This is a genomic window from Pseudomonas sp. FW305-70 (assembly GCF_058783925.1).
Map to the genome: position 1 here is coordinate 57,532 of NZ_JBYSYZ010000012.1, position 56,687 is coordinate 114,218.

The following is a 56,687-nucleotide window of genomic DNA, read 5'->3' on the forward strand; positions in this document are numbered from 1 at the left end:
AGACGCGCCTGGTCAGCGGTCAGGTGCATTACCCACTGCCGCCAGCGGAGGTGCCGGATGACGGACAGGTGCTGATTTGCTGTGCGATTCCGGCGCAGGGGGCGCAGCCGTTGGTGCTCGATATCTGAAGGATGATTACCCGTGAGCATTGCCCGCTGGTTGATGGCTGGGTAGGGTAGTGGCAGAACGAAAAGGGCCGCAGAGGCTAAGGCCGATCAGATAAGCCGAGACTCTGAACCTGTGGCGAGGGAGCTTGCTCCCGCTGGACTGCGCAGCAGGCCCATTTGTTAGGGCCGCTTCGCTGCCCAGCGGGAGCAAGCTCCCTCGCCACAGGTCAATCAGCGCTGGTCAATCCCTTAACCGATCGGCATTAGCCGCAGAGGCCCTTTCTGCATTTCAGGAGCAGGCGTTTCAATGGTTTTATTCACTCGCTCGATCGCCTTGCTGCTGGCGCTGGTACTGACCGCCGGATGCGAAAGGCACGACGCACCGCCGCTGGATCAGCAACTCTACGTCTGGCAGCGACAGTGGACGCCAGCCCACGACGCCGCGCTCAGAGACAGCCGTGCCGACTTTTCAACGTTGCGGGTGCTGGCCTTGCAGGCCTTCCCCGAGGCCGGCTGGAGCCGCGCCCGCATTGATCCGGTATTGCTCAGGCGCGATGGTCGGCCGGTGATTGCGGTGGTGCGCCTGGATGGGCAGCTCAAGGCACTCGATCAGCAAGAGATCACCGCGCAGATCCGACAGGTGATCAGCGATTGGCAGGGGCAAGGGTTGAACCTCGCCGGCGTGGAAATCGACCACGATGCCGGCAATGCCCGGCTACCTTCGTACCGCGAATTTCTCGCGCATCTGCGTGAAGCATTGCCGACTTCGCTGCCGCTGAGCATCACGGCGCTGCCGTCCTGGCTCGACAGTCGCGAACTGCCAGCGTTGTTATCCACAGTCGACAGCAGCGTGTTGCAGGTGCACGCAGTGAGCGATCCGCGTCGTGGCTTGTTTGATGCCGATCAGGCCCGGCAATGGGCGAAGGCCTGGAGCCGTGTCACGACAAAACCTTTCTATCTGGCGCTGCCGGCCTACGGCGTGGCGTTGCTGCCGTCGACGGACGGCGCACCGGTTGTGGAAAGTGAAGTGACGCTGGAGCGCGAAGGTCTGCGCCGGGAGTTACTCGCCGATCCGCAGTCGCTGCGCACCCTCGGCACCCAACTGAGTGCCGATCCACCCGAGCATCTGGCGGGCTTGATCTGGTTTCGCCTGCCATTAGCCAACGACCGCCGGGCCTGGAGCCTGACCACCTTGCGCGCCGTGGCGCGTGCTGATGTCCTCGACAGTCAGTTGACGCTGCAACTCTCGGCCGACAATGGCCTCTATGACATCGGCATCAGCAACCAGGGCAACCTCGACAGCGCCTGGCCCGAACGCCTGACACTCGCGGTCAGCGGCTGTGAAGGGGCCGATGCCTTGGCCGGTTACGCGTTGCAACAGCGACCGGATCTGCTTACCTTCACCCGCCTGCGCGATGGCCGGATTCCGGCCGGCGGACAGCGTGCCATCGGTTGGGCTCGCTGCGCACACATTGATCAAGGAGGTTCGAATGTTCACCCGTAACTGGCCGCGTCATTTGCTTTGCCTGAGCCTCAGCCTGCCGCTGGGCTCGGCGCTGGCCTGCGGCCCGGACTTCCCCATGCGCCTGCTGGACAACCGTGGCCAGTCGCTGGCGGAACTGCCCGAAGGCAACTTCAGCTTTGAAATCAGCCGCCTCGGCCACGCCATCAACGGCTTGAAGAACGTCACCTCTGGCGCCGACTACAGCGATCAACCTGACGCAGTAGCGCTACGGGATCAAGCCGAGCAGGCGGGACTTTCCGCTGAGCAACAAGTGCTGGTGAAACACCTGCGCGGCCTGACGGATGCTCATCAGGTTGAAACCGAAGGCGCGCAACTGCCGCCCGAGATCAGGTGGTACCTGGCCGGCGCTGTGGCATTTGGCGCGGGTGATAATGCCTTGGCCGCCGGGTATTTCAAGAAAGTGCTGGCCTTGCCTGCAGAGCAACGGGCTTCGCGCAGCACCTGGGCGGCTTACTCGCTGGGGCGCGCGTTGTTCGCCATGAGTGCTGAAGCCGATGCGGCGCCGGATCTGCTCGTACAATCGGCCAAGGCCTTCGAGCACACCCGGCAGCTGAGTATCGACGGCTTCAGCGATCCGCTGGAACTGGGCGTCGCGAGCCTCGGCGAAGAAGCCCGGGTCGTGCGCGCTGCCGGCGACTGGAACCGTGCCATCGAACTGTACGCCACGCAGAATCTGCACGGTTCCGCGGTGGGCTATTCCTCGTTGAAGCTGTTGATGGCGGACCTGATGACGCTGCCGGATGATCAAGTGGCCGAGTTGCTCAAGGGCCGGCCCGTGCAGCAGTTGGTGACCGCGTCCTTGATCAGCCGCTTGGGCTGGTCGTTTGGCGAGCAACCACCGAACGAACAGAAAATGATCAAGCTGTTGCAAAACAGCACGCGCGGAAGTCTCGAAAACGCCGACCGCCTGGCGGCGATGAATTATCAACAGGGCGATTACGCCAGCGCCAAGGCGTTCCTCGAGCATGCCGGCGATGGCGGATTGGCCTGGTGGCTACGGGCAAAACTGGCGGTGCGCGACGGCGACAAAACCGCGGCCGCCGCAGCCTATGCCAAAGCGGCCCAGGCCTTCCCGAAGAATGAATCCTGGGGCGAGCGACGCACTCCGGACTACGACTACGAAACGCTTCAGCCCAAATGCCGGGTCGAGGGTGAAAGTGCGATCCTCGCCCTGCAACGCGGGGATTACCTGCAAGCCTTCGATCAGCTGTATCGCAGCCAAAGCATTTACTGGTTCGACGCCGCCACTGTTGCCGAGCGCGTGTTGACCCTCGAAGAACTCAAGCACTACGTCGACACCCAAGTGCCGGCCCCGCCACCGCTCACCCAGCAGGAACGTGACAACTACGTGCCCTTGCCAGTGGCAGCGAGCCTACGCAATTTGCTGGGGCGGCGTTTATTGCGCGAAGGCCATTACGAGCAAGCGCTGGCGTACTTCGATAATGACGGCTTGCGGCACAAGGCCAGGTTGTACGGCGAGCAACGCCAGGCGGCAGATTCAGCCTGGTGGCCGACCCGTCGCGCCGCTGCACTGTTCAATGCTGCATGGACGGCGCGTGAGTGGGGCATGGATATCCTGGGCTACGAAATGGCGCCGGATTACGCCACGTTCGGCGGCAATTACATCCTTGAAAACGCCGAACTCAAGGTCGGTCCATTGATGGCCGAGGACGAAGTGAAGCGTCAGCAGGCCAGCGCCGCCCAGCCCGATCAGCGTTATCACTATCGCTTCGTGGCCACGGCGCTGGCGAGCAGGGCGGCGGATAACTTGCCTCACACCAGTCAGGCGTTCGCGGCGGTGCTGTGCGAGGCCTCGGGGTGGAACAGCAGCCTTGAAGAGCAAAGTGCGATTTATCAGCGTTATGTCAATGAAGGGCCTTACGTGGAATGGGCCGCCGACTTCGGCCACCAATGCCCGTACCCCGATTTCGAGAACGCCGACAAGCGCTACGTGACTCAAGTCACCGACGCAGCGCGTTCGGCCTTGCGCCCGTACAAGACGCCGTTGCAGGTCGGTAGCGTACTGGCGTTCGCGGCAGCCGCGCTGTGGCTGTTCAAGCGTCGTCGCCGCAAGGCGCCCTGAGGTTCAAGCCTGTTGCACAAAGGTCAGCCGCACGGCGAAACCGATCAACAGGCTGCCGAACAACCATTGTTGCAGGCGCTGGGCTGAAGGGCTGCGTTGCAGCCAGCGGCCGAGTGCCGCGCCGATCAGGGCGTAAGCGCTGTCGAACAACAGACCGACACTGACCAGCACCACGCCCAGGGTCGCAAACTGTCCGAGCACCGGCCCGGCCTGTGGGTTGATGAATTGCGGCAGCAGCACCGAGCAGAACAACAGTGCTTTGGGGTTGAGCAGGTTGGTCAGCAATCCGCGCCGGATGGCGATGCTCCAGCGCGGTTTTTCGCCGGTTGTGTCGGCGCTTCCGAGGTTCGGCAGCATCGTGGTTCGCAGGCACTGAATGCCGATCCACAGCAGGTACGCGGCGCCTGCCAGTCGCACCACATCGAAGGTCCAGGGCGCCGCCTTGAACAGCGCCGCCAGCCCCAGCGCCGCCAGTCCCACGTGACAGCCCCGGGCGATGCCCAAACCCACGGCGGTGGCCAGCGCGGCGCCTTTGCCCTGGCGAGCACCCGTCTGCAACAGCAGGATCATGTCAGGCCCCGGCAACAGATAGACCACCGCCAGCGCCATGAAAAACATCCAGAGTCCGTCCACGTTGCACCCCCATTCGTTGTCGATTCGGTCGTGCCAGTCTAGGGCCGGCGGGCAGGGCAGGTGCTTGCGTTGTCAGCTTCTATCGGGAGCTGTATTGGCATAATCTGCCACTTTCTTTCGCATGCACCATCGGAATCTGCCAAATCATGAAACTCGACGCCTACGACCGCAAGATTCTTGCCGCACTGCAACGGGACGGCCGCCTGAGTAATGTGCAACTGGCAGACGAGATCGGCCTGTCGGCATCGCCTTGCTTGCGCCGGGTACGGATGCTTGAAGAAGCGGGGGTGATTCGCGGCTATCAGGCCAATCTGGATCGCGACGAAGTGGGGTTGGGGCTGACGGTGTTTGTCGGGGTCAAGGTCGAGCGCCATAACGACGAACAGGCCGAAGCCTTTCGCCTGGCGGTGACGGCATTGCCCGAGGTGATTTCGGCGTTCCTGGTATCAGGGGAGTCGGATTTTCTGCTGCAGGTGGTGGTGCCGGACTTGCGTGCCTATGACCGGTTTCTCACCGGGCGTTTGTTGAAACTGCCGGGTGTGAGCGACATCCGCAGCAACTTTGCGATTCACACGGTGAAGGCGCCGGGGGCGTTGCCGTTGGAGCATTTGCCGCTCTAAACCGAGTCGCCTGATTCGCGAGCAAGCCCGCTCCCACATTTAATTTGTGGCGCACACAAAACCAATGTGGGAGCGGGCTTGCTCGCGAAGGCGATAGATCAGTCACTGCAAGCTTCAAGCCTTACATCTGCGTCGCCATCCCCTCCACATTCATCGCCGCCTGGCGCAACGCCTCGGAGCGGGTCGGGTGTGGGTGGCAGGTCAAGGCGATGTCTTCGGCCGAGGCGCTGAATTCCATGGCCACGCAATACTCGCCAATCATTTCACTGACACTCGGGCCAACCAGATGCACGCCGAGGATTTCGTCCGTGCGCTCATCGGCCAGCACTTTGGCGAAGCCTTCGGTTTCATGGTTGATCTTCGCCCGGCTGTTGGCGGTGAAGGGAAACTTGCCCACCTTGTACGCACGGCCTTCGGCCTTGAGCTGCTCCTCGGTCTTGCCGACGCAGGCCATGGCTTCGTCCTCGGCCTTGTGCGCGAGCATAGGGCCGGAGGTCACGTCACCAATCACCCAGACTCCGGCGGCCTCGGTGCGATGCCCCTTGTTGGCGAGCATGCCGCGCTTGTCCGTGGCGAGGCCGACGTTCTCCAGGCCCAGGCCCTGTGTATAAGGTCGGCGCCCGATGGCCACCAACACATAGTCCGCTTCCAGTAACTCGGCAGTGCCGCCTGCGGCAGGCTCGATGCTGAGCTGTACACCGGTGGCGGAGGTGGTGGCGCTGGTCACTTTCGAACTCAGCTTGAAGCTCAAGCCTTGCTTGCTCAGGGAGCGCTGCAGGGTTTTGCCGGCTTCGATGTCCACGCCGGGGCAGATCCGGTCGAGGAACTCGACCACCGTCACCTGTGCACCCAGGCGTCGCCAGACCGAACCCAGCTCCAGGCCGATCACGCCAGCGCCGATCACCACCAGATGCCTGGGTACCTCGGTCAGTGACAGAGCGCCGGTGGAGTCCAGGATGCGTTTGTTATCGATGTCCACGCCGGGCAGGGGAGTGGGTTCGGAACCGGTGGCGATGATGATGTCCCTGGCGCTGAGTTCGGTCTTGCCGCCGGCGCTGTCGGTCACCGTGACTTTGCCCGGCCCGTCGATGTGGCCCCAGCCCTTGATCCAGTCGACTTTGTTCTTGCGGAAAAGAAACTCGATGCCCTTGGTCAGCCCGGTAACGCTTTCATCCTTTTGCTTCATCATCTGGGCGAGGTTGAGGCTGGGCTTGACGTCGATCCCCAGATTGGCGAATTCCGCGCCCATGGCCGCGTCGTACAGTTCGGAGGCATGCAGCAATGCCTTGGATGGCATGCAGCCGACATTCAGGCAGGTGCCGCCGAGTGTGGCGCGCCCTTCCACGCAGGCCGCCTTCAGACCCAGTTGTCCGGCGCGGATCGCCGCGTTGTAACCACCGGGGCCACCGCCGAGTATCACGACGTCATAAGTGCTCATGGATGTACTCCTGGATCGAAAGGGGATGGGTAAAAGTAGTTCCTGAATAATATTACGAACGTAATATATGAGCGCCGCAACCTTTCGGTCAAGGCTTCAGGTTAGCGACAGGTTGGGCATCTTTAGATAGCGCGCTTGAATACGGAAATTTCACTATTTCCGTTATATCGTAACGAATTGTCCTGTAAGCGAAGACGCTCTGGGGTGGTATGCAAGTCGATCTCGATGTTGATGAAACGCCGCTAGCCGGGTTGCCGCGCTTTCAGCAGGCGTTCATTCAAGGGCGGCGTTTGCGCCAGTTCGCCATCGGTGCGGGCGTACTCGCCACCGTGGGTGCGTTGCTGGCGTTTTTTGCCGGGCTGTTCGCCTCGAAAACGTTGTGGCCAGCGTTGTTGCTGAATTTGAGCGCTGCGTTTGTGGTGCTGATAGCGGGCTTGCAATCGGCCGGGTGGGTCGCCCAATGGCGTGCCCGCGCGATGAATCCCGTGGCGCCAGTGATCGTTGTCGAGGAGTCTGCCGAGCCTTTGGGCTGGTATGAACGTTTGCTGGACCGGATCAGTCGGCAATCGCACAACCTGCTCGGGCAAATTGGCGCGCCGACGCTGTGGCTTGGCGGTTGGGCGTTGTTGGCGGTGTTGGGTGTCGAACAGGCCTGGGACCTTTCGTTACCCCCGGCAGGGCTGGGGCTGGCGGCCACTGTCGGGGCGGCGTTCTCGTTGCTGTTGGCCTTCGGCCTGTTGGTGATGGAGCGTCATCTGGCGCAGGAAAACACCACGCAATGGCCTGAGGCCGCCGCGTTGGCGCAATTGACACGTGTGCCGATCATCAGCCTGCTACTCGCTGCGTTTTGTCTGTTGTTTGCCGATGAATCGTCGGTATGGCCCGTACGTCTGGCGGTGTTGTCCGGACTGCTGCCTGGGTTGGTGGCGGCAGAGCTGTTGCTGCGTGCGGTGTTGTCATTGTTCAGTCCGCGCCGCGAACGCCTTGAGCCGGAGTTACTGGCGCGCAGCTTTGTCGCCGACATGCTGCGCTGGCCACCACAGCCGTTGCTGGCATTGCAGCACGAATTACACAACCGCTTCGGTATAGATCTGCGGCAGATCTGGGCCTTCACTTACATGCGCCGGGCGTTCCTGCCGGTTTTGGGGGTGGTTACGCTGGTTGGCTGGTCGCTGACGGGCATTCACGAAATTGCGCTGCAAGGGCGTGGCATTTATGAACGATTCGGCAAGCCGGTGGAGGTGTTTGGCCCGGGTTTGCATATAGGCCTGCCTTGGCCGTTGGGCCGGGTGTTACGCGTCGAGAATGGCGTGGTGCACGAGTTGGCCACCAGTGTTGGCGAAACCACGCCCCCTGCTCAAACCGACCCTGCCGAAGGCCCGGCCCCGGCAATTGCCAATCGCCTGTGGGACGCCAGCCATGTGAACGACAAATCCCAAGTGATCGCCAGCAGCCGAGCCGACAGGCAGAGCTTTCAGATCGTCAACATGGATGTGCGCTTCGTCTATCGCATTGGTCTGAGCGATGAGGCGGCATTGGCCGCGACCTATAACAGTGCCGATGTGCCGATGTTGATTCGCAGCACGGCCAGCCGAATTCTGGTTCACGATTTTGCCTCGCGCACCCTCGACGGTTTACTGGGTGAGGACAGGGTAGGGCTGGCGGAAGAAATCGGCCGCGCCGTACAGGCGGACATGAAAAAACTCGACAGCGGCGTGGAAATTCTCGCCACGGTGGTCGAGGCGATTCACCCGCCGGCTGGTGCCGCCAACGCCTATCACGGCGTGCAAGCGGCACAGATTGGGGTGCAAGCCTTGATTGCCCGTGAGCGCGGTGCCGCCGCCGAAGCCACTCACCAGGCGCAGTTGCAGGCCAGCATCGCCCGCGATCAGGCGACGGCCAGCGCCCGTGAAATCAATGCTGGCGCCCAGGCTGCGGACCTGAAATTCAACGCCGAGCAGAAAGCCTATGCCAGCGCTGGCCAGGCCTTCGTGCTGGAGCAGTATTTCAGTCAGTTGTCCCAGGGTTTGGCCAACGCCAGATTGCTGGTGCTCGATCATCGTCTGGGCGGCAGCAGCAATGCGCCGACCATCGACCTCCGTACTTTCACGCTGTCGGTTGACCCCGCGCCGTCGCGTAAAACCGTTCAGCCAGGAGCTGCCAATTGAGCCAGTCCCATACGCACGATCACGATGACCTCAGCGGCCACGATCACGGCCATGGTGGGCATCACCATCACCATCATCACCACGGCGATCCGCAGGAGGCCGGTCCATTCCCGTGGCGCCGTATGGGCTGGGCGGCATTGCTGGTGGCGTTTGCAGTCGCCGCCGCGAGCCTGGTGCAGGTGCGTTCGGGAGAGGCCACGGTGATCACGCGCTTCGGCAACCCTTCCCGGGTCTTGCTGGAGCCGGGGCTGGGCTGGCGCTGGCCAGCACCGTTCGAGGCGGCGATCCCGGTGGATTTGCGGCTGCGCACCACATCCAGCGGTTTGCAGGATGTCGGCACCCGGGACGGTTTGCGCATCATCGTTCAGGCCTATGTGGCGTGGCAGGTGCAGGGCGATCCGGACAATGTGCAACGCTTCATGCGTGCAGTACAGAACCAGCCTGATGAGGCTGCGCGGCAGATTCGTACCTTTGTCGGCTCCGCGCTGGAGACCACCGCCAGCAGTTTTGATCTGTCGAACCTGGTCAATACCGATGCCAGCCAGGTACGCATCGCCGATTTCGAAGCGCAACTGCGCAAGCAAATCGATCAGCAGTTGCTCAGCACTTATGGCGTGCGCGTGTTGCAGGTCGGCATCGAACGACTGACGCTGCCTTCGGTAACGCTTACCGCGACCGTCGACCGGATGCGCGCCGAGCGTGAAACCATCGCCACCGAACGTACGGCCATCGGCAAGCGTGAAGCCGCACAAATTCGTTCTGCCGCCGAACGTGATGCGCGAATTGTGCAGGCTGATGCCACAGTGAAAGCGGCAGATATCGAAGCGCAATCACGCGTCGAAGCGGCGCAGATTTATGGTCGCGCCTATGCGGCGTCGCCGCAGCTTTACAATCTGCTGCGTTCGCTCGACACCTTGGGCACTGTGGTGACCCCGGGCACCAAGCTGATTCTGCGTACCGATGCCGCACCGTTCCGAGTGTTGGTCGACGGTCCGCCGAGCCTCGACAACACGTCCGGATCGCAGCCATGAGTTTGGTTCCACGTGGAACAAATGAGTTGAGCAGCCCCTGGATTCAGGCCGGGCGCCTGGCGTTTATTGCGTTGTATGCGGTGACGGTGTTGGCGGCATTGGCCTGGGCGTTTTCCAATGTACGGCAGATCGATCCACAACATCGCGCCGTGGTTTTGCATTTCGGCGCGCTGGATCGCATTCAGAATGCCGGGCTGCTTCTGGCTTGGCCGCAACCCTTCGAGCAGGTGATTTTGTTGCCGGCGGCGGACCGGGTGATCGAGCGTCGAGTGGAAAGCCTGTTGCGCAGTGATGCCGCGACGCAGGCTGATCGCGTGGCCAGTTTTGCCACGCCCATCAGCGATGCCCTCGCAGGCTCCGGCTATCTGCTAACGGGTGACGCCGGCGTGGTGCAACTCGATGTTCGGGTTTTCTACAAGGTCACCGAGCCCTATGCGTTTGCGCTTCAGGGCAAACATGTGTTGCCGGCTCTGGATCGGCTGGTGACCCGCAGCGCGCTGGCGCTCACGGCCGCACGGGATCTGGACACCATTCTGGTCGCTCGTCCGGAACTGATCGGTGCCGATAGCCAGGCGGCGGAACGACGCGAGCGCTTGCGCGGTGATCTGGTGCAGGGCATCAATCAACGGCTGGCCGAACTCACAGCAACAGGGCAAGGCTTGGGCATCGAAGTGGCACGGGTCGATGTGCAATCGAGTTTGCCAAGTCCTGCGGTTAACGCTTTCAACGCGGTACTGACCGCCAGCCAGCAAGCCGACAAGGCCGTTGCCAATGCCCGCACCGAAGCCGAGAAACTGACACAGACCGCCAACGAGCAAGCCGACCGTACGCTGCAAGTGGCCCATGCCCAGGCGAGTGAACGGCTGGCCAAAGCGTCTGCCGATACGGCTACCGTAATGAGCCTGGCCAAAGCCCGGCAGCAAGGTGTCGACCCGCAGATGTTGCTGCGCATTTATCGCGAGCGCATGCCGAAAATTCTCGACCAGGCAGGTTCCGTCACCACGGTCGATCCCAAAGACGATTCCCGCCTGATCATTCAGGGAGCTGCACAATGACCGCTCAAACCGCCGCCGCACCGAGCCTGTTGTCTTCGGCCGAACAGCGCCGCGCCGCACGCCAGTTGACCCTGGCCATGCTCGCATTGGGCCTGCTGGCGCTGGGCCTGATCTGGCGTTGGCTGGCGCCAGAGCAGACCGGTGTCAGTCAATTGCTGCTGGGGTTTGCTTCGTTGCTGGTTGCTGTACCGGTCATGCGCTCGGCCTGGTACAGCCTGCGTTATCCAAGCCTGCACGGCATCACCGATCAATTGATTGCCCTGGCCATGCTGGGTGCCTGGGCCACCGGGGATCTGCTGACGGCGGCCCTGTTGCCGATCATCATGATCTTCGGCCATGTGCTGGAGGAGCGCAGCGTGATCGGCTCCCAGGAGGCGATTCACGCCCTCGGCAAACTGACCCGCAGCCACGCACGCAAGATTCAGGCGGACGGCTCCATCATCGAAGTCGACAACGGCACGCTCAAGGCCGGCGATCGGGTCGAGGTGCGCGCCGGGGACCGGGTACCGGCGGATGGCCGGGTGTTGTCCGGCCAAGCCAGTCTGGACACCGCCTCCATTACCGGCGAATCGGTACCGATGGAGGCCGGTGTCGGCATGTCGGTGTTCGGTGGTGCGATCAACCTCGATGGTCTGCTGCGAATCGAAGTGACCCGCACCGGCCATGAGTCGACCCTCGGCAAAGTGATTGCCCTGATGCAAAACGCCGAGCGTTCGAAGCCGCCCATTACCCGTTTGCTGGAGCGCTACGCCGGCAGCTACATGGTGCTGGTATTGCTGCTGGCGGCCGTGACCTGGTTCATCACCAACAACGCCCAGGCGATGCTCGCGGTGTTGGTGGCGGCCTGTCCTTGTGCGCTGGTGTTGTCGGCGCCGGCCACGGCGATTGCGGGTGTGGCGGTGGCGGCACGCCACGGGATTCTGATCCGCAGTTCCGCATTCCTCGAAGAGTTGGCGGACCTGACCTCGCTGGTGGTCGACAAGACCGGGACGCTGACCTTCGGCACCTTGCGTCTGCAATCCATCGACAGCCCGCTGGAGGATCGCAGCCATGTGCTGAAGCTGGCGGCGAGCCTCGGCTCGGCCAGCAGCCATCCGGTCAGCCGCGCCCTGGCGGGGTTGGTGGCCCAGGAAGATTTTCTGCTGCTGACCGACATTCATGAACGCCAGGGCCTGGGTGTGGTGGCGATGACCGGGCAGGGCGAAGCGGCGCTCGGCCGGCCGGAGTTGTTTGCGCAGCTGGGCATCAGTACAACGGCAGTTCCCGATCACGATGGTCCGATTGCCGGGCTGGCGCTCAATGGGGAGTTTCTTGCCTGGCTGTTGCTGGCCGACAGCGTCAAACCCGAGGCGCAGTTTGCCTTGGGTGAGTTGCGTGAGTTGGGTCTGGGTCGCCAGTTGTTGCTCACCGGCGATCGACACAGCGTCGCACAGACGCTCGCCCGGGATGTCGGAATCAGCGACGTCGAAGCGCAAGCCCTGCCCGAAGACAAACTCAACCGTGTGCTCAAGGAAATCGACAGCGGCTTCCGGCCGATGGTGGTCGGAGATGGCATCAATGATTCACTGGCCCTCAAGGCGGGTGTGGTCGGTGTGGCCATGGGCGCGGGCGGTGCAGACATCGCCCTGGCATCGGCTGACATCGTGCTGATCGGCAGTGACCTGCGTCGCCTCGGCACCTGCGTGCGCCTGAGCCGCCAGTGCCGCCAGACATTGCAGGTCAATGTGATCATCGGGCTGGGCTGGACCCTGGCGATTGTGGCCTTCGCCGCGTTCGGCTGGCTCGGCGCTGCCGGGGCGATGATTGCGGCGTTGCTGCATAACTTCAGCACGTTGTTGGTGCTGGGCAATGCCGGTCGATTGCTGCGGTTCCAGGAGCCGTTGCTCAAGCTCAAGGACGAAACCTGAAGGCGAATGCTCTAAACCGGGTCATCACAGGTCTTAAACTTTTTAGAACTGTGCGCCCGGTTCGTAGTCATTGGAGATGAGGGCACATCATTTTTGTGCGTTCGCGGCGGTCGGTTCTGGCGTCGCGAATCATTGAAAACGGCTACTAATTCGATAGCCAGCTATTTTTCATAGATGGTCTACCCTCTGATCAGACGTCTGAAACAAGGGGGATTCTCCATGCTCGCGCAACTTCCACCGGCCTTACAGAATCTGCAGTTACCGCTTCGCCTGAGACTCTGGGACGGCCATGAATTCAATCTGGGGCCGACGCCCAGCGTCACGATTGTGGTCAAGGACCCGCAACTGGTCTCCCAGTTTACCCATCCAAGCCTGGATGCCCTCGGTGCTGCTTTTGTCGAAGGCAAACTGGAGCTCGAAGGCTCCATCAGCGATGTGATCCGCGTCTGTGATGAATGGAGCCAGGCGTTGCTGGACGAAGACGATGACAATCAGCCTGTTCGTAGCGTTCACGACAAAGATACAGACGCCAAGGCGATTTCCTACCACTACGACCTTTCCAACGCGTTCTATCAGCTGTGGCTCGACAGCGACATGGCGTATTCCTGCGCTTACTTCGAGACCGGCAGCGAAAGCCTCGAGCAGGCCCAGCAAGCCAAGTTCCGTCATTTGTGTCGCAAGCTGCGCCTGCAACCCGGCGAATATCTGCTGGATGTTGGGTGTGGTTGGGGCGGATTGGCGCGTTTTGCTGCGCGAGAGTTTGGCGCGAGAGTGTTCGGTATCACCCTCAGCAAGGAGCAGTTGGCTCTGGCCCGGGAGCGCGTAAAAGCGGAGGGCCTGGAGGACCTGGTCGAGCTGCAACTGCTCGACTATCGCGATTTGCCGCAGGATGGCCGCTTCGACAAGGTAGTCAGCGTCGGCATGTTTGAACACGTGGGCCACGCCAATCTCGCGGAGTACTGCAAGACTCTGTTCGGCGCGGTGAAAGAGGGCGGCCTGGTGATGAATCACGGGATCACCGCCAAGTACACCGATGGCCGTCCGGTGGGGCGCGGTGCCGGTGAATTCATCGGGAAATATGTGTTCCCCAACGGCGAGCTGCCGCACCTGTCGATGATCTCTGCGCAGATCAGTGAGGCCGGGCTGGAAATCGTCGACGTCGAAAGCTTGCGCCTGCACTACGCCCGCACGCTCGATCACTGGAGCGAACGCCTCGAAGACAATCTCGAAGCGGCTTCCAAACTGGTACCGGAACAAGCCCTGCGCATCTGGCGGCTGTACCTGGCCGGTTGCGCCTACGCGTTCGCCCGCGGCTGGATCAACCTGCACCAGATTCTCGCTGTGAAGGCCCACGCCGATGGCAGTCATGAACTGCCATGGACCCGGGACGATATCTACCTTTAAAGAATCGGCGAAATCAGCCGGGCGACCCGCATGCCGAGCTGCTGCAGGCGGTGGGTCTCCCGGCCTTCTCCTTTGGCGATTTCGTGGGCGTTGGCGAAGTCATCGTTGAGCATCTGTTCCACTTCGGCGGCAAAGACGCTGTCGACGGTCAGTAACATCACTTCGAAATTCAGCCGGAACGAACGGTTGTCCAGGTTGGCGCTGCCGATGGCGCTGATTTCGCGGTCGATCAACACCACTTTCTGGTGCAGGAATCCGGGCTCGTAACGGAACACCCGCACACCGGCGCGCACGGCTTCGAAGGCGTATAGGCTGGAGGCGGCGTAGACGATTCGATGGTCGGGTCTCGACGGCAACAGCAGCCGCACATCCACACCCCGCAGGACCGCCAGGCGCAACGCTGCGAACACGGCTTCATCGGGGACGAAATACGGGCTGGTGATCCAGACCCGTTCCGTCGCCGCATGGATCGCTTCGACAAAGAACAGAGAACAGGTTTCGTAGGCGTCTGCCGGCCCACTGGCAAGCAACTGGCACAGTACGCCGTCTTCCGGATAAACCTCGGGCAGGATCAGTGGCGGCAGGGCATGAGCCACCCAGAACCAGTCTTCAGCGAAAGACTCCTGCATGCACGCCACCACGGGTCCGCGCACTTGCACGTGGGTATCGCGCCAAGGGGCCAGGGGCGGTTTCTCGCCCATGTATTCATCACCGACGTTGTGCCCGCCAACGAAGCCGAGAATGCCGTCCACCACCACGATCTTGCGATGGTTGCGGAAGTTCACCTGAAAGCGATTGAACCAGCCACTACGGGGGCCAAAAGCCTTGACCTCGACCCCGCCATCTCGCAGGGCCTGCACGTAGCCGTTGGGTAGGGAATGGCTGCCGATTCGGTCATACAACAGATAGATCGCCACACCTTCGGCGGCTTTTTTCAGCAGCAAAGTTTGCAGGCGTTGGCCGAGGCGGTCGTCGTGGACGATGAAAAACTGGATCAGCACGGCCTCTTTCGCTTGGCTGATGGCATCGAAAATGGCCTCGAACGTCGACTGGCCGTTGATCAACAGCCGCGTCTGGTTATTGGCCAGGCAGGGCATGTTTCCGAGCTTGGGCATCGCTCTGAGTGAGGCGTAGGCAGAAGAGGCGCGGGCGGTGAGGGCTTCTTCTACCCAGGGTCGCCAGTTGAGTTCGGAAACCGCCTTGCGCATCTCCTCGTTGGCCTGCCGTCGGGCCTTGATGTAGCCATCAAAGGTGCTGCGGCCGAACATCAGGTACGGGATCAGCGTGAGGTATGGGATGAAAAACAGCGACAAGGCCCAGGCGATCGAGCCCTGGGCGGTACGGACGGTCAACACGGCGTGGATGGCCGCGATCATGCCCAGCGTGTGCAGCAGGGCGATGGTATAACCGAAAATATGCGGTCCGAAATAATCCATGGGGGCTGCCTTGCTCCTGAAGATTCAGTGCTTAACAGACCATGTTCCGTGCAGAATGTCGCTAATTAATTGGCCCCTGAACCGAAGCCTGCGGCTGACGTCTAACGGCCACTACTGATCAGGAGTTACTCGATGAACGTTCGTCTGCTGGGTTTGGCCATGGCACTGGGTTTGGCACTTCCTGTGGCGGCTCACGCGCAAATGCTGCAACCGGGATTGTGGGAGCTGACCACGAGCAACATGAAGGTCGATGAGCAGAATATGCCGGACCTGCAATTGATCCTCGGTCAGATCCAGAGCCAGATGACCCCTGAGCAGCGTGCGCAGCTGGAAAAGCAGGGGATCACCATGGGGGGCAAAGGGATCCGGGCGTGCCTGACACCGGAGCAGGTCAAGACCGATGACATTCCGCTGACCGATCCGCAGTCGGGCTGCAAGCAGGAAATCACCGATCGCTCAGGCAATCAGTGGAAATTCCGCTTCAGCTGTCCGAGAGCCCAGGGCGCAGGCGTGGCGACATTCCTCAGCGACCGCGAGTTCACCACCAAGGTCAACGGGACGTTCAACGCCACCGGCATTCAACAGAAGGGCAGCCTTGAATCCCGCGCTGTCTGGTTGGGGCAGGATTGCGGCACGGTGAAGCCGAGAGCTTAAAAGCTTCGTCGGAACGCCGCCCGGAGCAGGCTCGCTCCCACATTTGATCTGTGTGTTCACGAAATCAATGTGGGAGCGGGCTTGCTCGCGAAGGCGTCCATCCAGTCTCCCTATACCCCCGGCTGACTCAACCACTCACACGCAGCCTCGACAGCCATCCGGCCAAAATCCTCCCCCGTGCGGCTGCGCACACTGACAAACCCCCCGGCCTGTTCTTTTTCGCCGACCACCACCAGGTACGGCACGGTCCGGCTGTGCTGGCGAATCTTGAAACGGATTTTTTCGTTGCGCAGGTCGGCCCTTGCGCGCACCCCCCTTTGGCGCAAGGATTCGGTCACTGCCTGTGCATAACTCGTCTGGCGGTCATCCATGCTGACGACGATCACATGGGGTGGAAGGCTCCAGTGCTGCAGTTCCTGATGGCTGGACCAGCATGTGCCGTAGATCCGTTGTTGCAATGTGCCGCTGATGTGATCGAGGGCGAACGCCTGCAAGACTTTGGTGGTGGGGACGTGCGGTCCATGGCTCTGGTATTCGGTGTCCCCCAGCCGGTACAGCGATACCTCTTCGCGTGGTGGCCGACGCCGGATCGAGTGATTGGTCGCTGCCAGTGACTGCATGCGCGCTTCGATGAGGGGCAGGTCTGCCGGAGTCAGCGGTCGCTCGACGACAAATTCGTAAAAGAAGCCATCACCCAACTCCCTGGCCGCGCGCATTTGTGCATGCGGGTGGAGTTGCTTGACCGCCATGGCCAGCATCAAGGCACAGGAGCGGCGCAGGATCTCCAGTCCGTCCGGCTCGCGGGGGGTGACAATGCTGACCCGGGCATCCGCCTCGATCATGTATTCGCAGTCCACCAGTACACCATCGACTCGCCCCGCTACGGCCGCGCTGGCCAGTCCGGGGCCGATGCTGGCGGCCAACTCGTGCACGGACAGCGGTTGGTCGAATTCACGCAATGAACCATCGGGCAGAGTGATCTGGATCATGGTCGGCGTACTCAGGTGCTGCTAGCGAGCGTTATCGGATAAACCTAGTGCTAATTCCTTGCCGCTGTCATTAAGACCTTCGTCTTGCCAGGCAATTTGTATCGGCGCATTCACTAGCCGGGCATTGCCAATCAGCACGCTGCTGATGGTCAGAACTCGTTTTGCAGGGCTTTGTAGCCGCGCACCAGATCGACGTTGGTGCGCGCCACGTCTTCGGAAAACTCCGAAGCACTGACGCTTACCGGCGGGAATTGCGAGAGATCGGTGTTGGGGCCGATCCGCATGGTGGAGGGCACGTAGAAGGCTTCAGGCAGGTCACGCCCGTCGACCACCGAGTTGTGTCGTACCACGCAACCGTCACCGACCACGCAGTTGAACAGCACGCTGTTGAAGCCGATGAACACCCGATTACCCACGGTGCAGGGGCCATGCACGATCGAGCGGTGGGCGATGGAACTGAATTCGCCAATGGTCACTGCCGCGCCGGATTTGGAGTGGATCACCACGCCGTCCTGGATGTTCGAGTTGGCGCCGATGGTGATCGGCTGCATGTCGCCCGATTCGTCGACTTCGTCAGCGCGGATCACGGCGTAGGGACCGACGAACACGTTCTCGCCGATCACCACTTTGCCGCAAATGATTGCCGTCTTGTCGACGTAAGCAGACTCGGCAATCAGCGGTAAATCTCCGGATGGATTCTTGCGGATCATGGTTTGCTCAATGCGTTGTACAGGTTATTGAGGTTGTTCCCAGTTGAAACGGGTCTCGGCAACGGCGTCATGGGCGTGCAGGCTTTCGGCGTGGGCCACACGAATGTGGAAGGCATTGATGCCTGTGGAGCGTTTCAGGGCCAGATTCAAACGGCGTGCGGCGTCCTCGCAGAACATCAGATTCTGACCATTGGCCAAAGCGAAGGCCTGTTCGTCGGCGCGTTTTACGGCCGTTTGAACGGCTGTGCCGAGTGCAGCTTCGGCGTCGTTGATGATGGCGATCAGAGGCAGCTCATCCAGGAAATCAGCCAGCCGTACGCACAACGTTGCTTGGCTGCGTTGGCTGTGAGGTGTGGCGACGATGCCGTTCGTGGTGCCGAGCCACGCTAAAACATCAGCGTGTTGCAGTGACTTGTTGGCGAAATCATCGACGAATTGCTGCTGTATCAACTGTCGAGAAAGGGCCGCTGAGCACGGACAGGTAGAGGAATAAGGCACGTCGATTTTTAGTTCCACGTGGAACATCGTGTTTTTCAAACGCGCTTCGATGCTCACCGGATAGCTTTTCCAGCCTGCCAATGGACTGATCAGCGCCTGTCTTTTCAGCAGTACATCGGCGTGAATAGTTAAGTGCGCACTACTGGACAGGTCTTCATGACTCTCAAGAAAACGCTGCAAAACCCGTCGCAATAAAGCCGGTGAAAGGCTTTCCTGCTCCAGCAATTCAAGCGCCAGATAGAGCCGTGACATGTGAATGCCGCGCGCATTGCCATCGTCGAGGCTCACGCCGGCATCAGCCTTTGCATTCAAGCGTTGGCCATCAAACATAACGGGAAGAGCAATGCCGCACATGCCCACCCACTCCAGTGGCAGGGCTTGGCGTGAGGCCTGCGCGGCGATATCCGGCAGAGTCAGCGCATTCATGAGCAGGTCCGTCGTGGGAGTTGATTTGTCATGTTATAGTATAACAATGAAGTCGACGATGCTTTTTTCATGGATGGGTCTTCATCTTCAGGGGCGCTACTTGCTTAACCTGATTCTGGCCGGCGCGGTCTTTGCCAATGGGTGCGTCGGCTGGCTATGCAAATTCGAAGAAAAACGGGCAGGCCTAACAGCCAGTGATCCGGTTGCAGGTGAACTTCGCGCTGCTGCCACCGGAGTTGGAAAACCGGTTGATTGTGGTCCAGACGACGCGCTGGTTGTAGCCAACCCAGGTTACCCGGCCGGGCAAGAGAGAATGGCTTGTTTGCGATGTTATGATATAACATTATATAAGCCCGGCGCAGCGACCGGGCATCCCTGTGAGGAATATGCAGATGTCCAACCGACTCCCCGTGACCGTTCTCTCCGGCTTTCTTGGCGCCGGAAAAAGTACACTTCTTAATTACATACTACGTAATCGCGATGGTCTGCGGGTTGCAGTCATCGTCAACGATATGAGCGAAATCAACGTCGATGGCACCGAAGTCCAGCGTGATGTCAGCCTTAATCGGGCTGAAGAGCGGTTAGTGGAAATGAGTAACGGGTGTATTTGCTGTACGTTACGTGAAGACTTGCTCGAGGAAGTGAGCCAACTCGCCAGGGAGGGCCGCTTCGACTATCTGCTGATCGAATCCACCGGCATTTCCGAACCGCTGCCGGTGGCGGAAACCTTCACCTTTCGCGATGAAAACGGCCAGAGCCTCAACGACATCGCGCGTCTCGACACCATGGTCACGGTGGTCGACGGTATGAACTTCCTGCTCGATTATCAGGCTGCCGAAAGCCTGGCCTCCCGGGGAGAAACACTTGGCGAAGAAGACGAACGTTCGATTACCGATCTGTTGATTGAGCAGGTCGAGTTCGCCGATGTGATTCTGCTCAGCAAGATCGACTTGATCAGCAGCCACCAACGCGAGGAATTGATCGTCATCCTCGAGCGGCTCAATGCCCGGGCGGAAATCATTGCGATGACGATGGGCGAAATCCCCTTGGATAAAATCCTCAACACCGGTCGTTTTGACTTCGAAAAGGCTGCCCAGGCGCCGGGATGGTTGCAGGAGCTGCGCGGGGAGCACGTGCCGGAAACTGAAGAATATGGCATTGCTTCCAGCGCTTACCGGGCACGTCGGCCGTTCCATCCGCAGCGTTTCTTCGACTTCATCGACGGCCCCTGGGACAACGGCAAGCTGTTGCGTTCAAAGGGTTTTTTCTGGCTGGCGAGCAAGCATATGGACGCCGGCAGCTGGTCCCAGGCCGGCGGTTTGATGCGCTATGGTTTTGCCGGGCGCTGGTGGCGTTTCGTACCGAAAAACCAATGGCCGCAGAACGAAGAAAGTACCACCGGGATCATGAAAAACTGGACCGCCGACAGCGGGGATTGTCGTCAGGAACTGGTGTTCATCGGTCAGCACATCGACTTCAAGCAGCTCACCGCCGAACTGGACGCCTGCCTGCTGACCGATGAGGAAATGGCGTTGGGCGTAGAGGGCTGGCGTTTGCTGCCTGATCCATTCGGCCCTTGGTACGAAGACGCTGCCTGATCCTCTGATGGCGCTTCAAGGCTTGAGCCAGGTGCCCTGGCTCTGGGCCTCGCAGTACGGCTGCAAATATGCCGCGTCGGTGGCAACGCCGTAATAGTGAATATCCTGGCGGTAGGGCATATTGGCGACTTGAGCGTTGCTGCAGACGCCAAATGCGCCGCCGGGGCATTGATCGACATACTGCACATCGACTTTCTGCCCCGCCAGGTTCGGCTGGCAGAAACCATCGGCGAAGAGTTTTGGCGGGATGTTGCGGTTCTGCTGGCAAACCTGGACATCAAGCCGCTCGGCCTGGCTGTGAACCACGCAGGCCTGGGCCAGCGCCTCGCCTGAAACGAGTGCCAAGAGCAACGACAAGCCAATCAACCGCATCCATCACCTCCTCAGAAATCATCGACCATGCTGCAGAATATCCCCACTCATGTCATTGCCGGTCCGTTGGGCGCCGGCAAGACCAGCCTGATCAAGCACCTGTTGGCCCAGCGCCCGGCAGGCGAGCGGTGGGCGGTGTTGATCAACGAGTTTGGCCAGATCGGTCTCGACGCTGCGCTGCTGACCCGGGACGCCGATGGTATCGCACTGGGTGAAGTGGCCGGGGGCTGCCTGTGCTGCGTCAACGGTGCACCCTTTCAGATTGGTCTTGGGCGCTTGTTGCGCAAGGCGCAACCGGATCGACTGTTCATCGAACCCTCGGGGCTGGGGCATCCGGCGCAGTTGCTCAGGCAATTGAGCGAAGCACCTTGGCAAGGCGTGTTGGCTGTTCAGCCTTGTGTGTTGGTGCTGGACGCCCAGGCGCTCGCCGCTGGCAAACCGTTGCCGGATGCACAACAGCAAGCCCTGAGCCATGCGGGACTGTTACTGCTGAACAAGTCCGAAGGTCTCGAGGAAGACAGTCGCCAGCAAGTCGCTGCTCTATTGCCGCCGACGCCTCTGTGCTGGACGCAACAGGCGGTTTTATCCTTGAGCGAGTTGCCGGGGCTGAATGCCAAAGCGCTGGCAGGTGTGGATAACTTCGTCGTGCCCAAGGGATTGGCGCAGCTGCCGGCGGTCTGGAGCGATCCCGCGTTGCCCATTTGCCTGAGTCAGGAGCAGGACGGAGGCTGGAGCATCGGATGGCGTTGGCACCCAAGCCAGGTATTTGATGCCGCGCTGGTTGGCCAGTGGCTTGAAAGCCTTGGCTGGAGGCGGGCGAAGCTGGTTATCCACAGCGCCAACGGATGGATCTCGGCGAACGCGGTGGATAACTCGGCGCTGGACTGGCAGCCCAGTGAGTGGCGGCAGGATTCACGCATCGAGCTGATTTTCAGTGAACCCCAGGATGCAGAACGGTTGCAGAGTGAACTGGCAGCGTGCCGAGCCGAATCGGCTTAACGGCTTACGGCCGCCACTTGGTATGTTCCTGACGCCACTGGCTCAGCTCGATCACTTCTGCGCGAGGCTTTACCACATCGACCACCGGTTCGGTTTCGTCGAACGGGACCGGGTAGGGCGCCAGTTCAATCTGTGCGCTGTGCGCGCCGAACTGGGTGATGGTGCCGTTGTGGCGGGTTTCGCCGGTCACGGTGAACTCGAAGTTATACACGCGGGCCAGACGTCGCCGACCACTGGCATCCCTGATGAACGCGATTCTTTTCAACGCCACGTTGCCGTCCAGCAATTCGATCCCGAGCTTGGTGCAATGCTGCTTGACCCGCTCCAGCGCGCGCTCGCGCAAGCCGTGGTTGTGCCATAGCCATGCGCCGGCAGTGGCGAACAGCATCAGCACGAATATATTTCCAAGGGTCAGCATCAACAGGGTGCTCCAACAAGATAGTGTCAGCTTAACTGCGTCGCTGGTCTGTCGTACAGGCTGCGTTTAGTCGCATACTGCGCGGCTAGAATTTCAATCGTTTTACGGAAATCCACCGCATGAAACGTACACCGCATTTGCTCGCTATCCAGTCCCACGTGGTATTCGGTCACGCCGGCAACAGTGCCGCGGTTTTCCCGATGCAACGGGTCGGGGTGAATGTCTGGCCGCTCAACACCGTGCAGTTCTCCAATCACACCCAGTACGGTCAATGGGCCGGCGAAGTGCTGGCGCCGCATCAGATACCTGAGTTGGTCGAGGCTATTGCGGCGATTGGCGAGCTGGGCAACTGCGATGCGGTGCTCTCCGGTTACCTTGGCAGTGCGGCCCAGGGCCGGGCGATCCTGACGGGTGTGACGCGGATCAAGTCGATCAATCCCAAGGCACTGTACCTGTGTGACCCGGTGATGGGGCATCCGGAGAAAGGCTGCAGTGTTCCGGCGGAAGTCAGTGATTTTCTGCTGGAGGAGGCCGCCGCCGTAGCGGACTTCATGTGCCCGAACCAGCTGGAGCTGGACAGTTTCTCCGGGCGCAAGCCGCAATCGCTGTTCGATTGCCTGGCCATGGCGCGTGCATTGCTGGCGCGCGGCCCGAAAGCGGTGCTGGTCAAGCATCTGGACTACCCAGGCAAGTCGGCAGAGGTCTTTGAGATGCTGCTGGTGACAGCCGAAGGCAGCTGGCATTTGCAGCGCCCGTTGCTGGCGTTCCCGCGTCAGCCGGTGGGTGTGGGCGATCTGACTTCCGGGCTGTTCCTGGCACGCGTGCTGTTGGGTGACAGCCTGGTGGCCGCGTTCGAGTTCGCGGCGTCGGCGGTGCATGAAGTGCTGCTGGAAACCCAGGCCTGTGCCAGCTACGAGTTGGAACTGGTTCGGGCTCAGGACCGGATTGCCCATCCGCGGGTGCGGTTCGAGGCGACCCCGATCAGCCTCTGATTGAGTGTTGAGCCCATTCGCGAGCAAGCCCGCTCCCACATTTGATCTTTGGTGTTGCATAGATCCATTGTGGGAGCGGGCTTGCTCGCGAAGGCTATCCAGAAAACACCGTCAACCTGACTGAACAAACTCAGGCGTCGCCCTTGATCTCCTGATAACGTTTTTCCAGTTCCTGGCGAATCTGCCGGCGCTGCTGGGCCTGGATGAAGCGGCGCTTGCTCTCGCTGTTGTCCGGTTGCAGCGGCGGTACCTGGGCAGGTTTTCGCTGGTCATCCACCGCGACCATGGTGAAGAAGCAGCTGTTGGTGTGACGCACCGATCGCTCGCGAATGTTCTCGGTCACCACTTTGATGCCCACCTCCATGGAGGTGTTGCCGGTGTAGTTGACCGAGGCGAGAAAGGTCACCAGTTCGCCGACATGGATCGGCTCACGGAAAATGACCTGGTCCACCGACAGGGTCACCACATAACGGCCGGCATAACGGCTGGCGCAGGCGTAGGCCACTTCGTCGAGGTACTTGAGCAGGGTGCCACCGTGAACATTGCCAGAGAAGTTGGCCATGTCTGGGGTCATCAATACCGTCATCGACAGCTGGGCGTTTCCGGGTTCCATAGCATTCTCACGGGTCAAGGCCAGGTTTGAGGGATGCACCTCTGCGGGTGCCTCGGCGGTTTTTTCAAACCAACAGTTATCGGGACGCCGGGTGCGGAGTCGCCGTCACGCCGGATCGATCTGTTTCCATATATTGCACCGCCTTTCTGCCAGAAGTCGCGGTGTTACCCTGCAAAAAGCCCGGACACAAGGTCATTTCCTACGCGCAAAGCAGACTTTTGCTCGGCTTGATCAGACCATTCCTGCGTCTGTGAGTCGGGCAACTTCAATCAGGGAGCCGCTCGCCATGCATGCCATCAGTTTCATTCAGGATCTGGCAGTGATCATGTTGATCGCAGGTGTGGTGACCGTGGTTTTTCATCGCCTGAAACAACCGGTGGTGCTGGGCTACATCGTCGCCGGTTTTATCATTGGCCCGCACACCCCGCCATTCGGCCTGATCCATGACGAAGAAACCATCAAGACCCTGGCCGAACTCGGGGTGATATTCCTGATGTTCTGCCTGGGCCTGGAGTTCAGCCTGCGCAAGTTGTTCAAGGTCGGTGCCACGGCCTTCATCGCGGCATTCCTGGAAATCGTGCTGATGATCTGGATCGGCTACGAGATCGGTCGCTGGTTTGACTGGAACACCATGGATTCACTGTTCCTCGGCGCGATCCTGGCGATTTCCTCAACCACCATCATCGTCAAGGCACTCAATGATCTGAAGTTGAAGAACGAGCGGTTTGCGCAGTTGATATTCGGTGTGCTGATCGTCGAAGACATTCTGGGCATCGGCATCATCGCGCTTCTGTCCAGCATCGCCGTCAGTGGTACGGTCAGCTCGGGCGAAGTGTTTTCCACAGTGGGCAAACTGTCGCTGTTCATGATCGTCGCATTGGTCATCGGCATTCTGTTGGTGCCGCGGTTGCTGGCCTACGTGGCGAGGTTCGAGAGCAACGAAATGCTGCTGATTACCGTGCTGGGCTTGTGTTTCGGCTTCTGCCTGCTGGTGGTCAGGCTTGAATACAGTATGGTCCTCGGCGCGTTCCTGATCGGCGCGATCATGGCTGAATCCCGGCAACTGCTGAAAATCGAGCGCTTGATTGAACCGGTTCGAGATCTTTTCAGCGCGATTTTCTTTGTGGCCATCGGTTTGATGCTCGATCCGGCGATCCTGCTTCAGTACGCTTGGCCAATCGCCGTAATCACCGTAGCCGTGGTGCTCGGCAAGATGTTGTCCTGCGGCCTTGGTGCATTTATCGCTGGTAATGACGGACGCACGTCGCTGCGGGTCGGGATGGGTCTTTCACAGATTGGCGAGTTCTCTTTCATCATTGCTGCACTGGGCATGACGTTGCAGGTCACCAGTAACTTTTTATACCCGGTGGCTGTGGCGGTGTCGGTGATCACCACCTTGCTGACGCCTTATCTGATTCGCGCGGCTGATCCATTGTCGATCAAGCTTGCGGGCGTCATGCCGGAACGCCTGGGACGGGTGTTGGGGATGTACGGCGAATGGCTGCGCAGCATCCAGCCACAGGGCGAGGGGGCGCTGCTGGCGTCGATGATCAGAAGGATTTTGCTGCAGGTCGGGGTCAACCTGGCATTGGTGATCGCGATTTTCTTCTCGGGCGCGTACTTCGCCGAACGCATGTCGGCTTACGTGCAAGGCTGGATCAGCGACCCGAGCTGGCAGAAGGCATTGATCTGGGGTGGGGCGCTATTGTTGTCGCTGCCTTTTTTGATTGCGGCATACCGCAAGCTCAAAGCCCTGTCGATGTTGTTGGCGGAAATGGGCGTCAAGCCAGAGATGGCCGGGCGCCATACGCAGCGAGTGCGCAGGGTGATCGCCGAAGTGATCCCGATCCTGTCGCTGCTGGTGATCTTTTTGCTGTTGGCAGCCTTGTCGGCCAGTATTCTGCCGACCAACAAGTTGCTGGTACTGATCGCCGTGGTCGCGGCCGCCGTGGCGGCGCTGCTGTGGCGCTGGTTCATTCGTGTGCATACGCGGATGCAGGTGGCGTTGCTGGAAACCCTCGATAATCACAAGGAGTCGTCCGGGCATTGACCACCCAGCGGCGTTGACGGAATCAGCTTTCCAGCCAGACGTCCCGCGCCCAGTGCCACACCGACTCCCAGGTCTCTTCGGCGATCAGCTCTTCTTCGGCCTGCCAAAGCACCACGGTGCCGTCCTCTTCGACGCAGTAGTAGTCGTCACCGTCCTGGCAGATCGGGATCAGGCTGCGATCGACACCGGCGTCCCAGGCGTTGGCGGCAACGTCGGGCAGGTAGGTGTGGGATTGCGGGTCAGTCACGGTGACCGGTTCCAGGCTACCGTAGACCACGTCGCTGACGGTCAACAGAAACTCTCTGAAGACGAACGGAATGTCGATGAATAGTTGTTCTTCGATTTCGACCAGCAGGTCTTCGTCAGGCAATTCCAAGGGGACCGGTACCGGTTCGTTGGCTTCACGCAGTTGTTCGATGATTTCTTCCACGTCCGGGATCCTCTTGCTTGTATGGCGCGGTTTATATGGGGCGGTTTATACAGTAGCTTGCTATAGATGCAACCGCGAAATAGAAAACCCCAGCCAGGGCTGGGGTTTTCTTTTCAGCAAGTGAAGCGCGGTGCGGGATCAGCCGTTCTGGCGGATACCTGCCACCAGCCAAGGCTGGTTTTCGCCCTGTGCACGTTCCATGTTCCAGCTTTCGCTGAAGACTTCGCCCTGGTCGAAACGCGAGGTTTTCGACACGCCGGTGAAGGTCAGGGTGGCAATGGTCTTGTCGGCGCGATCATCCACACCGTCCAGCTGTACATTGAGGTTATCAATGTAGGTGGACTGGAAACCGTCACCCAGGTCGGCACGCTCACGCTTGAGGAACTCCAGCATTTGCGGGGTCACGAACTCGGCGATCTTGTCCATTTCATTGGCGTCCCAGTGCTGTTGCAGGGACTGGAAGTGATTGCGCGCCGCTTCGACGAAGTTTCTTTCGTTGAACCAGGCTGGAGCGTTGATCACTGGACGAGCGGCAACAGGCGCTGGCGAACCACCGAAAATCGAACCGCCGGCAGGCTTTTGTTCGAACGCTTCACGTTGCATCGGTGCGTGGCCGGCCGGAGCGTAATGCTCCTGCTGCTTGCGACGACGGGCGGCGATAAAGCGGAAGACCAGGAATGCAATGACAGCCATGATCAGGATGTCGAAGATCTGCATGCCCTGGAAGCCGTCGCCCATGAACATGGAGGCCAGCAGGCCGCCGGCAGCGATACCGGCCAGAGGGCCGAGCCAGCGCGAAGCGCCACCGGCCTTGGCAGCGGCGCCAGCGGCACCGGCAGCACCAGCGGTCGCCGCAGCGCCGCCCATGCCTGGAGAAGAAGGAGCCATCTGGCTGGTCTGGTGCGTCGGCGCAGCGCCTGCGCTTTTGCCACCACCGAAGCGCTTGGCGGCATTGACGTCGAGACTCATCGTCAGGCCGATGCACAACGCCATGGCGATGCTAAGAAAACGTTTCATAAAGGGAATTCCCATTTGTGGAAGGCACGCGCGCCATGTTGCACAGCTGAAGTGTTACTGGCTAGCGGCAGAGTGTTTCGGGCTTTTGCCTGACAGGTTTTATTCAGCTTAAGTCAGTGCAATAGGGCCTTTTGACTTTGATCTGTCAGATGAGTGGATAAGTTCTGTAGGACACTCGCTTAGCGACGTAATGCCAGCATGACGACTCCGGCCGTGATCAGACCCATTGCGCCCCATTGGCGCAAGTCGAGTTTTTCACCCAGCAGGACTACGCCAAGTACGGCCACCAACACCACGCTGAGTTTGTCCACCGGGGCAACCAGTGACGCCGGACCGACCTTGAGTGCACGGAAATAGCAGATCCACGACGCACCGGTGGCCAGGCCCGACAACAGCAGGAACAGGTAGCTCTTTGCCGAGATCGATCCTAATGACTGATATTGGCCCGTGGCGTACAAAATCAAGGCCAGGCTGACCAATACCACGATCGTACGCAGCAGGGTGGCGAAGTCGGAATTGACGTTTTCGATGCCGACTTTCGCGAAAATGGCGGTCATCGCCGCGAACGCCGCCGATAACAGGGCCCAGAATGTCCAGGAGGAAAAGAAGCCTGAGCCCATGCTTTTTTGCACCTTATTCAGATCAATATCTGCAAGACCACACGGAACCCTGTGGGAGCGGGCTTGCTCGCGAATGGGTACACCGCGGTAGTGCAGTAATACCACGTGATCGTTCTTCGCGAGCAAGCCCGCTCCCACATTAGACCTTTGGCGGTCTTTTAGATCGCTTCCAGCTTGGCGTAACCCAGCATCAGCCACTTGCTGCCTTCGCTGAAGTTCACCTGCACCCGGGCCTGAGCACCGGCGCCCTCGAAGTTGAGGATTACGCCGTCACCGAAGATCGAATGGCGTACGGTCTGACCCAGACTGAACCCGGTTTGCGGAATTTCGCTGCCGCTGAACAGGTTGCTGCCACTCATCGACTGGTTGCCACCGAACGGCCGGCTGACGCTGTTGGACAAGCGTACTTCCTGAATAAGGCCTTTGGGCACTTCGCGTACGAAGCGCGACACCTTGTTGTAGGTCTCGCTGCCATAAAGGCGTCGGGTTTCAGCGTAGGTCATTACCAGGTTCTGCATCGCCCGGGTAATGCCGACGTAGGCCAGACGACGTTCTTCCTCAAGGCGGCCGGGCTCTTCCAGGCTCATCTTGTGCGGAAACAGGCCTTCTTCCATGCCCACCAGGAACACGTAAGGGAATTCCAGGCCCTTGGCGCTGTGCAGGGTCATCAGTTGAATGCTGTCTTCGTGCTCGTCGGCCTGCGTATCGCCGGCCTCCAGCGAGGCATGACCGAGGAACGCGGCCAATGGCGTCAGGTCTTCGTCTTCTTCGCTGTTTTCGAAGTTACGCGCGGCACTGACCAGTTCCTCAAGGTTTTCCACCCGGGCCTGGCCTTTCTCGCCTTTTTCCGCTTCGTGATAGGCGATCAGGCCCGATTGCTCGATGACGGTCTGGGTCATCAGGTGCAGCGGCATTTCCATGCACTTGGCGGCGAGGTTCTCGATCAACTCGATAAACGCGCCAAGGGCACCGGCCGCACGACCGGTCAGGCCTTTGTTGGCCACCAGTTGGCGCATCGCTTCCCACATCGACACATCGCTGTGGCGCGCATGGTCGCGGATCGCTTCGACGGTTTTCTCGCCAATGCCGCGGGCCGGCACGTTGATCACCCGTTCCAGCGCGGCGTCGTTGCCCCGACCTTCGAGCAATCGCAGGTAAGCCATGGCGTTCTTGATTTCGGCTCGCTCAAAGAAGCGCTGGCCGCCATAGATGCGGTACGGAATGCGTTCACGCAGCAGCGCTTCTTCCAAAACCCGCGATTGGGCGTTGGAACGGTACAAAATCGCAATATCGCTACGAGAAAGGCCGGTTTTCAGCGCGCTTTCTATGGTTTCGACAACGTAGCGTGCTTCGTCGTGTTCGTTGAAGGCGGCATACAGATTGATTGCCTCGCCGTCGCCACCGTCGGTCCACAGCTCTTTGCCCAGGCGTCCGGTGTTGTTGGCGATCAAGGCGTTGGCTGCCTTCAGGATGCCGGCGGTGGAGCGATAGTTCTGCTCCAGGCGAATGGTTTCGGCGTCCGGGAAGTCTTCGGAATACTGGTAGATGTTCTCGATTTTCGCGCCACGCCAGCCGTAGATCGACTGGTCGTCATCGCCCACCACCATCAGGCTGTCGCCACCCTTGGCCAGCAGGCGCAACCAGGCGTACTGCACGGCGTTGGTGTCCTGGAACTCGTCCACGAGGATGTGCCGAAAGCGCTTTTGATAGTGAGCGAGCAGGCCTGGGTGATCGCGCCACAGATCGAGGGCGCGCAGCAACAGTTCGGAGAAGTCGATGACGCCGGCGCGCAGGCACGCGGCCTCGTAGGCCTCATAGATGCCGCGCATGGTCGCCAGGAACAGATCGCCGCTGGCTTGAATGTGTTGCGGCCGCAGACCTTCGTCTTTCTGCCCATTGATGAACCATTGGGCCTGACGGGCCGGCCAGCGTTGCTCGTCCAGGCCGAGTTCGCGGATCACCCGCTTGACCAGCCGTTGCTGGTCATCGCTGTCGAGAATCTGGAAAGTCTGGCTCAAGCCTGCTTCCTGCCAGTGCGCCCGCAGCAAGCGGTGCGCCAGGCCGTGGAAGGTGCCGACCCACATGCCGGCCGGGTTGATGCCCATCAGTTGCTCGATGCGCTGGCGCATCTCGGCAGCAGCCTTGTTGGTGAAGGTCACCGACAGGATGGAGTGGGGCGAGGCGTTTTCGACCTGGATCAGCCAGGCGATACGGTGCACCAGCACTCGGGTTTTACCGGAGCCAGCACCGGCCAGGACCAACTGACGACCCACGGGGGCCGCTACGGCCTGGCGTTGGGCATCGTTGAGGGAGTTCAGCAAAAGGGAGAGATCATCGCGCATCGGGGCATTCTAGGGGGCCGCGACACACCGGGCAAACTCCGCTTCGCATTAACCGATGAAAGTTACGCGAGGGACGACCGGTCGGTCATCGGCTGCGGGCGTTGGCGGGGCGTGCCTTCAGGGTTTTCAGGGAGGGGCGGCGGCTGAAAAATTTGGCGATTTATTGATCAGCAGCAGTTTGGTCCGGGCAATTGCTTGTGTATGCTCCGAGCAGTTTCGGGCCCATGCTCATCATTATAAGAACAAGAACATCGCCTATGACCCTCAGCTTCGACCTGTCGGGCCCCACTGTGGAGCCTCGGGTTATCAGAAAGCAATACGCCATGGAAATGGCGGTCGAACGCACGCGCCTGTTGTATCAGGGCTCGCTGCTGCCCACGTTGTTCATGCTGATCAATGGCCTGGTCTGTGCCGGTTTGCTCTGGAGTCCGCAGCGCTATTTCCTGGTCAGTGTCTGGCTGGTGTGGTTGTTGTCCTTGGTGGCATTGCGGGTGATTCAGGTCGCAGCCTTCGATTCGGCCATCCCCAATCGTCAAGCCCAGCCCATTTGGCGGCGGATGTTTTTGCTGGGCTCCGGCCTCACCGGTCTGACCCTGGCCGGTGCCGGTATTGCCCTGGTTCCCGCCGATAACTTCATTCAGCAAGCCTGGGTCTTCGGCCTCATCGGTGCCGCAGCGCTTTCGGCCAGCGTGGCTTATGCCGTCAGTTTGCCGGCCTTTCTGTCTTTCACCTTGCCCTGCCTGCTACCGGCCATTGCCTATATGTTTTGGGGCGGTGACGAACAGCAGCAGGGCTGGGGCTGGTTCGGGCTGATTCTGCTCGGTGCATTGAGTGTGGTTGCCTGGCAGGTCAATCGATTGATCGATCGGGGCTTGATGCGACGCTTTCAGAATCAGGCATTGATCGAACATCTACAGCAGGCGCAAAGCTGCAGTGATCAGCTCAATCAAAAGCTGGCCAAGGAGATCGAACAGCGTCGACGCGCCGAGAACGAATTGCGAGAGATCCAGGTCGACCTGGAAAACCGCGTCGCTCAGCGCAGCCTGGAGCTGGACGCCGCCAACCAGGCGCTGAGCAAGAGCGAAGCGCGCCTGGCGCTGGCATTGAAGGCCAGCGAGTTGGGGTTGTGGGACTGGAATCTGCAAACCGACGAAGTCCATCACACGCAGATTCAGGAATTGTTCGGCCTGGAGCCGGACCAGGTCACGGCAATCCTGCGTCATCTCAAGCCGCGTCTTCACCCCGAGGACCTTCCAGCGCTGAAAAGGGCACTGGTCGAGCATCTGAAGGGCCGCACCGAGGACTATCAAATCGAGTATCGCGTGCGCCATGGCGATGGCCACTGGGTCTGGATCGAGGACCGTGGGCGGGCGGTCGAGCGTGCCGAGAACGGACGGGTTTTGCGCATGGTCGGCACTCGGCGCGACATCAGCGTCAGCAAAAACCTGGAAGAGCAGCGGCAACTGGCGGCGACCGTATTCGAGGCGGCCAGCGAAGGGATTGTGATTTTCGACCCGAACTATGCCCTGATCGCAATCAATCAAGCCTTCAGTCGGGTGACCGGCTATGCCATCGAAGACATGATCGGACGCAAAGTCGTTGAGTTGCCATGCAGTCGAGATGCGCGTCGGCATTATGCCGCGATCCATCAGGCGCTGGAGCAGCAAGGCAGCTGGCAGGGTGAATTGGTGGAAACCCGCAAGAACGGCGAGATGTATCCGCAATGGCTGCAATTGAATGCCGTGCGCGATAGCCGGGGAAATGTCAGCCATATCGTGGGCTTCTTCGCGGATCTTTCTGCCCGCCGGGAATCCGAAGAGCGTATGCGCTATCTGACCCATTACGACGAACTCACCGGTCTGGCCAATCGCGCGATGTTCCGCGAGCGTCTCAGCGAGGCTCATCAACGAGTACGACAGGGCGGTTATCGCAGCCTGGCTTTGCTGCACATCAATCTCGACCGGTTCAAGCAACTCAACGACAGCCTGGGGCATGAAGTCGCCGACCAGTTGTTGCAGAAAATGGCCCGGCGACTGGTGAATGCATTGCCTGAAGCAGACACCATCGCGCGCCTCTCGGGCGATGAGTTTGCCGTGCTGTTCAACGCCTACGGCAACCTTTCGAGCCTGGCCCGGGTGGCGACTCGTCTGGCGAGCAAGTTGCGTTTGCCGGTGACCATTGACGGGCATGAGCTGGTGGTCAGTGCGTCAATGGGCATCAGTCTGTTGCCGGACAGCGCCCGGGAAATATCGGCACTGGTCAGTCAGTCGAACATGGCGATGCAGCATGCCAAACACCTGGGTGGCGATAATTTCCAGTTTTACACCGACAGCTTGCAAGCCAGCACGCTGGAGCGTTTACAACTGGAAAACCACCTGCGCAAAGCCATCGAAGACAAACAGCTGAAGGTGTTTTACCAACCGAAACTGTGCCTGGCCACTGGCCGGTTGAATGCCGCCGAAGCCTTGGTGCGTTGGGATCATCCGACCATGGGCCGCGTGCCGCCGGGGGATTTCATCGGCCTGGCTGAAGAAACCGGATTGATCGGCCCGATCGGTGAGTTCGTGCTGCGTCAGGCCTGCTGGCAAGCCTGTGAGTGGCAGCGACAGGGGCTTGAGCCGATTCGGGTGTCGGTCAACTTGTCGGTGCATCAATTGCGCCAGGGCAAGCTGGTCAGTCTGGTGCGACAGGTGCTGGAAGAGACCGGGTTGGCACCGCACTACCTGGAGCTGGAGCTTACCGAAAGCCAGTTGCTGGACAGCGTCGAGCACATCATCGCAACCTTCCAGCAGTTACGTGATCTGGGCGTGAAGCTGGCGATCGATGATTTTGGCACCGGGTATTCGTCTTTGAGTTATCTCAAACGCATTCCGGTGGACTACGTGAAGATCGACCAGGCGTTTATCCGCGGACTGGGCGAGGGCACCGAAGATGCCGCGATTACACGGGCGATCATTGCCATGGCCCATGGCTTGTCGTTGAAGGTTGTCGCGGAAGGGGTGGAGCACCAGGAGCAGCTTGAGTTTCTCAAGGCTGAGCGCTGCGATGAGGTGCAAGGTTATCTGATCAGTCGGCCGGTCGAGGCGCAGGTTCTGGCCGTTCTGCTGCGAGAGAATGGTGTGGATTGACCGAAATGGCTTCCCGTCAGGCCATGGCGGTCTGACGGGAAGTTTGCAGCGGGTAATTCTTTAATCGGTGATCAGTACTTTATCAATATGGTGAAGTAACTTTCCTGCGAAAAAAATACTGACGCCGGTGACACTGGAAGGCCCCATTTTTTTATATTCGACAAACTTGTCTGTCAGGACTTGCAATGCAATTTCGTGGGTTGTTTCAAGTTCCAGGTCGAGTCGCAAATCAAAAGACTTGTCCTGGATTTCGCTCAATACCAGCCTCGGCGTAATGCCAGAGTTTGGAACGGTTACCGTGCCAAAGGCATGGAAGGAAGCCGCGCCGGGCATGCGGTCAATTTGGGCGACCCAATTTTTAGTTGTAATGGTCATTGTGTGTAACTCCTGTAATTAAGATAATTGCGTCCTGCCTGTTTAATATATCCCTCTCTGTTTGGTTGGTGGATAGCGATACTTAACTTGTTTGTAAGTTGATGTGGGCTGTACGTTTTTGGTGAGTAACCAGTACTGACGTTTGTAAGAAAGGCAAATTTTAGCCGCAGCGCCAAGTGGCGGGCATTGATAAGCAACGGGAAAGCTCGCAAATGAGCGCTACATGGAGCACGCGTGCCTGAATGCCGAGGGATGTGGTTACGCATTGAGCAGGCAAAAAGCCGATTCATGTAGTATAACTACAAGCGTGCTACATCCCCGGCACCTGCCAATAACAAAGAGTCCAGCCCTTTGAATCTGCTGCAACACATCGCCCAGTCTCGTCACCTGTTACGCAAGTCGGAGCTCAAGGTCGCCGACCACGTGCTGCTTGATCCTGCGGCCGTGATGCACAGCTCCATGGCCGACCTTGCCCACAGCGTGGGCATCAGTGAACCGACCATCGTGCGTTTTTGCCGTGCCATCGGCTGTTCCGGCTTTCAGGACCTGAAGCTGAAGCTGGCCCAGAGCCTGGCGGCCGGTGCGAGTTTTGGCCAGTTTGCGATCCACGAAGACGACTCGGTCGCCGACTACAGCCTGAAAATCTTCGACACCACCCTGCATACCCTGATGGAAGTTCGCGAGAAACTCGATCCGCTGGAGTTGCAGAGGGCCGTGACGCTGATGTCCCAGGCCCAGCGCGTCGAGTTCTATGGTTTTGGCGCCTCGGGTGCGGTCGCGGCGGATGCGCAGCACAAATTCTTCCGGTTGCTGCTTACTGCAGCGGCGTACTCCGACCCGCACATGCAGGCGATGTCGGCCGTGACGCTCAAGCCGACCGACGTGGCGATCTGCATTTCCCAGTCCGGGCGTTCCAAGGACCTGCTGATCACCGCCAACCTGGTGCGCGAAAGCGGCGCTTCGTTGATCACTTTGTGTCCGAGCCAGACGCCATTGGCCGAGTTGTCGACAGTCAACCTGGCAATCGATGTGCACGAGGACACTGAAATCTACACGCCGCTGACCTCGCGTATCGCCCACCTGGTGGTGATCGATGTGTTGGCGATGGGCGTGGCCATGGCCCGCGGACCGAGCCTGGTCAATCACCTCAAGAGCGTTAAACGCAGTTTGCGCAGTTTGCGGTTGTCACCCAAGTCGGTAAAAGCGCTGGACGACTGACTTCAAGGCCGGCGCGGACCCCTGTGGCGAGGGAGCTTGCTCCCGCTGGGTCGCGAAGCGGCCCCAGAATTGTGCGACTGCTGCGCAGCCGAACGGGAGCAAGCTCCCTCGCCACAGGACCAAACAACATTCATCGGTCTGTAACACCCGAGCCGCCAAACCGTCATCCCTCGCGCCTATCTTGAAACTCCCGTACTCGCCTTGGGAGACTCGAAATGGCCATGCCCTACGAAGAACGCAACAGCGCTGTCAAAACCCGTCGTCAGCAGGAAGACCAGCGCCGCATGGAATTCCGTCGCGCTATCGAAGATCGCTGCGAACGCCGTCAGCTTCTGGCCGAAATTGGCGATTTTCCAGAGTTGGAACTCAACTTCTGGCAGGCATCTCCCTCGACTTCCCGTCGAAACGCTCAACCAGCGCGCTGATCTGGATCCGTTCACTGCGGATAAACGCCAGGAAGGCGTGAGCTACCGGTGACAGGCGTTTCGCCTTGGCCTGCACCAGGCACCAACTGCGGAACAGTGGCAGCTCTTCGATGGGTAGCTCGATCAACCCACCGGTTGCCAATTCAAGGTTCAGGGCGTGGCGCGTCAACAGCGCAACGCCCAGGCCTGCCAGTACACATTCTCGCTGAGCTTCGGCAGACGAGACTTCCTGAGTCTGGTTGAAGTGCACACGCTTCTCCTTGAAGTATTCTTCGCACGCCAGCCGCGTCCCGGAGCCTGGCTCACGCAGCAACAGTGTGTAGGGCTCGAGATCCTGCAAGCGCAGCGGCCCCATGTGACACAGCGGGTGATCCGGTGGCGCCACGGCGACGATCGGGTTGTTCAGGAACGGCAGGAACTCCAGGCCCATGTCCTGAGGCACCATGGACATGATCACCAGGTCGTCGCGGTTGTCCGACAGACGCCGAATCACCTGGCCGCGATTGACCACCGTCAGTTGCAGGTTCACCTCCGGATGCTGGCGTTTGAATGCGGCAAACAGATGCGGCACGAAATATTTGGCGCTGGATTCAACCGCCAGTTTCAGTTGCCCCTGCAACGAGCCCTGCATGTCCGACAGCTGCATGTCGAGGTTTTCCAGGCGTCCGAAAATATCCCGGCTGGCTCGCTGTAACGCTTCAGCGGCTTCGGTCATGTAGAGCTTTTTGCCGACGTAATCGAACAACGGCTGGCCAATCAGCTCTTCGAGCTGACGAATCTGCAGGCTGACAGCAGGTTGTGTGAGCGACATTTCGTCGGCCGCGCGGCTGTAAGAGCGCAAATCACAGACCTCATTGAAGATCTGCAATTGCCGCAAAGTCATACGCATCAATGACTTACGCATTATCCGGTCACTCTGGTCGCTGGCTGGTGAATCAACTATAAGTCTTTACTTATGCGCGACCCAATTATTATTCATTTTTGTTAATCCCTTGTGGGCGCTAGTGTGGACCTGCGACCAAATTGAAACATTTGGTCACGCGTCGACCTGGGTCTAGCAGGTCGTGGGTACCACCGGCTCAAGGGAAACTCCAAGTGATAACAAAGATCCTGATCGCCAACCGTGGTGAGATTGCCGTACGAATCGTACGTGCCTGTGCCGAAATGGGCATTCGCTCGGTCGCGATCTATTCCGACGCTGACCGCCATGCCTTGCATGTGAAGCGTGCGGACGAGGCCCATAGCATCGGTGCCGAACCGCTGGCCGGATACCTGAACCCGCGCAAGCTGGTGAACCTGGCTGTGGAAACCGGCTGCGATGCGTTGCACCCCGGTTATGGCTTCCTTTCGGAAAACGCCGAACTGGCGGAAATCTGCGCTGAGCGCGGGATCAAATTCATCGGTCCATCGGCTGAAGTCATTCGCCGCATGGGCGACAAGACCGAAGCGCGCCGCAGCATGATCAAGGCCGGCGTGCCGGTCACTCCAGGCACCGAAGGCAACGTGTCGGGCATCGAAGAAGCCCTGACCGAAGGCGATCGCATTGGTTATCCGGTGATGCTCAAGGCCACATCCGGTGGTGGTGGTCGCGGTATTCGTCGCTGCAACAGCCGTGAAGAACTCGAACAGGCTTTCCCTCGGGTCATTTCCGAAGCCACCAAGGCATTCGGTTCGGCGGAAGTGTTCCTGGAAAAATGCATCGTCAATCCCAAGCATATCGAAGCGCAGATCCTTGGCGACAGCTTCGGCAATGTGGTGCACCTGTTCGAGCGTGACTGCTCGATCCAGCGCCGCAACCAGAAGCTGATCGAGATCGCCCCGAGCCCGCAACTGACCCCGGAACAGCGCGCCTACATCGGCGACCTGTCGGTGCGTGCAGCCAAGGCCGTGGGCTACGAGAACGCCGGCACCGTGGAGTTCCTGCTCGCCGAGGGCGAGGTGTACTTCATGGAGATGAACACCCGGGTGCAGGTGGAACACACCATCACCGAAGAAATCACTGGCATCGACATTGTCCGCGAGCAGATTCGCATTGCCTCCGGCTTGCCGCTGTCGGTGAAACAGGAAGACATCCAGCACCGTGGTTTCGCCCTGCAATTCCGGATCAACGCCGAAGACCCGAAGAACAACTTCCTGCCGAGCTTCGGCAAGATCACCCGTTACTACGCACCCGGCGGTCCCGGCGTGCGTACCGACACGGCGATCTACACCGGCTACACCATTCCGCCGTTCTACGACTCCATGTGCCTGAAACTGGTGGTGTGGGCGCTGACCTGGGAAGAGGCGATGGACCGTGGTCTGCGCGCCCTCGATGACATGCGTCTGCAAGGGGTCAAGACCACTGCCGCGTACTACCAGGAAATTCTGCGTAACCCGGAATTCCGTAGCGGCCAGTTCAATACCAGCTTCGTTGAAAGCCACCCTGAACTGACCAACTACTCGATCAAGCGCAAACCCGAAGAGCTGGCCCTGGCCATCGCCGCCGCCATCGCCGCCCACGCAGGCCTGTGAGGAATAGAACAATGAGCAAACAAATCCACGTTACCGACACGATCCTGCGCGACGCCCACCAATCGCTGCTCGCCACCCGCATGCGCACCGAAGACATGCTGCCGATCTGCGACAAGCTCGACAAAGTCGGCTACTGGTCGCTGGAGTGCTGGGGCGGCGCAACGTTCGACGCCTGCGTACGTTTCCTGAAGGAAGACCCGTGGGAGCGTCTGCGCCAACTGCGCGCCGCGCTGCCTAACACCCGCCTGCAAATGCTCCTGCGCGGCCAGAACCTGCTGGGCTACCGCCACTACAGCGACGACGTGGTCAAAGCCTTCGTCGCCAAGGCCGCGGTCAACGGCATCGACGTGTTCCGTATCTTCGACGCCATGAACGACGTGCGTAACCTGCGCGTGGCCATCGAAGCGGTGAAAGCCGCCGGCAAACACGCCCAGGGCACCATTGCCTACACCACCAGCCCGGTGCACACCATCGAGGCCTTCGTGAACCAGGCCAAGCAAATGGAAGCCATGGGTTGCGACTCGGTGGCGATCAAGGACATGGCCGGTTTGCTGACCCCATACGCCACTGGCGAACTGGTCAAGGCTCTGAAAGCCGAGCAATCGCTGCCCGTGTTCATCCACTCCCACGACACCGCTGGCCTGGCTGCAATGTGCCAGATGAAGGCTATCGAAAACGGCGCTGACCACATCGACACCGCGATCTCCAGCTTCGCCTGGGGCACCAGCCACCCGGGCACCGAGTCGATGGTCGCGGCCCTCAAGGGCAGCGAGTTCGACACCGGCCTGAACCTGGAACTGCTGCAAGAGATCGGCCTGTACTTCTACGCCGTGCGCAAGAAGTACCACCAGTTCGAAAGCGAATTCACCGCCGTCGACACCCGTGTGCAAGTCAACCAGGTGCCGGGCGGGATGATTTCCAACCTGGCCAACCAGTTGAAAGAGCAGGGCGCGCTGAATCGCATGAGCGAAGTGCTGGCCGAAATCCCGCGCGTTCGCGAAGACCTCGGCTTCCCGCCACTGGTGACCCCGACCTCGCAGATCGTCGGCACCCAGGCGTTCTTCAACGTGCTGGCCGGCGAGCGCTACAAGACCATCACCAACGAAGTGAAGCTGTACCTGCAAGGCGGCTACGGCAAGGCGCCGGGCACCGTCAACGAACAACTGCGTCGCCAGGCCATCGGCAGCGAAGAAGTGATCGACGTGCGTCCAGCCGATCTGCTCAAGCCGGAAATGGCCAAGCTGCGCGCCGATATCGGTGCTCTGGCCAAGTCTGAAGAAGACGTGCTGACCTTCGCCATGTTCCCGGACATCGGTCGCAAGTTCCTCGAAGAGCGCGCGGCCGGAACCCTGACACCTGAAGTGCTGTTGCCGATTCCGGAAGCCGGCAAGGTGGCTTCGGCGGGCGGTGAAGGCGTACCGACCGAGTTCGTCATCGACGTTCACGGCGAAACCTACCGCGTCGACATCACCGGTGTTGGCGTCAAGGCTGAAGGCAAGCGTCACTTCTACCTGTCCATCGACGGCATGCCGGAAGAAGTGGTGTTCGAGCCGCTCAACGAATTCGTCGGCGGCGGTAGCAGCAAGCGCAAGCAAGCCACCGCACCAGGCCATGTCAGCACCACCATGCCGGGCAACATCGTCGACGTACTGGTCAAGGAGGGTGACACCGTCAAGGCGGGCCAGGCTGTGCTGATCACCGAAGCGATGAAGATGGAAACCGAAGTCCAGGCGGCCATCGCCGGTAAAGTCACCGCCATTCACGTGGCCAAGGGCGACCGGGTGAACCCGGGCGAGATCCTGATCGAGATCGAAGGCTGAGTTAACAGCCTCGATACAACGCTTTAAACCTCGGGGGGGCATGTGCTCCCCTTTTTTTATGCTCTGGATTTGGCGATCAGACGCTCATCCCCTGTTGTCGCGACCGACTTTTCCGGCATCGTCCGTAAGGCAATTTCTGGTTTTGTGGCTTTCGAACTATTGGTTCGGCGTGATCTGCATTATTTTGCGTTTTTTTACCACGCAAGTGGTTTGATCTGCATTTTAATACACATAGCCACTGTGCCTGCGCTCTTCGTGTGCACTATATTGCATTAATCGCGATAATCAGCCATGAGAATATGCATTTAAATGCAGGTGGTGACGACATGTACGATCTGACTCTACAGATCTATTGGGCAGGAAACTGGCACGACGCCATGATTTTGAGCTTCGACAGCCCTGAAAAAGGCTTCGAAAGTCGCTGCAATTTTGGCTACCAGCAAACGTATCTTTTTGAAAATTACGAAGATATTGGAACTCCGTTCGCCAAGGCAGTGAGCGCGAGATTCCCTTTGGATTGGGATGGCAGACGATCCAATGCGCCAGCATTTTTACATGATGTTGCACCCGCAGGTGCAGCCAAAAGGTTCCTTTTGGCGCATATAGGCAAAGACAAGCCCGCGGACGTAAGTGCAGACCTTTATCTGCTGGCCAGAAGCACACCGGCGCCGATTGGAAATATGCGGGTCAAGGCGTCTGCCGAAGCAGTGGATCAGCGTGAGCCGATTGGTTTTGAGCGCCAGGACGTCATAAGTCGCAATAATCGATTTCTTGAGTATGCCTATGAGCAGGGGGCTGCCATTGGTGGCGCAACAGGTGCAGGTGGCGAGGCTCCGAAGCTTTTGTTGGCTCAGAACAAGGCGGGGCTACTGTACCCGGATGCAGTACTTGGGGATGCCGACGTCACTCAACATTGGTTTGTGAAGTTCGCCCGCAACAAGGGGCTGGAAACTGATCAGGTAATCCTCAGAAGCGAGTATCACTACTACAGGGCGCTCCAGAGTCTGGGGATTGAGACTGTGGCCGTCGAGGGGCTTGCACTGGAAGAAGCAACCAAACCCAGCTTGTGGATGCAGCGTTTTGACCGCCAAGTGACCGACCAAGGCGTCGAGCGCTTTGCCGTGGAGTCAATTTACTCGCTGGCAAACATTACGACGCCGGGTAGTGCTTTGGACCACATGGACGTTATCCGCTTGTTGGCAGGACTATGGCGTGAGGCGGGGCAGGCGGATCAAATCCCGGATCTCGTTGCCGATTATCTTCGTCGGGATCTGATCAACAAAATCCTCGGCAACTCGGATAACCACGGACGCAATACCGCAATCATCCGAGATGACGCCTCGTTTCGCCTTGCACCCATTTATGATTTAGCGCCCATGGTGATGGACGACGAAGGTGTGACACGGACCACCAAGTGGCCAAAAGATCTGGAGAGAGCGGGTGACGTTGATTGGCGCGGGGTGTGCCGTACATTGGCCGACATCGCTGACCCGGATGATCCATTGGCCGCTTTGAGTGACGTGCAGGATCTATTTGAGCGCCTGCGTGAAGATGCAAATCGTCTGATGGCGCTCCCCGATATTCTCTCGGCCAGCGGTCTGCCTGGACAGACAATGAATCACCCACAAATTGCATTAAAAAATCTGGAGCAACGTTTGAAAGAGTGGGGCTTGAAATGAGCATGACCGTTGCTGAGCGCACAGTGCTCATAGAAAGCATTCAAGAGGCTTTAGCTCAGGGCACTCTTGAAATTGGCGAAGCGGTTCGACGGTTGCGAGTCGAAGTCACCGGCCTGCACCAGACCCAATTCGCCAAAATGTGCAGAATCTCGGTGCGCACGCTGGTGCACATTGAACATGGAGAAGGGAATCAGACACTGAAGTCTTTGAACGCAGTGTTCCGTCCGTTTGGACTGAAAATGGGTGTGGTGCGGATTCGACGGGATATCAGCTGAAACTGCTCCTATCGTACGTCCTGATTCGGCTTTATAACGCGGCATATTGAAGATCAAAGGATCGCAGCCTTCGGCAGCTCCTACAGGATATACACCGACCCTGTAGGAGCTGCCGAAGGCTCGCTCCGCGCTCGGGCGATCTTTTGCTTTTGATGCTTTTAGCCGCGGCACTCAACGAGGCTTTTCAACTGCCTCGACCCCGTCTGGTTCTCATCACTCAACCACTTCTCGAACCCGGCCCCAATCGCCGGCCATTCCGAATCCAGGATCGAGTACCACGCCGTATCGCGGTTCTGCCCCTTGACCACCATGTGCTGGCGAAACACACCCTCAAAACTGAAACCCAAACGCTCGGCCGCATATTTGGAGCGGGCGTTGGCGTTGTTGCATTTCCATTCCAGGCGACGGTAGCCGAGGGCGAAGGATTCCTTGGCCAGCAGGTAAACCGCCTCGGTGCTTTTCGGCGAGCGCTGCATCGGCGCGCCGAAGGTGACGTGGCCGATTTCGATGCGGCCCTGGGCCGGAACGATGGACATCAGGCTGAGGATGCCCTGGACCTCGCCGCTGGCGCGATCGATCACGCTGAAGAAGTACGGGTCGCTATTGGCCGCGTGGTTGTTCAGCCAGTCGTTGAAGACACTGCGCTCCGGGAAGGGGCCGTATGGCAGATAGTCCCAAAGTTTCGGGTCGGCGCCCGGGCCTTGCAGGGCTTTGAACAGGTCGTCGCCGTGGCGCGCCGGGTCGAGTTTTTCCAGGCGGATGAAGCGTCCTTCGATCAGTTGTGTCGTGGGGGCCGGGACGCCTTTCCAGTTGGCGAGTGAAGTCGACATGTTGTTCTCCTTGAACCTTAAATGGCTTTGCGAAACTGGATGAAACCGGGGCGTTCTGCAAGGTGCTCGTAGAGCTGGATCGCGGTGGCGTTGGTTTCGTGGGTCAGCCAGTGCACCTTGTTGCAGCCGTCGGCCTTGGCCGTGGTGTAGACGAACTCGATCAGTTGCCGGCCGACGCCGGTGCCTCGGGTTTCCGGGACCACCAGCAAGTCTTGCAGGTAGCAGGCGTTTTCGATGGCCCAGTTCGAACGATGGTAGATGAAGTGCACCATGCCCACGGCTTTATTGTCAGCCCAGGCGAGGGCGGCGTGGGTCGGTTCGTTCGGGTCGAGCATGCGCTGCCAGGTGCTGTGAGTGACGGCCTCCGGCAATTCGGTTTTATAGAAGCGCAGGTAGGCTTGCCACAGCGGCAACCAGGCCGCGTGATCACCGGCGGTGACTTGGCGAATGTCGATTTGACTCATGGTGATTTCCTTAGCGCATCAATTGGGCGAGGGTCTGGTCGTTGACGTCGGGGCTGGCGGCCAGGCCTTCGCGTACGCCGGCGATGTCGGCGGGGCTGCGGTTCTGGCTGAGCTTGCGCTTGCCTTCCAGACGGTCGATGGGAATGGCGAAACCGACGATGGCCTTGAGCATGCCGTCGATGTAATCGGCGGGGGCATCGGCCACTGACCACGGTTGGGCGCGGCCAGCTTCATGACGGTCGGTGAGGGTGCTGACGATGTCGAGCAGCCGCCCGCCATCGCTAAAGGTTTCGGCTCGGCCATAGGCGTGTACGGCGACGTAGTTCCAGGTTGGCACGACTTTGCCGTGTTCGGCCTTGCTCGGGTAGAAGCCGGGGCTGACGTAGGCATCGGCACCGGCAAAAATCAGCAGGGCTTCGGCACCGTCGCGCAGGTCTTTCCACTGTGGATTGGCTTTGGCCAGATGCCCGTACAACGTGCCGTTCAAGCCTTGTTCGCAATGCAGCAGCACCGGCACATGACTGGCTTGCAGGCCGCTTTCGCCGTGGGTCACCAATATGGCGAGACGGGTGGCGAGAATCAGTTCATGCAGTTGGGACAACTCGTCGATGGCAAAAGCGCGCGGCGTATACATGGAGATATTTTCCTTGGCGAATGCCTTCATCCTAGGCAGGCTATTGGTCTGTTGTAAGAGCCATTAATGACCAATTTCATAGGTCCATTGTCATGACGGATGCGCCGCTTTCCCTGTCGTTCAACCCGGCCGGTATCGAACTCGACCGTCGCCAGGGGTTGAGTCGACAGCTCTATCAGGCCTTGCGCCTGCGCGTCCTCGACGGACGATTGGCCAGTGGAACGCGTCTGCCGGCCAGTCGTGACCTGGCCGCAGCGCTGGCTATTTCCCGCAACAGCGTGGTGCGTGCCTACGATCAGTTGTACGCCGAAGGCTTCATTGAGGGGCGAGTCGGGGACGGCACTTATGTCGCGCAACTGCCTCAGGCGGCGTTGCCGGAAAAAAAACTATCCACAAAAATATCCACAGGCTTTTCAACAGGGTTATCAACAGCCTTATCCACAAATTGGCTCGATTTGCCTGTGGATCCATCCAGCAAAGTTATCCACACCGATCCGTTGGCACGGCTAAAAAACAACCATTTACCCAGTCCGCCGAGCGGTCCGCCGCGGGCATTTCGGGTCGGTGTTCCGGCGTTCGATCTGTTTCCATTCGAGGTCTGGGCCAAGCTGAACGCGGCTTTCTGGCGCAAACCGGATTTGCAGCAGCTGTGTTATGGCGACCCGGCTGGCGATGCGCGCTTGCGCGGGATGATTGCTGCGTATTTGCGCAGTTCCCGTGGCATGCAGTGCACGGCTGAACAAATTGTGATCACCAGTGGTGCGCAGCAGGGGATCAGCCTTTGTGCACAGCTGTTGGTGGAGTCCGGTGATGGGGTGGCGATTGAAAACCCCGGGTATCGGGCGGCCGGTCATGCGTTCGCCGTGGCAGGTGCGAGATTGCATGGGGTGGCGGTGGATGGCGAGGGCATCGACTGCGCTGAACTGGCACAGCTGCGTGATTGCCGTTTGACCTACGTCACCCCGTCCCATCAGTACCCCACCGGGGTGGTGATGAGCCTGGCTCGCCGCCTGGAGTTGTTGGCCTGGGCCGAACGCACCCAGGGCTGGATCGTCGAGGATGACTACGACGGCGAGTACCGTTACAGCGGTGCGCCACTGGCGCCTCTGGCGGCACTGGATCGGCAAGGCCGGGTGCTCTACGTCGGCACGTTCGGCAAAGTGGCGTTTCCGGCGTTGCGCCTGGGTTACCTGGTGTTACCGACAGGGCTGGTGCAGGCTTTTGCCCAACGCCGTGCCGTGGACGTACGCCATTCCGAGGTCAGTACCCAGGCGGTGATGGCCGAGTTCATGGCGGCCGGGCATTTCCAGCGACATATCCGCCGCATGCGCCGTGCGGCGTTGAGTCGCCGTAACACATTGCTCAATGGCTGGCCGGCGGAGATTCCCGGCGTCGGAACATTACCCAGCGTCGCCGCCGGGCTGCACATGACCGTCCCTGTCGATAGCGTTGCGCGCGAACGTGAATTGATCGAGTTGGCGCAAAGTGTCGATGTCGAGATCAACGGCTTGAGCAGTTATTGGCTGCCCGACTCCACGACGCCGATGGATCAGCGAGCGGGGCTGGTGCTGGGCTTCGCCGCCGTGCCCGAAAAGGCGATCGAGTCAGCGCTGGAGCGATTGCGGGCGGTGTGGCGTGCTGGCTGAAGCACGGGTAAAAAAAGACCTGCGTAAACGCAGGTCTTGATGATGACGGGAACGACGCGGTTGTCAGGTACCGGACTTGATCTTGGTCCAGGCCCGGGTCCGCGCACGTTCGGCATCGCGCGGCAACGGTTGCAGGGTGTAGAGCGTGCTCATTGCCGTGTCGGTCGGGTACAGGTTCGGGTTGTTGCGGATCGCCGGGTCGACCAGTTCCGTGGCGTCCTTGTTCGGGTTCGGGTAGCCGACAAAGTCACTGACCGGCGCAATCACCTGAGGTTGCAGCAGGTAGTTGATGAAGGTGTAGGCGTCTTCCGGATTCTTCGCACCCTTGGGTATTGCGAGCATATCGAACCAGATCGGTGCGCCTTCCTTCGGCAAGCGCATGTCGACGATCACACCGTTCTTGGCTTCCTTGGCGCGGTTGGCGGCTTGCGAGAAGCTGCCGGAATAACCGACCGCGACGCAGATGTCACCGTTGGCGATATCGGCCATGTACTTCGATGAGTGGAAGTAGGTGATGTACGGGCGGATCTTCATCAGCAGCGCTTCAGCCTTGTCGTAGTCCGCAGGCTTCTTGCTGTTGGGATCGAGGCCGAGGTGTTGCAGGGCCAGCGGCAAGATCTCCGAGGGCGAGTCGAGCAGGGCGACGCCGCACTGCTTGAGCTTGCTGATGTTCTCTTCCTTGAAAATCAGGTCCCAGCTGTCCACTGGCGCGTTTTCGCCGAGCACGGCCTTGACCTTGTCCGGGTTGAAGCCGATCAGGATGGTCCCGTACATGTACGGCACGGCGAATTTGTTGCCCGGGTCGTTGGCTTCGATCAGCTTCATCAGCTTGGGATCGAGGTGGTTCCAGTTCGGCAACTTGCTGCGGTCCAGTGGCTGGAACACGCCGGCTTCGATCTGCTTGGCGAGGAACACGTTGGACGGCACCACCACATCGTAGCCGGAGTTGCCGGTCAGCAACTTGGCCTCCAGTGCTTCGTTGGTGTCGAAAATGTCGTAGACCAGCTTGGTCTGACTGTTCTGGGCCTTGAAGTCTTCCAGAGCCTTGGGGGTGATGTAGTCGAACCAGTTGTAGACGCGCAACGTTCGTTCTTCAGCATGGGCAACGCCACTGAGCACCAGGGCGCCCAGGGCTGGAACGATCAAACGCTTGAGTCTTGTCATTGTTCTAATCCTCATTGGGCGCTTTCGAAACCTTCGAGAACGTTCACGGCGTTGATGCCGATTTCTTCTACCGCGTAGCCGCCTTCCATCACGAACAGCGTCGGTTTGCCGAGAGCCGCAATGCGCTTGCCCATGGCCAGGTAATCCGGGCTGTCGAGTTTGAATTGCGAGATCGGATCGTCCTTGAACGTGTCGACGCCCAGGGAGACCACGACGATGTCGGCGCCGTAGCTTTCGATCTCTTTGCAGGCCTGTTCCAGCGCCGCGCTCCAGGTGTCCCAGCCCGAACCTGCGGCCAGAGGATAGTTGAAGTTGAAGCCCTCGCCGGGGCCCTCGCCCAATTCGTCTTCATAGCCGAGGAAGAACGGAAACTCGGCTTCCGGGTGGCCATGGATCGAGGTGAACAGCACGTCGCTGCGTTCGTAGAAGATCGACTGCGTGCCGTTGCCATGGTGGTAATCGACGTCGAGGATCGCGACCTTTTTGTGGCCCTGATCGAGGAACGCCTGAGCGGCGATGGCCGCGTTGTTGAGGTAGCAATAACCCCCCATCAAATCGCTGGCGGCGTGGTGTCCCGGTGGACGGCACAGGGCGAAGGCCGAACGGGCGCCGCGCTGGATTTCCGCCTGGGCGGTGAGGGCGACTTGCGCTGCGCTGTACGCCGCCTGCCAGGTACCGGCGGTGATCGGGGCGCCGCCATCGAAGCTGTAGTAACCGAGTTCGCCATGCAGGCTGGTGGGTTTGATCCGGCGCAGGGTACGGGCCGGCCAGGTGTAGGGCAGCAAGTCACCGTCGGTGTTGAACTCGGTCCAGCGTGCCCAGGCGCCTTTGAAGAAGTCGAGGTAGTCGCGGCTGTGGATGCGTTCGATCGGTCCGAGGCCGAAATCCTTCGGCGCTTCGACAGGGCCGAGATTTTGATTTTGCACCCGTGCCAGCACGTGGTCGGCACGCGAAGGCATTTCGAAGCAGGGCTTGAGTTGCCCGTCTATCAATTCACAACGGCCGTGGTGCAAGTGGTGATCGTTCGAGTAGATCGTCAGCATTTTGTTGTTCTCCGCAGGCTGATTCGGTTGAACACAGTCTTGCGGCACGGACGATTTCGGAGAACGGCAGGAAAGGCCAAAAGGGGATCGATATGGCCAAAACATTTGACCGAAATTCGCCCCTTGCTCACGGCTGAGTTCCGGGTGAGTGCATGAAATGCTAAACCTGTGGGAGCGGGCTTGCCCGCGAAAGCGGTGTTTCAGCCAATGGAGATGTATCGGTTGTACCGGCCTCTTCGCGGGCAAGCCCGCTCCCACGGGGTTATCCGTGTGGCCGAAACTGGCTGGGCGCCACACCACTCCAGCGTACGAACGCATGGCGAAAACTCGCGGTCTCGCTGAAGCCCAGCGCCTCGGCAATCTGGTAGATCGGCAATTGATCCTCACACAGCATTTGTTTGGCCTGCTCGAAGCGCAGTTCGTCGAGCAACTCCTGATAACTGCAGCCCATGTCCTTGAGATGTCGACGCAAGGTTCGCGCCGAGCAATTCATCTGCTCGGCCAGGCCCTCCAGCCCTGGCGCCGCATTCAATTGCGCGCTGAGCAATTGGCGGATCCGTCCGAGCCAGGCCTGTCGCCCGGTGAACTCGATGTTCTGTTTGCGGCAGCGCTCGGCCATGGCTTGATGGGTGATGACATCGGCCAGCGGCAACGGCTGGTCGAGCCAGCGCTTGTCGAAGGCGAAGGCATTGTTGCGCGCGCCGAAATCCAGCGGGCAGTTGAAGTGTTCGGCGTAGCTCGTTTCGTAGTCGGGTGCGGCATGTTCGAAGCGCGCGCCGAGCAAGGGCAGGGGATGGCCAAGCAGGTCATCGCAGGTGACTTTCAGCGATACGAGGCAGAACTCGGCGTTGAACACTGCCATGGCCGGGCTCTCGCGGTAATCGGCGGCGGCGAACCAGATGCGCTCGCCGTCGTCCTCCAGGCTCAGCTCGAAAAGTGTTCCCAGCAGCGCCGGGTAGCGTATCGCCAGGCGCAATGCGTCACCGAAGGTGGCACTGGTGAGCAGGGCGTAACCGAGCATGCCGTAGCAGGAAACGTGCATCCGCCGACCCAGTTCCAGGCCGATGTCGCGCTTGAGGGCAACGGCGTTGGCACAGACCTGCATCTCTTGATTGGTGGTGATGCGCGTGTCGGCCCGGTTCAGATCCGCCGCACTGATGCCGCTGCCGGCCAGTAGCGCTTCACTTGAAAGTCCATCGGCCTTGAAGGCATCGAGCACCAGGGAGACGGCATTGAGGGTGGTGAGGTGGGAGTGGAGCATGAGGACTTCCAGCCTTGGGATGCTGGAATGCGGAGCAAGTTGTGTGCCGACGACCCCTGTGGGAGCGGGCTTGCTCGCGAAGGCGGCGTGTCAGTCAACATTGATGTCATCTGACACGCCACCTTCGCGAGCAAGCCCGCTCCCACAGGTTTTGTGTTTTGTCAGCTCAGCTCGCCGCAAAGGTCGAGTTCGACAAGCCGACGGACTTCGTCCGTTTCAAGCCCTGCGCCCAGCAGTGCATGCAACTTGCCGAATGCCGCTTCACGGGTCATGCCGCCACCGGACAGCACACCGACACCGCGCAAGCGACTGCCTGCCTCATAGACGTCCAGTTCAACCCCGCCTTCGTGGCATTGCGTGACTGCCACCACCACCACGCCCTTGTCCCGCGCATGGCCGAGGCTGGCGAGGAACTCCGGGTTGTCGCTCGGCCCGGTGCCGCTGCCGTAGCACTCCAGCACCAGGCCTTGAATGCCGCTGTCGAGCAGGCCATCGAGGATCTCGGCAGCGATGCCAGGGAACAGCGGCAACACCGCAACCTTCGCCAGTTGTTTTGCCTGGTTGTAGTTCAACGCTGCTGGCAGCGAAGAGGCTTTCACACCGCCGCCCTGACGCTCCAGGCGCTTGAACGGATGACGGCCAAAACTGCGAACCTTGGCGCAACGGGTCGGGTCCAGCAGTTCGCCGTGGAAGTACAGATGCACACCCGGCGCGAGGCCTTGGCCCAGTGCAACCAGCGCGCCGCCGAGGTTCTCCCAGGCGTCGCTGTCGGTGACACCGGCCGGCAGCATGGAGCCGGTAAAACACACGCGGGCATGCAGGCCGAGCAACTGGAAGCTCATGGCGGCGGCACTATAGGCCAGTGTGTCGGTGCCATGCAGGATCAGCACGCTGTCGCAGCCCTGAACATCCACCGCATCGACCACCGCTTCACGCAACTGCTGCCAGTACGCCGGGGTCATGTTGGCGCTGTCGATCAGCGGCGACATCTCGCGAAAACGCCACTGCGGCACGACAAGTTCGGGCTGGCTGTGCAGGTATTCGCGCATCCGCGCTTCAAAGCCGGACGCCGGCGCAAGGCCGTTGGCGCTGGCTTGCATGCCAATGGTACCGCCGGTGTAGAGCACCATGACGTGCTGGGCGGCAGGATAGGTCGACGAATTCATGGAGGTTCTCCGAAACAATGACTGCCATTGCGGGAGCGGGCTGGCTCGCGAAGAGGTCAGTACATTCAACGCAGGTGTTGGCTGAACGTCCGTCTTCGCGAGCCAGCCCGCTCCCACAATGGATTTGCGCACTCTAGCTGACGGGCGCAAGGGATGCGCCCGCTTTTTACCGATCAGCGTTGCACTGCGGTCACGCCTTGCGGCTCAGCCTGACTCTGCGCGGCGGCTGGCGGGTTGGCCGGCCATGCCTGGCGATCCAGATCCAGGTCCGGGAACTTCGCGGAGTCGAACACCGGAGTCTTGATGCCAGCGGCGCGCTGGTCATCGTAGTCACGCAGGATGCGCATGCCGACCTTGAACAGCAGGAACAGCGCGATCAGGTTGACGAACGCGAGCATGGTCATGGTGATGTCGGCGAAGGCAAATACGGTACCGAGGTTTTCGATGGCGCCCCAGAAGATCAGCACCAGTACCAGCGCGCGATAGCCCATCAGCGCCTTGCGGTTTTCACCGATCAGAAAGCGCAGGTTGCTCTCGCCCAGGTAGTAGTTGTAGAGGATCGAGGTGAACACGAACAACGCCAGGGCCACGGAGATGAACATCCGGCCCCAGTCACCGACCACGGCGGCCAGGGAGTTCTGGGTCAGGGCAATGCCGTCGCCTTCGAAGCCCGGGGTGTAGAAACCCGAAAGCAGGATCAGCAGCGCGGTGCAGGTGCAGATCACGAAGGTGTCGAGGAACACGCTGAACGCTTGAACCACGCCTTGCGCCACCGGGTGTTCGACCGCTGCTACAGCCGCCACGTTAGGCGCGCTGCCCAGGCCTGCTTCGTTGGCGAACACGCCACGTTTCACGCCCATGACGATGGCGCTGCCGATCAGGCCACCGAAGGCCTGGTCCAGACCGAAGGCGCTCTTGACGATGGTCATCAGCATGCCCGGCACCTGGTCGAATTGCAGCACGATCACGTAAATGGTCACGCCGATGTACACCAGGGTTTTCACCGGTACCAACAGGTCGGCAACCTTGGCGATGCGCTTGATCCCGCCGATGAACACCAGACCCAGCAGCACGGCCAGACCGATGCCGGTGTAAGTGGTGTCGAGGCCGAACGCGTTGTTCAGCGAATGCGTCACGGCGTGCGCTTGCAGACCGTTGAAGGCGAAGCCGAACGTCACCAGCAACAGGAACGCCATGAGCATGCCCAGCCAGCGTTTCTGCAGACCGTGCTGGATGTAGTAGGACGGGCCGCCACGGAAGGTTCCGTCGGAATCGGTGCGTTTGTACAGTTGACCGAGGGAGCATTCGAAGAAGCTGCTGGACATGCCGACCAGTGCGGTCACCCACATCCAGAACACCGCGCCAGGTCCACCGAGTGTCACGGCGATGCCGACACCGGCAATGTTGCCCGCACCGACGCGGCCGGCGAGGCTGAGCATCAGGGCCTGGAATGAACTCAGTTGCCCGGCGCTGCTTTTGAGGCTGTCGCGGAACACCGCGAACATGTGGAAGAAGTGACGCAGTTGAACGAAACGCGAGCGGATCGTGAAGTAGCTACCGAGCCCGACAATGAGCACGATCAGTACTTTCCCTGAGAGGAAGTCGTTAATGACTTCGAGCATGGATTATTCCTCGCTGTTTTTTGTGTAGGCAAATGCTTGCCGGGCAGACACATCGAGTTACACCGGTGGGCGCACGGCACAATGGGCGGTTCGAAGTTCGTCCCGGTTTCATATCGCGGGTTTGTTATTAGTTCGGGTTTCGCATGGGTTGTGGTCTCGCTACCGACGACCGCTCACGCGAAGAGGGGCGGCACTATACCGATGACAGTGCCGTCCGTCTGCACGGTTGTGGTGCGTGCGGTGAAACGAAGCCCTTGAAACACCTGACATTTTTGCTGTCAGGCTATGTGGGAGCTGATCTGGGTGGGAGCGGGCTTGCTCGCGAAAGCGGTGTATCAGACACATCGTTGTTGGATGTGCCGCCGCCTTCGCGAGCAAGCCCGCTCCCACATTGGTCAGTCCCCAGACATACGGTTTTCATTGGCAAACAGTTAAAAAAAAGGGCCTGGAGAATGATCTCCAAGCCCTCAAAAGGTGAGAGGTGTCTAGTCCCTCGACCTGGTGAGCGGTGCTACAAGTAACGCGTCGGGTTAGGCCTTCAGGGGCACCAGACGCGGAGCAATCATGTTTTCCGGGCGCAGGATGTCGGCGAGCATGGCTTCGTCGAGCAGACCTTCTTCGCGCACCAGTTCCAGCACACCGCGGCCGCTTTCGAGGGCGATACGGGCGATGCGGGTGGCGTTTTTGTAGCCGATGTACGGGTTCAGCGCGGTGACCAGGCCGATCGAGTGCTCGACCAGTTCACGGCAGCGTGCTTCGTTGGCGGTGATGCCGACGATGCAGTGCTCGCGCAGCATGTCCATGGCGCGTTGCAGCAGGCGGATCGAATCGAGGATCTTGAAGGCGATCAGCGGTTCCATCACGTTCAGTTGCAGCTGGCCGCCTTCGGCCGCCATGGTCAGCGCCAGATCGTTACCGATGACCTGGAAGGCCACCTGGTTAACGGCTTCCGGAATAACCGGGTTGACCTTACCGGGCATGATCGAGCTGCCTGGCTGACGCGCTGGCAGGTTGATTTCGTTGATGCCGGTGCGTGGGCCGCTGGACAGCAGGCGCAGGTCGTTGCAGATCTTCGACAGCTTGACCGCAGTACGCTTGAGCATGCCGGAGAACAGCACGAAGGCGCCCATGTCGGAGGTGGCTTCGATCAGGTCGGCGGCCGGAACCAGCGGCTGACCGCTGATCAGGGCCAGGCGCTGTACAGCCAAGGCCTGATAGCGCGGGTCGGCGTTGATGCCGGTGCCGATCGCGGTGCCGCCCAGGTTCACTTCAGTCAGCAGTTCCGGGGCCAGTGTCTTCAGACGGGCCAGGTCTTCGCCCATGGTGGTGGCGAAAGCACGGAACTCTTGACCCAGGGTCATCGGTACGGCGTCTTGCAGTTGGGTACGACCCATCTTCAGGACGTGGTTGAATTCTTCACCCTTGGCCGCGAACGCCTGAATCAGGCTGTCGAGGCTGGCGAGCAGGGCGTCGTGACCGAGCAACAGACCCAGACGGATCGCCGTCGGGTAGGCGTCGTTGGTCGACTGCGCCATGTTCACGTCGTCGTTCGGGTGCAGGTACTGGTATTCGCCTTTCTGGTGACCCATGGCCTCCAGCGCGATGTTGGCGATCACTTCGTTGGCATTCATGTTGGTCGAAGTGCCAGCGCCGCCTTGAATCATGTCCACCACGAACTCTTCGTGGAAGTCGCCGCGGATCAGACGTGCACAGGCTTCGCTGATGGCAGCGTGCTTGGCTTCGCTCAGGTGACCCAGCTCACGGTTGGCGTCAGCAGCGGCCTGTTTGACCATGGCCAGACCGACAACCAGTTTCGGGTAGTGCGAAATCGGAACGCCCGAAAGGCGGAAGTTGTTCACCGCTCGCAGGGTCTGGATACCGTAATACGCTTGAGCCGGTACTTCGAGGGCGCCAAGCAGGTCATTTTCTGTGCGGAATGATGCAGCGGAGGACATGATAGAAATCATCTCAATATGGACCCGGGCTGTGCCGGAACGCTGTGAATGCTAGGCTTGTGCAGGATTTTGGGCCAATGCTGTTAAACACTAGCCTATGCATATTCGGCATAATGCCCGTGTGACGCCGGCTTGACGGCGAGCGTGTGACCTAAATTGGTGCGTGTCCGGGAGGGCGTGATGAATCTGGAAAGCAAATGGCTGGAGGACTTTAGTGCCCTGGCTGCCACCCGCAGCTTCTCCCAGGCAGCCGAACGGCGCTTCGTGACGCAACCGGCGTTCAGCCGGCGAATCCGCAGCCTGGAGGCGGCGCTGGGGCTGACCTTGGTCAATCGCTCGCGCACGCCGATCGAACTGACGGCGGCGGGACAATTGTTTCTGGTCACGGCACGCACCGTGGTCGAGCAACTCGGCGAAGTATTGCGCCATCTGCATCATCTGGAAGGCGGGCAGGGCGAAGTGATGCAGGTGGCGGCCGCACACTCGTTGGCGCTCGGTTTCTTTCCGCGGTGGATTGCGCAGTTGCGCAACGAAGGCTTGAACATCGCCACGCGACTGGTGGCGACGAACGTCGGCGACGCGGTGCATGCCTTGCGCGAAGGCGGTTGCGATCTGATGCTGGCCTTCTATGATCCGGACGCGGCAATGCAAATGGACCCGGAAATCTTCCCCTCCCTGCACCTTGGCCACACCGAAATGCTGCCGGTTTGCGCGGCGGACGCCGACGGCAAACCGCTGTTCGATCTGGAGGGCGAGGCCAGCGTACCGCTGCTGGCTTATAGTGCCGGGGCATTTCTCGGCCGTTCGGTGAACATGCTGCTGCGCCAACGGGCGCTGCGCTTCACCACGATCTACGAAACCGCCATGGCCGACAGCCTGAAAAGCATGGCCCTGGAAGGCCTGGGCATTGCCTGGGTGCCGCAGCTCAGTGTGCGCGCCGAACTGGCGCGCGGTGAACTGGTGGTCTGCGGCGGCCCGCAATGGCATGTGCCGCTGGAAATTCGCCTGTATCGCTGTGCGTTGGTACGCAAGGCCAACGTGCGGTTGCTCTGGCGCAAACTCGAAGGTGGCGCGGCGCAGGGCACGACCGGTTCCTGAATACCATGAAACCCCAATGTGGGAGCGGGCTTGCTCGCGAAGAGGCTGGTACATTCAACATCGATGTTGATTGAACCACCGCTTTCGCGAGCAAGCCCGCTCCCACAGGAAATTCGAGGTGTATTCCATTGACCTTCAAGTCAATAAAATCGGGGCTTTGCGGCAGATGACAGATGGTCGCAACGGGGGCTGTTTATTGGCTTCATTGAGGTATACTGCGCGGCCTCCGGCCGGTTACGACTGGCCATAATTCGTACAATCAAGCCACGCATCCTGCGTGGCTTGTTGTTTTTTGATGCGCCTGCGGGCGCCCAGAGAGAAGAGGCACGACGATGAGTGCACTGGTTGGCGTGATCATGGGCTCCAAGTCCGATTGGTCCACCCTTAGCCACACCGCCGATATGCTGGAAAAGCTCGGCATCCCTTACGAGGTGAAAGTGGTTTCTGCCCACCGCACCCCGGACCTGCTGTTCCAGTACGCCGAAGAGGCCGAAGCACGGGGCATCGAGGTGATCATCGCCGGTGCCGGTGGCGCGGCCCACTTGCCAGGCATGTGTGCAGCCAAGACCCACTTGCCGGTGCTGGGCGTACCCGTTCAGTCCGCAATGCTTTCGGGCGTTGATTCGCTGCTGTCCATTGTGCAGATGCCAGCAGGCATTCCGGTTGCCACCCTGGCTATCGGCAAGGCCGGTGCGATCAACGCAGCGCTGCTGTCGGCGAGTATCCTTGGCGCCAAGCACCCGCAGTTCCATGCGGTGCTGAAAACCTTCCGTGCTGAGCAGACAGACAGCGTCCTGGAAAATCCAGACCCACGCATCGCCTGAGGTTGTTGACGATGAAGATCGGTGTAATCGGTGGCGGCCAGTTGGGTCGCATGTTGGCGTTGGCGGGCACTCCGCTGGGCATGAACTTCGCTTTTCTGGACCCGGCGCCGGATGCTTGCGCAGCCGCGTTGGGCGAACACCTGCGAGCCGACTACGGCGATCAGGATCACCTGCGCCAGCTGGCCGATGAAGTCGATCTGGTGACTTTCGAGTTCGAAAGCGTTCCGGCGGAAACCGTCGCGTTCCTCTCGCAATTCGTCCCCGTCTACCCGAGCGCCGAAGCCTTGCGCATCGCCCGCGACCGCTGGTTCGAGAAGAGCATGTTCAAGGACCTGGGGATTCCTACTCCGGCGTTCGCTGACATCCAGTCCCAGGCCGACCTGGACGCCGCTGTGGCCTCCATCGGCCTGCCGGCGGTGCTCAAGACCCGTACCCTGGGTTACGACGGCAAGGGCCAGAAAGTCCTGCGTACCCCTGAAGATGTGGTCGGCACCTTCGCCGAGCTGGGTAGCGTGGCCTGCCTGCTGGAAGGCTTCGTGCCGTTCACCGGTGAAGTCTCGCTGATCGCCGTGCGTGCCCGCGACGGTGAAACCCGCTTCTACCCGTTGGTGCACAACACCCACGAAAGCGGCATCCTCAAGCTGTCCGTGGCCAGCACCGATCACCCGTTGCAAGCCCTGGCCGAAGACTACTCCAGCCGTGTGCTCAAGCAGTTGGATTACGTCGGCGTGATGGCGTTCGAGTTCTTCGAAGTCGACGGTGGCCTCAAGGCCAACGAAATCGCCCCGCGCGTGCACAACTCCGGGCACTGGACCACCGAAGGCGCCGAGTGCAGCCAGTTCGAAAACCACCTGCGGGCCGTTGCCGGCCTGCCGTTGGGTTCGACGGCCAAGGTCGGCGAAAGCGCGATGCTCAACTTCATCGGCAAAGTGCCAGAGACCGAGAAGGTCCTGAACATCGCCGATTGCCATTTGCATCACTATGGCAAGGCGTTCAAGGTCGGCCGCAAGGTCGGTCACGCCAACCTGCGTTGTGCAGACCGCGAGACGCTGGCTGCGCAGATCCTCAAGGTCGAAGCGCTCATCGCCGAATAGTTTCATGTGGCAGCGGCGGAACCATTCAGGGGCCGCCGTTCTCTCATGGCAGGATGCCAAAGTCTGGCTAGGCTATAGCCAATCAATCAGAGGGAAATGCCATGGGAATTATCGGAACCATCTTTATCGGCTTGATCGTCGGTCTGCTGGCTCGGTTCCTGAAACCGGGCGATGACAGCATGGGCTGGATCATGACGATCCTGCTCGGTATCGGCGGTTCGCTGGCGGCCACCTATGGCGGCCAAGCCCTGGGTATCTATCAGGCTGGCCAAGGTGCAGGCTTCATCGGGGCGCTGGTGGGCGCCGTTGTGTTGCTGGTG

50 protein-coding genes and 1 pseudogene (2 of these 51 only partly in view) are annotated in these 56,687 nt (G+C 60.1%); 26 read left to right on the top strand and 25 right to left on the bottom strand.

Features of this window, described 5'->3' with window-relative positions; translation table 11 throughout:
• From AC3WN7_RS11835 to AC3WN7_RS11845, 3 genes are all read left to right on the top strand, one after another.
• Positions 1–128, top strand: partial view of a pyridoxamine 5'-phosphate oxidase family protein gene (locus tag AC3WN7_RS11835; protein ID WP_102673718.1) — the 3' portion only. The gene continues 1,903 nt to the left of window position 1, outside the view; the window shows 128 of its 2,031 coding nt (coding positions 1,904–2,031); its start codon lies beyond the left edge, outside the window; its stop codon occupies positions 126–128.
• Between the two features lie 286 nt (positions 129–414).
• Positions 415–1,611 (top strand): DUF3142 domain-containing protein, encoded by a 1,197-nt coding sequence (locus AC3WN7_RS11840; protein WP_102673719.1) that lies wholly within the window; start codon positions 415–417, stop codon positions 1,609–1,611.
• Complete coding sequence (locus AC3WN7_RS11845) at positions 1,598–3,715, top strand: hypothetical protein (protein WP_102673720.1); 2,118 nt, start codon at positions 1,598–1,600, stop codon at positions 3,713–3,715. Before AC3WN7_RS11840 ends, AC3WN7_RS11845 begins: the two co-directional genes overlap by 14 nt.
• Positions 3,716–3,718: 3 nt before the next feature.
• Here AC3WN7_RS11845 and AC3WN7_RS11850 read toward each other — a convergent pair whose 3' ends face one another.
• Positions 3,719–4,348 (bottom strand): LysE family translocator, encoded by a 630-nt coding sequence (locus tag AC3WN7_RS11850; RefSeq protein ID WP_102673721.1) that lies wholly within the window; start codon positions 4,346–4,348, stop codon positions 3,719–3,721.
• A 146-nt stretch (positions 4,349–4,494) separates the two neighbouring features.
• Here AC3WN7_RS11850 and AC3WN7_RS11855 point away from each other — a divergent pair, with 146 nt between their 5' ends.
• Entirely contained in the window at positions 4,495–4,968 is a 474-nt protein-coding gene (locus tag AC3WN7_RS11855; RefSeq protein ID WP_007969928.1) for an Lrp/AsnC family transcriptional regulator, read from the top strand.
• A gap of 121 nt (positions 4,969–5,089) precedes the next feature.
• Here the strand turns inward: AC3WN7_RS11855 and AC3WN7_RS11860 are convergent, their stop codons facing one another.
• A complete protein-coding gene (locus AC3WN7_RS11860) occupies positions 5,090–6,406 on the bottom strand; it encodes a dihydrolipoyl dehydrogenase family protein (protein ID WP_102673722.1) in 1,317 nt (438 codons plus the stop codon).
• A 209-nt stretch (positions 6,407–6,615) separates the two neighbouring features.
• Here AC3WN7_RS11860 and hflK (AC3WN7_RS11865) point away from each other — a divergent pair, with 209 nt between their 5' ends.
• The 5 genes from hflK (AC3WN7_RS11865) (at position 6,616) to cfaB (ending at position 13,971) form a co-directional block, all read left to right on the top strand.
• On the top strand, positions 6,616–8,574 hold the full coding sequence (hflK, locus tag AC3WN7_RS11865; protein ID WP_102673723.1) for a protease modulator HflK: 1,959 nt from the start codon (positions 6,616–6,618) through the stop codon (positions 8,572–8,574).
• Positions 8,571–9,605, top strand: a complete 1,035-nt coding sequence (hflC, locus tag AC3WN7_RS11870) for a protease modulator HflC (protein ID WP_095964391.1) — start codon at positions 8,571–8,573, stop codon at positions 9,603–9,605. The genes hflK (AC3WN7_RS11865) and hflC overlap by 4 nt, the downstream gene beginning before the upstream one ends.
• Positions 9,602–10,660, top strand: coding sequence for a protease modulator HflK (hflK, locus tag AC3WN7_RS11875; protein WP_095964390.1), 1,059 nt, complete (start codon positions 9,602–9,604; stop codon positions 10,658–10,660). Before hflC ends, hflK (AC3WN7_RS11875) begins: the two co-directional genes overlap by 4 nt.
• Entirely contained in the window at positions 10,657–12,567 is a 1,911-nt protein-coding gene (locus AC3WN7_RS11880; RefSeq protein WP_102673724.1) for a cation-translocating P-type ATPase, read from the top strand. The genes hflK (AC3WN7_RS11875) and AC3WN7_RS11880 overlap by 4 nt, the downstream gene beginning before the upstream one ends.
• A gap of 219 nt (positions 12,568–12,786) precedes the next feature.
• Positions 12,787–13,971, top strand: a complete 1,185-nt coding sequence (gene cfaB / locus AC3WN7_RS11885) for a C17 cyclopropane fatty acid synthase CfaB (RefSeq protein WP_095964388.1) — start codon at positions 12,787–12,789, stop codon at positions 13,969–13,971.
• Here cfaB and cls read toward each other — a convergent pair.
• Positions 13,968–15,407, bottom strand: a complete 1,440-nt coding sequence (gene cls, locus AC3WN7_RS11890; RefSeq protein ID WP_102673725.1) for a cardiolipin synthase — start codon at positions 15,405–15,407, stop codon at positions 13,968–13,970. The genes cfaB and cls overlap by 4 nt on opposite strands.
• Positions 15,408–15,539: 132 nt before the next feature.
• Here cls and AC3WN7_RS11895 point away from each other — a divergent pair, with 132 nt between their 5' ends.
• Positions 15,540–16,061, top strand: coding sequence for a DUF3617 domain-containing protein (locus tag AC3WN7_RS11895; RefSeq protein WP_095964386.1), 522 nt, complete (start codon positions 15,540–15,542; stop codon positions 16,059–16,061).
• Between the two features lie 110 nt (positions 16,062–16,171).
• Here AC3WN7_RS11895 and AC3WN7_RS11900 read toward each other — a convergent pair whose 3' ends face one another.
• The 4 genes and pseudogenes from AC3WN7_RS11900 to AC3WN7_RS11915 form a co-directional block, all read right to left on the bottom strand.
• Positions 16,172–17,050 carry a His/Gly/Thr/Pro-type tRNA ligase C-terminal domain-containing protein gene (locus AC3WN7_RS11900; RefSeq protein WP_102673726.1) on the bottom strand — a complete coding sequence of 293 codons (879 nt, stop codon included), beginning with the start codon at positions 17,048–17,050 and terminating at the stop codon, positions 16,172–16,174.
• Positions 17,051–17,199: 149 nt separating this feature from the next.
• On the bottom strand, positions 17,200–17,760 hold the full coding sequence (locus AC3WN7_RS11905; RefSeq protein ID WP_015097421.1) for a gamma carbonic anhydrase family protein: 561 nt from the start codon (positions 17,758–17,760) through the stop codon (positions 17,200–17,202).
• Between the two features lie 24 nt (positions 17,761–17,784).
• The gene (gene folE2 / locus AC3WN7_RS11910; RefSeq protein WP_102673727.1) at positions 17,785–18,684 is read right to left on the bottom strand and encodes a GTP cyclohydrolase FolE2; all 900 of its coding nucleotides are present in this window, start codon (positions 18,682–18,684) and stop codon (positions 17,785–17,787) included.
• A 184-nt stretch (positions 18,685–18,868) separates the two neighbouring features.
• A pseudogene (locus AC3WN7_RS11915) lies at positions 18,869–18,973 on the bottom strand (glutamine synthetase); the annotation flags it as partial.
• Positions 18,974–19,076: 103 nt separating this feature from the next.
• Here AC3WN7_RS11915 and zigA point away from each other — a divergent pair.
• Positions 19,077–20,282, top strand: coding sequence for a zinc metallochaperone GTPase ZigA (gene zigA / locus AC3WN7_RS11920; protein ID WP_102673728.1), 1,206 nt, complete (start codon positions 19,077–19,079; stop codon positions 20,280–20,282).
• A gap of 15 nt (positions 20,283–20,297) precedes the next feature.
• On the opposite strand, the gene AC3WN7_RS11925 is transcribed toward zigA, so the two are convergent.
• A complete protein-coding gene (locus AC3WN7_RS11925; RefSeq protein ID WP_095964381.1) occupies positions 20,298–20,654 on the bottom strand; it encodes an NADH:ubiquinone oxidoreductase in 357 nt (118 codons plus the stop codon).
• Between the two features lie 27 nt (positions 20,655–20,681).
• Between AC3WN7_RS11925 and AC3WN7_RS11930 the strand changes: the two genes are divergently transcribed.
• Positions 20,682–21,653 carry a CobW family GTP-binding protein gene (locus tag AC3WN7_RS11930; RefSeq protein WP_095964380.1) on the top strand — a complete coding sequence of 324 codons (972 nt, stop codon included), beginning with the start codon at positions 20,682–20,684 and terminating at the stop codon, positions 21,651–21,653.
• 4 nt (positions 21,654–21,657) lie between these two features.
• Here the strand turns inward: AC3WN7_RS11930 and AC3WN7_RS11935 are convergent, their stop codons facing one another.
• Entirely contained in the window at positions 21,658–22,071 is a 414-nt protein-coding gene (locus AC3WN7_RS11935; RefSeq protein WP_007971681.1) for a DUF3301 domain-containing protein, read from the bottom strand.
• Between the two features lie 119 nt (positions 22,072–22,190).
• On the opposite strand from AC3WN7_RS11935, the gene pdxY reads away from it, so the two are divergent.
• Complete coding sequence (pdxY, locus tag AC3WN7_RS11940; protein ID WP_102673729.1) at positions 22,191–23,063, top strand: pyridoxal kinase PdxY; 873 nt, start codon at positions 22,191–22,193, stop codon at positions 23,061–23,063.
• Between the two features lie 130 nt (positions 23,064–23,193).
• Here pdxY and AC3WN7_RS11945 read toward each other — a convergent pair whose 3' ends face one another.
• A complete protein-coding gene (locus AC3WN7_RS11945) occupies positions 23,194–23,676 on the bottom strand; it encodes an acyl-CoA thioesterase (protein WP_007971685.1) in 483 nt (160 codons plus the stop codon).
• A 286-nt stretch (positions 23,677–23,962) separates the two neighbouring features.
• On the opposite strand from AC3WN7_RS11945, the gene AC3WN7_RS11950 reads away from it, so the two are divergent.
• Entirely contained in the window at positions 23,963–25,726 is a 1,764-nt protein-coding gene (locus AC3WN7_RS11950; protein WP_095964378.1) for a cation:proton antiporter, read from the top strand.
• A gap of 22 nt (positions 25,727–25,748) precedes the next feature.
• On the opposite strand, the gene AC3WN7_RS11955 is transcribed toward AC3WN7_RS11950, so the two are convergent.
• The 4 genes from AC3WN7_RS11955 to uvrD form a co-directional block, all read right to left on the bottom strand.
• Positions 25,749–26,156, bottom strand: a complete 408-nt coding sequence (locus tag AC3WN7_RS11955) for an SMI1/KNR4 family protein (protein WP_003187120.1) — start codon at positions 26,154–26,156, stop codon at positions 25,749–25,751.
• Positions 26,157–26,294: 138 nt separating this feature from the next.
• Positions 26,295–27,173: a Tim44 domain-containing protein gene (locus tag AC3WN7_RS11960; protein WP_095964377.1), complete on the bottom strand. Its 879-nt coding sequence runs from the start codon at positions 27,171–27,173 to the stop codon at positions 26,295–26,297.
• A 179-nt stretch (positions 27,174–27,352) separates the two neighbouring features.
• Positions 27,353–27,793, bottom strand: coding sequence for an EamA family transporter (locus tag AC3WN7_RS11965; protein ID WP_095964376.1), 441 nt, complete (start codon positions 27,791–27,793; stop codon positions 27,353–27,355).
• Positions 27,794–27,951: 158 nt separating this feature from the next.
• Positions 27,952–30,135: a DNA helicase II gene (uvrD, locus tag AC3WN7_RS11970; RefSeq protein WP_095964375.1), complete on the bottom strand. Its 2,184-nt coding sequence runs from the start codon at positions 30,133–30,135 to the stop codon at positions 27,952–27,954.
• A 257-nt stretch (positions 30,136–30,392) separates the two neighbouring features.
• On the opposite strand from uvrD, the gene AC3WN7_RS11975 reads away from it, so the two are divergent.
• On the top strand, positions 30,393–33,263 hold the full coding sequence (locus AC3WN7_RS11975; RefSeq protein WP_095964374.1) for an EAL domain-containing protein: 2,871 nt from the start codon (positions 30,393–30,395) through the stop codon (positions 33,261–33,263).
• Between the two features lie 60 nt (positions 33,264–33,323).
• On the opposite strand, the gene AC3WN7_RS11980 is transcribed toward AC3WN7_RS11975, so the two are convergent.
• Complete coding sequence (locus AC3WN7_RS11980; protein ID WP_095964373.1) at positions 33,324–33,638, bottom strand: hypothetical protein; 315 nt, start codon at positions 33,636–33,638, stop codon at positions 33,324–33,326.
• 351 nt (positions 33,639–33,989) lie between these two features.
• On the opposite strand from AC3WN7_RS11980, the gene hexR reads away from it, so the two are divergent.
• Together hexR and AC3WN7_RS11990 are read left to right on the top strand one after the other, a co-directional pair.
• Positions 33,990–34,856: a transcriptional regulator HexR gene (hexR, locus tag AC3WN7_RS11985; RefSeq protein WP_007954250.1), complete on the top strand. Its 867-nt coding sequence runs from the start codon at positions 33,990–33,992 to the stop codon at positions 34,854–34,856.
• Positions 34,857–35,071: 215 nt separating this feature from the next.
• Complete coding sequence (locus AC3WN7_RS11990; protein WP_007971698.1) at positions 35,072–35,281, top strand: PA3496 family putative envelope integrity protein; 210 nt, start codon at positions 35,072–35,074, stop codon at positions 35,279–35,281.
• Here the strand turns inward: AC3WN7_RS11990 and AC3WN7_RS11995 are convergent.
• Positions 35,223–36,185 carry a LysR family transcriptional regulator gene (locus AC3WN7_RS11995; RefSeq protein ID WP_007971700.1) on the bottom strand — a complete coding sequence of 321 codons (963 nt, stop codon included), beginning with the start codon at positions 36,183–36,185 and terminating at the stop codon, positions 35,223–35,225. The two genes, AC3WN7_RS11990 and AC3WN7_RS11995, sit on opposite strands and share 59 nt — an antisense overlap.
• Before the next feature lie 191 nt (positions 36,186–36,376).
• Between AC3WN7_RS11995 and AC3WN7_RS12000 the strand changes: the two genes are divergently transcribed.
• The 4 genes from AC3WN7_RS12000 (at position 36,377) to AC3WN7_RS12015 (ending at position 41,566) form a co-directional block, all read left to right on the top strand.
• Positions 36,377–37,792, top strand: a complete 1,416-nt coding sequence (locus tag AC3WN7_RS12000; protein WP_007971702.1) for an acetyl-CoA carboxylase biotin carboxylase subunit — start codon at positions 36,377–36,379, stop codon at positions 37,790–37,792.
• A gap of 11 nt (positions 37,793–37,803) precedes the next feature.
• Positions 37,804–39,612 (top strand): sodium-extruding oxaloacetate decarboxylase subunit alpha, encoded by a 1,809-nt coding sequence (gene oadA / locus AC3WN7_RS12005; protein ID WP_015097410.1) that lies wholly within the window; start codon positions 37,804–37,806, stop codon positions 39,610–39,612.
• Between the two features lie 326 nt (positions 39,613–39,938).
• Complete coding sequence (locus tag AC3WN7_RS12010; RefSeq protein ID WP_095964372.1) at positions 39,939–41,291, top strand: HipA domain-containing protein; 1,353 nt, start codon at positions 39,939–39,941, stop codon at positions 41,289–41,291.
• Positions 41,288–41,566 (top strand): helix-turn-helix domain-containing protein, encoded by a 279-nt coding sequence (locus AC3WN7_RS12015; RefSeq protein WP_095964371.1) that lies wholly within the window; start codon positions 41,288–41,290, stop codon positions 41,564–41,566. The genes AC3WN7_RS12010 and AC3WN7_RS12015 overlap by 4 nt, the downstream gene beginning before the upstream one ends.
• Before the next feature lie 158 nt (positions 41,567–41,724).
• On the opposite strand, the gene AC3WN7_RS12020 is transcribed toward AC3WN7_RS12015, so the two are convergent.
• From AC3WN7_RS12020 to AC3WN7_RS12030, 3 genes are read right to left on the bottom strand one after another with little or no spacing between them, the layout of a single operon-like run.
• Positions 41,725–42,396, bottom strand: coding sequence for a GNAT family N-acetyltransferase (locus tag AC3WN7_RS12020; protein WP_095964370.1), 672 nt, complete (start codon positions 42,394–42,396; stop codon positions 41,725–41,727).
• 17 nt (positions 42,397–42,413) lie between these two features.
• A complete protein-coding gene (locus tag AC3WN7_RS12025) occupies positions 42,414–42,860 on the bottom strand; it encodes a GNAT family N-acetyltransferase (protein ID WP_095964369.1) in 447 nt (148 codons plus the stop codon).
• Between the two features lie 10 nt (positions 42,861–42,870).
• On the bottom strand, positions 42,871–43,494 hold the full coding sequence (locus AC3WN7_RS12030) for an FMN-binding negative transcriptional regulator (protein WP_007971713.1): 624 nt from the start codon (positions 43,492–43,494) through the stop codon (positions 42,871–42,873).
• A gap of 92 nt (positions 43,495–43,586) precedes the next feature.
• Here AC3WN7_RS12030 and pdxR point away from each other — a divergent pair, with 92 nt between their 5' ends.
• Positions 43,587–45,140 (top strand): MocR-like pyridoxine biosynthesis transcription factor PdxR, encoded by a 1,554-nt coding sequence (pdxR, locus tag AC3WN7_RS12035; protein ID WP_102673730.1) that lies wholly within the window; start codon positions 43,587–43,589, stop codon positions 45,138–45,140.
• A 63-nt stretch (positions 45,141–45,203) separates the two neighbouring features.
• On the opposite strand, the gene AC3WN7_RS12040 is transcribed toward pdxR, so the two are convergent.
• From AC3WN7_RS12040 to aspA, 6 genes are all read right to left on the bottom strand, one after another.
• On the bottom strand, positions 45,204–46,304 hold the full coding sequence (locus AC3WN7_RS12040; protein WP_095964367.1) for a polyamine ABC transporter substrate-binding protein: 1,101 nt from the start codon (positions 46,302–46,304) through the stop codon (positions 45,204–45,206).
• An 11-nt stretch (positions 46,305–46,315) separates the two neighbouring features.
• Positions 46,316–47,347: a histone deacetylase family protein gene (locus tag AC3WN7_RS12045; RefSeq protein WP_095964366.1), complete on the bottom strand. Its 1,032-nt coding sequence runs from the start codon at positions 47,345–47,347 to the stop codon at positions 46,316–46,318.
• 262 nt (positions 47,348–47,609) lie between these two features.
• Entirely contained in the window at positions 47,610–48,608 is a 999-nt protein-coding gene (locus AC3WN7_RS12050) for an AraC family transcriptional regulator (protein WP_102673731.1), read from the bottom strand.
• Positions 48,609–48,769: 161 nt separating this feature from the next.
• Positions 48,770–49,774: an asparaginase gene (locus AC3WN7_RS12055; RefSeq protein ID WP_102673732.1), complete on the bottom strand. Its 1,005-nt coding sequence runs from the start codon at positions 49,772–49,774 to the stop codon at positions 48,770–48,772.
• 173 nt (positions 49,775–49,947) lie between these two features.
• Positions 49,948–51,396, bottom strand: a complete 1,449-nt coding sequence (locus tag AC3WN7_RS12060) for an alanine/glycine:cation symporter family protein (protein ID WP_095964363.1) — start codon at positions 51,394–51,396, stop codon at positions 49,948–49,950.
• 530 nt (positions 51,397–51,926) lie between these two features.
• The gene (gene aspA / locus AC3WN7_RS12065) at positions 51,927–53,351 is read right to left on the bottom strand and encodes an aspartate ammonia-lyase (protein WP_003229645.1); all 1,425 of its coding nucleotides are present in this window, start codon (positions 53,349–53,351) and stop codon (positions 51,927–51,929) included.
• Between the two features lie 180 nt (positions 53,352–53,531).
• Here aspA and AC3WN7_RS12070 point away from each other — a divergent pair, with 180 nt between their 5' ends.
• From AC3WN7_RS12070 to AC3WN7_RS12085, 4 genes are all read left to right on the top strand, one after another.
• Entirely contained in the window at positions 53,532–54,449 is a 918-nt protein-coding gene (locus AC3WN7_RS12070) for a LysR substrate-binding domain-containing protein (protein WP_102673733.1), read from the top strand.
• 332 nt (positions 54,450–54,781) lie between these two features.
• The gene (purE, locus tag AC3WN7_RS12075; protein WP_007971731.1) at positions 54,782–55,273 is read left to right on the top strand and encodes a 5-(carboxyamino)imidazole ribonucleotide mutase; all 492 of its coding nucleotides are present in this window, start codon (positions 54,782–54,784) and stop codon (positions 55,271–55,273) included.
• Between the two features lie 11 nt (positions 55,274–55,284).
• Positions 55,285–56,367, top strand: a complete 1,083-nt coding sequence (locus AC3WN7_RS12080) for a 5-(carboxyamino)imidazole ribonucleotide synthase (RefSeq protein ID WP_102673734.1) — start codon at positions 55,285–55,287, stop codon at positions 56,365–56,367.
• Between the two features lie 101 nt (positions 56,368–56,468).
• Positions 56,469–56,687, top strand: partial view of a GlsB/YeaQ/YmgE family stress response membrane protein gene (locus AC3WN7_RS12085; protein ID WP_095964360.1) — the 5' portion only. The gene runs 27 nt beyond the window's last position; the window shows 219 of its 246 coding nt (coding positions 1–219); the start codon lies at positions 56,469–56,471; its stop codon lies beyond the right edge, outside the window.

Excerpts from the sequence above, each read along its gene's own strand:
- AC3WN7_RS11840 (WP_102673719.1), top strand. The coding sequence starts at position 415 with ATGGTTTTATTCACTCGCTCGATCGCCTTGCTGCTGGCGCTGGTACTG.
- AC3WN7_RS11845 (WP_102673720.1), top strand. The coding sequence starts at position 1,598 with ATGTTCACCCGTAACTGGCCGCGTCATTTGCTTTGCCTGAGCCTCAGC.
- AC3WN7_RS11855 (WP_007969928.1), top strand. The coding sequence starts at position 4,495 with ATGAAACTCGACGCCTACGACCGCAAGATTCTTGCCGCACTGCAACGG.
- AC3WN7_RS11860 (WP_102673722.1), bottom strand. The coding sequence starts at position 6,406 with ATGAGCACTTATGACGTCGTGATACTCGGCGGTGGCCCCGGTGGTTAC.
- hflK (WP_102673723.1), top strand. The coding sequence starts at position 6,616 with ATGCAAGTCGATCTCGATGTTGATGAAACGCCGCTAGCCGGGTTGCCG.
- hflK (WP_095964390.1), top strand. The coding sequence starts at position 9,602 with ATGAGTTTGGTTCCACGTGGAACAAATGAGTTGAGCAGCCCCTGGATT.
- AC3WN7_RS11880 (WP_102673724.1), top strand. The coding sequence starts at position 10,657 with ATGACCGCTCAAACCGCCGCCGCACCGAGCCTGTTGTCTTCGGCCGAA.
- cfaB (WP_095964388.1), top strand. The coding sequence starts at position 12,787 with ATGCTCGCGCAACTTCCACCGGCCTTACAGAATCTGCAGTTACCGCTT.
- cls (WP_102673725.1), bottom strand. The coding sequence starts at position 15,407 with ATGGATTATTTCGGACCGCATATTTTCGGTTATACCATCGCCCTGCTG.
- AC3WN7_RS11895 (WP_095964386.1), top strand. The coding sequence starts at position 15,540 with ATGAACGTTCGTCTGCTGGGTTTGGCCATGGCACTGGGTTTGGCACTT.
- AC3WN7_RS11900 (WP_102673726.1), bottom strand. The coding sequence starts at position 17,050 with ATGATCCAGATCACTCTGCCCGATGGTTCATTGCGTGAATTCGACCAA.
- AC3WN7_RS11905 (WP_015097421.1), bottom strand. The coding sequence starts at position 17,760 with ATGATCCGCAAGAATCCATCCGGAGATTTACCGCTGATTGCCGAGTCT.
- folE2 (WP_102673727.1), bottom strand. The coding sequence starts at position 18,684 with ATGAATGCGCTGACTCTGCCGGATATCGCCGCGCAGGCCTCACGCCAA.
- zigA (WP_102673728.1), top strand. The coding sequence starts at position 19,077 with ATGTCCAACCGACTCCCCGTGACCGTTCTCTCCGGCTTTCTTGGCGCC.
- AC3WN7_RS11925 (WP_095964381.1), bottom strand. The coding sequence starts at position 20,654 with ATGCGGTTGATTGGCTTGTCGTTGCTCTTGGCACTCGTTTCAGGCGAG.
- AC3WN7_RS11930 (WP_095964380.1), top strand. The coding sequence starts at position 20,682 with ATGCTGCAGAATATCCCCACTCATGTCATTGCCGGTCCGTTGGGCGCC.
- AC3WN7_RS11935 (WP_007971681.1), bottom strand. The coding sequence starts at position 22,071 with ATGCTGACCCTTGGAAATATATTCGTGCTGATGCTGTTCGCCACTGCC.
- pdxY (WP_102673729.1), top strand. The coding sequence starts at position 22,191 with ATGAAACGTACACCGCATTTGCTCGCTATCCAGTCCCACGTGGTATTC.
- AC3WN7_RS11945 (WP_007971685.1), bottom strand. The coding sequence starts at position 23,676 with ATGGAACCCGGAAACGCCCAGCTGTCGATGACGGTATTGATGACCCCA.
- AC3WN7_RS11950 (WP_095964378.1), top strand. The coding sequence starts at position 23,963 with ATGCATGCCATCAGTTTCATTCAGGATCTGGCAGTGATCATGTTGATC.
- AC3WN7_RS11960 (WP_095964377.1), bottom strand. The coding sequence starts at position 27,173 with ATGAAACGTTTTCTTAGCATCGCCATGGCGTTGTGCATCGGCCTGACG.
- AC3WN7_RS11965 (WP_095964376.1), bottom strand. The coding sequence starts at position 27,793 with ATGGGCTCAGGCTTCTTTTCCTCCTGGACATTCTGGGCCCTGTTATCG.
- uvrD (WP_095964375.1), bottom strand. The coding sequence starts at position 30,135 with ATGCGCGATGATCTCTCCCTTTTGCTGAACTCCCTCAACGATGCCCAA.
- AC3WN7_RS11975 (WP_095964374.1), top strand. The coding sequence starts at position 30,393 with ATGACCCTCAGCTTCGACCTGTCGGGCCCCACTGTGGAGCCTCGGGTT.
- AC3WN7_RS11980 (WP_095964373.1), bottom strand. The coding sequence starts at position 33,638 with ATGACCATTACAACTAAAAATTGGGTCGCCCAAATTGACCGCATGCCC.
- AC3WN7_RS11990 (WP_007971698.1), top strand. The coding sequence starts at position 35,072 with ATGGCCATGCCCTACGAAGAACGCAACAGCGCTGTCAAAACCCGTCGT.
- AC3WN7_RS11995 (WP_007971700.1), bottom strand. The coding sequence starts at position 36,185 with ATGCGTAAGTCATTGATGCGTATGACTTTGCGGCAATTGCAGATCTTC.
- oadA (WP_015097410.1), top strand. The coding sequence starts at position 37,804 with ATGAGCAAACAAATCCACGTTACCGACACGATCCTGCGCGACGCCCAC.
- AC3WN7_RS12010 (WP_095964372.1), top strand. The coding sequence starts at position 39,939 with ATGTACGATCTGACTCTACAGATCTATTGGGCAGGAAACTGGCACGAC.
- AC3WN7_RS12015 (WP_095964371.1), top strand. The coding sequence starts at position 41,288 with ATGAGCATGACCGTTGCTGAGCGCACAGTGCTCATAGAAAGCATTCAA.
- AC3WN7_RS12020 (WP_095964370.1), bottom strand. The coding sequence starts at position 42,396 with ATGTCGACTTCACTCGCCAACTGGAAAGGCGTCCCGGCCCCCACGACA.
- AC3WN7_RS12025 (WP_095964369.1), bottom strand. The coding sequence starts at position 42,860 with ATGAGTCAAATCGACATTCGCCAAGTCACCGCCGGTGATCACGCGGCC.
- AC3WN7_RS12030 (WP_007971713.1), bottom strand. The coding sequence starts at position 43,494 with ATGTATACGCCGCGCGCTTTTGCCATCGACGAGTTGTCCCAACTGCAT.
- pdxR (WP_102673730.1), top strand. The coding sequence starts at position 43,587 with ATGACGGATGCGCCGCTTTCCCTGTCGTTCAACCCGGCCGGTATCGAA.
- AC3WN7_RS12040 (WP_095964367.1), bottom strand. The coding sequence starts at position 46,304 with ATGACAAGACTCAAGCGTTTGATCGTTCCAGCCCTGGGCGCCCTGGTG.
- AC3WN7_RS12045 (WP_095964366.1), bottom strand. The coding sequence starts at position 47,347 with ATGCTGACGATCTACTCGAACGATCACCACTTGCACCACGGCCGTTGT.
- AC3WN7_RS12050 (WP_102673731.1), bottom strand. The coding sequence starts at position 48,608 with ATGCTCCACTCCCACCTCACCACCCTCAATGCCGTCTCCCTGGTGCTC.
- AC3WN7_RS12055 (WP_102673732.1), bottom strand. The coding sequence starts at position 49,774 with ATGAATTCGTCGACCTATCCTGCCGCCCAGCACGTCATGGTGCTCTAC.
- AC3WN7_RS12060 (WP_095964363.1), bottom strand. The coding sequence starts at position 51,396 with ATGCTCGAAGTCATTAACGACTTCCTCTCAGGGAAAGTACTGATCGTG.
- aspA (WP_003229645.1), bottom strand. The coding sequence starts at position 53,351 with ATGTCCTCCGCTGCATCATTCCGCACAGAAAATGACCTGCTTGGCGCC.
- AC3WN7_RS12070 (WP_102673733.1), top strand. The coding sequence starts at position 53,532 with ATGAATCTGGAAAGCAAATGGCTGGAGGACTTTAGTGCCCTGGCTGCC.
- purE (WP_007971731.1), top strand. The coding sequence starts at position 54,782 with ATGAGTGCACTGGTTGGCGTGATCATGGGCTCCAAGTCCGATTGGTCC.
- AC3WN7_RS12080 (WP_102673734.1), top strand. The coding sequence starts at position 55,285 with ATGAAGATCGGTGTAATCGGTGGCGGCCAGTTGGGTCGCATGTTGGCG.